This window comes from Pseudoalteromonas sp. 19-MNA-CIBAN-0066 (assembly GCF_040308705.1).
GTDB classification, from domain to species: Bacteria; Pseudomonadota; Gammaproteobacteria; order Enterobacterales; family Alteromonadaceae; genus Pseudoalteromonas; species Pseudoalteromonas nigrifaciens.
The window spans coordinates 1-44,011 of the sequence record NZ_JBEONZ010000027.1; the positions used below are offsets into that span (position 1 = coordinate 1).

The following is a 44,011-nucleotide window of genomic DNA, read 5'->3' on the forward strand; positions in this document are numbered from 1 at the left end:
GAGCTGGATTCGAACCAGCGAAGGCTGAGCCGTCAGATTTACAGTCTGATCCCTTTGGCCGCTCGGGAACCCCTCCAATGCAACGGCGCTGATAATAGCAAACATCGTATTTAAGTAAAGAAAAAAGCTAAAGAAAAATGAAATAAAGCCGATAAATAGGTATTACTTACTTCAATCGGCTAAAGTCTATGCAAATCGGTGATTTGTTAATCACAGAGAGTCAGCTCAACACTCGACTCAATAAAAGTGTGCATGAAAAGCGCCGAGGAGAGTTTGCGCTTTTACTCGCTATGCTATCTCATGATGCACTCGATTTTAGCCAATTCCATTTACCAAAAACAGAAATTGAAGATTCAACTGTTGGCGAAGATACCCTTCGCAAACAAATAGGAGCAGGTCCAAAGCAACTTTTAGCGCCAGATAAGTTTGATATCTTGATAGGGCAGTTTAACGCCTCACTATTAATGCAAGCAGGGGAACGCGCTGGAATGAGCGATATTAAATTAAATCACTGTTTAAACCCTGAACCATTGTTTATAAGAGATGATGTAAGCCATATTCCGCTTCAGGTGCGTGATAATTGTGAATTAGCAGTGCGCAGGCGTATAAATAACACACAAACGCAACTATCTAACCCGCAACTCGATGCTGCTGCCTTTTACGAAAGCCTAAATAATGATGCGCTTCACCACCCATTGCATTTAGTAAGCGCTTAATTATAAAGCGTACGCTGTAACTGCTTTGATATTGCAATAACCAATCATATTAATAGAACTTGGCAAACGATTGCGCCATCACTCTAACTATTAAGTTACTTGTCTGTAATATAAAGCCGCTAACTCTCTACACTTAAGCGCATTTTAGCGATACTTTATTTTATTAATGGATTAATAATTGATTTAATATAAAAAAAGCATCCAAAAATTAAATGCAATTGCTATAATAGGCTCAAATGGTATGACATTAAATGCCGTTATCATTAAACCAAGGTAATTAGGAACGTAATGAAGAAAATATTCACGCTAAATCACGAGAAAATCAAATATCCTCGTATGGTTGACGCCGCAAAGCATGAAGTGAAAAAATATTTGAAAAGAGAGCGTAACAAAACTCTACCACTCGATGCTGATTACTGGGCGTTTGATTGTAAGTTTGGTAATACCGCTGAAGATGCACAAGTAGTGCACGTTGCAGAGCTTAGTAATCATATAAGCGAAATAGAAAAGCAAAGCTTAACTTCTTTTTATGTAGAAATATTAGCGCGCCCAGCTCAACGTCAACAACCAGATTTGGATGACGACGAATAAGACGCTTATAAAGTAATTTGCGTAATTTTTAAAATGGGCCTAGTGGCCTAATGCCAGTCAGTTAACACTGACTGGCTTTTTTTATAGGGATATTTAGATGGTTTCTTTTTCACACATCGTGGAAAGCGGCGCTCATGATGCCTTGTCGGTAACTGAAATAGCGTCAGCGTTTCTAATAAATGCTCATAGTGTTTTGGTAAATTTCCCGGACTGGTCAGTGGGATAGTTAACAGAAATACGTTGATATGCCTTGAACAATGAGAAAAACTCAGTTGATTTGGCCATACTTCCAGTAACTCTGCGGCCTCACGCATGGCTATTCTTATAATATTGTAGGCAATTAGTAACCCCCACAACTCTTGCCTTATCATATCCGGCCTTTTTGAGCGTAGGATATAGTTTGAGTGCAACATTGTTTGTTTTATTTCTCGATATCCTATTTCTATTTCCCAGCGATGCATGTACAAATCAGCGATTTCTTTTGATGGGTAACGCATTACATCAAGCATTGATGTAAGAATCTGATACTGCTTATTATTATGCGTGTAAGTAAGCAGCCGAGCTTCTATAAACTCTGGCAAGTCAGTAAACTTTTTTCGCGCTTGGGGCGATGTTTTAAGACGCACTAACTGGTCATTTTTACTGATTTTCTTTATGGTATCAACCGTTAAGCCTTTTCTGACAGGTATCATCCAGTGTCTTTCAGTCCCTGCTTGATGCCAACGATGCAAAAGCCCTAATGAATAATAACCGCGATCAAATAAGGTTAATGAGTTATCCGGTGTACCTTCAATGAGTTCTTCAGCGAGTGTCATTTCCCCTTGATGCTGCCCGTTAAAAGCACAATTAATGAGTTGATGACTCGTTAGCTCCATGTGGCATACCATCCGAATTTGCGGATAGGTATTTTCACCATACTGGGTTGAGCCACACCCAAATACGTCTTTATTCTCTGGCGTATCATGTGTACGAAAGACAACCCCATCAACAGCTAATAGATTTAAGCCACAAAATGTATCAAAGTGGGCATGGTTATAATGCCGTGACGCCATCATCTTGAAGACCTGCTCGACAGCACCTTCACCTAAGCGTTGTCTCGCTTGAACCATGGCACTAGGGGCAACTAGTTTCCCTTTACCTGGTAAGGCGATGTCCATTTTAGAGGCTATATCCCAAACAGATTCATGACGAAATAAACTCATACCAATCACAGACCAAACGACAGCATCGAGTGGTAAGCGACGTTTACGAACGGTGGCGACACCCGATTTTTCAAAAGCTTGGTTAAGTAATTCGGGATCTAAGATGCCAGATAAGTTATCAAGCGCTGTAAATTCCTCGGCAGATGAGAAAGTGGTCGAAAGAGCTGTTTGAATATCCATAAAAAATCCGTAATTAGCGAAACTAATTACGGATTATTCACGATCATTTAGATCGGTCAACCGATCAATTAACCTTAACTGATCGGCATTAGCCTAGTGGCCCATTTTTTGTTTGTACGTTTATACAAACGCGATTTAAACCTTGAGCATTCAAGTACAAGCAGCTTATAAGCAGTGCTTACTTTCAGTATTACCCTGAAAATTATGGCCGTGATTTTCTAAAACAATTAACAACAACTCTGTATCGCCATTTTTATATTTGGTTGTAAGTTTGATTAAAAACCCAACTTTAATACATTTGCATAACATAAGACTGTATTATACTGTGTTAGTTGATAATTATAGAAAACAGTAGTATTTATGCCATTAAATTATGCCGATAGCGATTTAAAACTTAGCCTTAAAACCTCAAAAGTTCTCATTGTTGATGATCAGTTACTTAGCATATTGTACTGAAAAAAATATTATCAAAGCACTTTATTGTTAACACCGCCAACAGCGGTGAAGAAGCAGTTGAAATATGTAAATCTAATACTCCCGATATCGTACTGCTGGATATTTCAATGGATGGCATATGCGGTATAGAAACCTGTTTAAAACTTAAAACGACGACACAAACCCAAGACATTCCCGTTATATTTGTTACCTCCTTTGAAAACCAAGAAGAGGACTGCTGGGAAGCGGGTGCGGTAGACTTTATTCAAAAACCGATTAACCCAGAAACCTTATACAGAAGAGTAAGAGCGCACTTAACTATTAAGCTGCAACATGACTTATTAAGTCAAAAAGTGTTTCTTGATGACTTAACTAAAGTATTTAACCGTCGTTATTTTGATACTCATATTAATAAAATACAATTGAGTGCATTAAGAGAGAATACAGAATATGCTTTATTACTTATGGATATTGATTACTTTAAGCAATACAACGATATTTATGGACACGTAGAAGGCGACGTTGTTTTACACTTAGTTGCTCAAACAATTGCCAACAGCCTGCAAAGGCCAAGCGATTTTGTTGCCCGCTATGGCGGCGAAGAATTTGTGGTTGTGCTACCCCATACCAACGAGGAAGGCGCTCGCTGTGTTGCTGAAAAAATTAAAAATAACATATATGGCTTAGGTGTTTTACATAAGTACTCAGAGTTTGAATTTGTCACTATAAGTATAGGTGGAGCTACGTTATTGCAATCAGACGAAGGCAACATGGATATTTTGCAACGCGCAGATAAAAAAATGTACGCCGCTAAAGCACAAGGGCGAAATACAGTGTGCTTTTAAAGCGCAGCGAACCCAATACCAAAATATACGGTAGAGCAGTTATTAACACAGGCCTATAGGTATGTAAATTGCCAATAGTTGCTCGAAAGTAAAATTTTATTTTAGCCATACACATCGCCTGTAACAGCCAACCCTAGGCATGGCTATTGGATGTATTTAAGGTTCAGTTGCCTGTAATTACCTACTTTACTCACCGCACAGCTGCAGTTTGTTATACGCTATGACACTTTTTATATTTTTTGCCACTTTGGCAAGGGCAGTTGTCATTTCTGCTTATTTTAATATCGGCTACCGGAAATAGTGTGCCTTCAAGGTAGCGCCACTGCCCATCTTGTTTAATAAACAACGACTTTTCGTGCAACTCGCAATATAGGTTTTGGTAAAAGTAATTTACTTTAAATGTTACAAAGCCTTCGCTTGCATCGTGCTCAGTGTCGATGACGGTTAGCTTTATAAAGCGGCAGCTATCAGCAAAGTCTTTAATCTCTTTTACAGGGTTTTCTGCCTGTTTTTCACTTGCATAAGTTTGATAAACATAAGTTGCATTTTTAAGTACATATGCACTGTAGCGAGCACGCATAAGTTGCTCAGGTGTTTCAGCTATTTTTGATGCTAAATGAAGTGGTTCACAGCAGTCAGCATAATTTTGCTGGCTGCCACAAAAGCAAGGAGAAGTCGTTAATGAGGTCATAATATTAATATAAAGTGTTTAAAACACGAGTTTAACAAGCTTATTGAGTTAGTGGTATCTCAAGGTTGTGAGTATTTTTAGTAAAACAGTAAAGCTTAGTATTTGTAGTGCTTAAATTTAATGATAGCTGTGTCAGCTGTTGATCATTAATAATATCAGTCCAGGTAATAACCGCAGCAAAGTTTCCGTTGTGCAGCGCCGAGCTAAGTACATACTCTAAGTTTACTAAATGTTTTTGCCTGATCACCAGTAATTTGCTGGTGTCAATGGAGCATGAATCAAGCAAGGCTTTACTCGGTACATGGTCAGGGGCAATCAGCAGTGTCCATGCATTTAAGCTGTTGTATTGGTGTAATACTTTAAGCAATTCAAAGGTTGCTGAAATTTCATCTTCAATTTGAATTAAATTTACACAATCACTTTTATCGTCTTGCTGATAACTTTTAACGGTTCTTACGGTAATAGGCTGTAACATAAATTTCTCACTCACTGGGTTTTTATACAGTACCCATATACAGTAGTTTATACAGTGTTATGGTGCAAGTGTTTTTTTGCTAATTATTTGTACAGTCATTCAGTTTTAAATTTTTACACGGATAAAAAAACAAAAATAACTATTAAAAACAGAGCGTTAATATTTTAGGTATATATTTATATTTTTTATTAAAGTTATGCGGCGAATAGCACCTATACAGTACTTTATGCTCTATTATTTACGTTAAAGTAAAGCTGATTGCTCAGCATATAAGCACGGTAATTATTATTTTTAAAACCTGAAGTACATACGTATTACCGTGTCATATTTATTATTTCAGCTACTTCAATAACTTAATGCATAACAAGGTAAAATGTCCGGTATTTCGCTATTTTTATGCTAAAATCTCGCCACTTTTTACTACCTTAAGTTTGTTATGCTCGAAGCCTTATTTAAAATCCGCGCAAATGATTCCTCAGTACAACGTGAATGTGTTGCCGGTATGACTACTTTTATTACTATGGTTTATATTGTTTTTGTTAATCCAGCAATGCTTGCCCAAGCAGGAATGGATCAAGGCGCTGCGTTTGTAGCTACATGTATTGCAGCTGCAATAGGCTGTTTTATTATGGGCCTATGGGCCAATTATCCGTTAGCGTTAGCGCCGGGTATGGGATTAAATGCTTTTTTTACCTATGGCGTTGTTTTAGGAATGGGCTATACCTGGGAAGCGGCATTAGGTGCTGTGTTTATGTCGGGTTGTATATTTTTATTTTTAAGTTTATTTAAAGTACGAGAGTGGATTATTAATGCCATTCCACTGGTGCTAAAACAAGCAATAGCGACCGGTATTGGTGCTTTTTTGGCGCTAATTGCGCTTAAAAGTGCAGGGATCATAGTATCTAGCCCTGCAACCTTAGTGCAGCTAGGTGATATTACTGCACCTGGGCCATTACTTGCTATTTTAAGTTTTTTTGTGATTGCGGCATTGTTATATCGCGATTTTAAAAGTGGTGTGTTAATTAGTATTTTACTGGTAACAGGTATTGCTTTGGCTTTTGGTTTGGTTGAATATCAGGGGGTTATGTCTATGCCGCCGTCAATTTTACCAACCTTTATGCAACTTGATTTTAGTGCGGCATTTGAGCTTTCAATGTTGAGTGTTATTTTTGCATTTTTATTTGTAGATTTATTTGATACCTCAGGCACCCTGGTTGCAGTCACGCAAAAAGCAGGGCTTGCAGATGAAAAAGGCAATATGCCACGTTTAGGGCGCGCTCTTAGCGCTGATAGCACTGCCACTATTGCTGGTGCAATGCTTGGTACATCTACTACTACATCTTACATAGAGTCGGTGGCTGGCGTTTCTGTAGGCGGACGCACAGGCTTAACAGCCGTTGTTGTGGGTATTTGTTTTTTATTGATGATGTTTTTTGCGCCACTAGCGCAAATGGTGCCAGCGTATGCCACTGCCGGTGCTATTTTATATGTTTCGGTACTTATGCTACAAAACTTAAAGTTTGTAAACTGGGACGACATGACAGATGCCATTCCTGTTAGTGTGGTGTTATTAATGACCCCGCTGACATTTTCTATTGCTCACGGTATAGCGCTTGGGTTTATTTCATACACTGCGGTTAAGGTATTATGCGGTAAAAAGGATCAAGTAAGTATTAGTGTGTGGATTTTAACGGCATTGTTTATTGTTAAGTTTGCATTTTTATCTTAAAAAACTTATTTATCTATCAATAAAAAAAGCCCATACAATTTTGTATGGGCTTTTTTTATAAATTATAGTACTAATTTACCATTTCTTTTTCGGAGCAAACAATATGTCTAGGTCATCTTGCTCTTGTTCAGTTTTCTTTTTAAGTGCATCGGCATTCGATGCTCTTAACTCAACACTAATAGCTTCTAAGTAGCCTTCTACTTCTTGATATTTAGCAGTTACATATGGATCGCTATACGATACCGCACTGAGTGAGGCATGGGCTTTTTCAAAATATTGTCTAGCTGAACCTACCATACCTGCAGAGCGCGCCGATAAACCACGTTTAATTTGGCTTTCAATATTTATTTGTAACTGCAGTTTTTCCATTCGTTTGTCTTCGATTACAAATAGTTGGCTATCGAGGTTACCTTTATTGTGCTCAGAGCGTAGAATAATACGTAATTTTTTTATGCCCTGTATTAGCGATACCAGTTGTTTATCGTTACTTGGCAGTGAAAGCGATTCGCTATTGCTTCCTTGAACTGGGTTATTCAAACGCTCTTTCGCTTCATTTAAACGGTTTTTTAATATTTTAGAACCAGGTGAAAGCGATACCATGGTACTAAGCGCATCATGATTACGACGCTGTAAAACACGTAGTGTGTTATCTGAAAACGGGATATTAGCGTTATTCATTAACGCTTCCTCGGTTTCCTCAATGATAGCTTTTTGTTTGGTTAGTTCTTTACGGCGATCAGCTTCTTGTTTTTCTTTATGCTGTTGCACCGCACTTACCCAAAGCGCAATCACAATAAGAGCAACAATGAGTATAATTATAATAGAGACGATCATGTTACAGTTCTCGGGTTCTAAACCTAATTGCTCAATCTTACATTAAATATATAAGAACAGGAAAACTTTGCGCTAATTAACTATAAAAGCAGGCTAAGAAAGCGTTTAAATCTTAATGCTTTATATGATAATCATTGCTATCTGAAGTATATTTATTGTGCTAGCCTAAGCCTATAATTATTAAATACGATATTATCAATTAAAACCTACCATTTGTCGGGTGGTCAGTTTTTAAAGATAAAGTATTTACCCCCTCAAAAACGAATAATAACGAAAATACATAGCTATGAAATTACAACAACTTAGATATATTGTAGAAGTTCAAAATCATAAATTAAATGTCTCAGCAACAGCTGAAAGTTTATTTACCTCACAACCAGGTATTTCTAAGCAAGTGCGCATGCTTGAAGATGAGTTAGGTATTCAAATTTTTGGTCGCAGTGGTAAACATTTAACGCATGTAACGAGTGCCGGTGAAGAAGTCATTAATATATCGCGCGAAATCCTCTCAAAAGTGGAAGGTATTAAAGCGGTTGCTCATGAGCATACTTTACCTGATCAAGGTAAGCTTAATATTGCCACTACTCATACCCAAGCACGTTACGCATTGCCGAATGTTATTAAAGGGTTTATGAAAAAATACCCCGCAGTGTCACTTCATATGCACCAAGGTACACCGCAGCAAATATCAGATGCAGCTGCACGTGGCGATGCCGACTTTGCTATTGCAACAGAAGCACTACACTTATATTCAGACCTTGTTATGCTACCTTGTTATCATTGGAACCGTAGTATTGTGGTGGCAAAAGACCATCCATTAGCTAAAAAAGCCAATAGTATAACCGTGGCTGATATTGCAAAATATCCGCTTATTACTTATGTATTTGGCTTTACTGGCCGCTCAGAACTAGATAAAGCATTTAGTGCTCATGGGCTTGAGCCGCACATAGTATTTACCGCCACCGATGCCGACGTTATTAAAACGTATGTACGCTTAGGATTAGGCGTTGGAGTGGTTGCGTCAATGGCGATTGACCAGGTCAGTGATACTGATTTAGTGTGTATTGATGCCAGCCATTTATTTGAAGCGAGTACCACTAAAATTGGTTTTAGAAAAGGCAGTTTTTTACGCACTTATATGTATGACTTTATTGAACGCTTTGCACCACACTTAACTAAAGAGCGAGTAGAGCGTGCTAACTTATTACGCAACCAAGAAGATGTTGATAAGTTATTTGCTGATATAGAATTGCCAGTTAAATAATTGTTTCGGTATCTAATACTTAACTGTTAAAAGTAGCTAATAAAAAAGGCGCCTGTTTTTAAACAGGCGCCTTTTTTAATTATAATTAAGTGTGTTAACACTCAATTATATTAACGGCTAAACCACCACGAGCGGTTTCTTTATATTTAGTTTTCATATCGTTACCGGTTTCGAGCATAGTTTTAATCACTTTATCGAGTGATACTTTTTGCTCACCACTACCACGAATTGCAAGGCGTGACGCATTAATTGCTTTTATCGCGCCCATGGCGTTGCGTTCAATACACGGTACTTGCACTAAGCCACCAACTGGGTCACACGTAAGCCCTAAGTTATGCTCCATGCCAATTTCGGCGGCATTTTCTACTTGCACTACATTACCACCTACAATTTCGGTAAGTGCGCCTGCAGCCATTGAGCAAGCCACGCCCACTTCACCTTGGCAGCCTACTTCGGCACCCGAAATAGAGGCGTTCTTTTTATATAAAATACCGATAGCGGCGGCGGTTAATAAATAACGCGTAACTATGTCGCGATCAACTTCTTTTATAAAAGTATGATAATACATAAGTACTGCTGGTAAAATACCCGCTGCGCCATTGGTAGGCGCGGTTACAACACGCCCGCCTGCGGCGTTCTCTTCATTTACAGCTAAAGCAAATAAGTCGACCCAATCCATAGCACGTAGGGGGTCGTTACTTACTTCAACATTAAGTTTTAAATGTAAATTAGGAGCACGACGTTTTACTTTTAAACCGCCTGGTAAAATCCCTTCGGTACGCATACCACGCTCAATACAGGCTTTCATTACCTGCCAAATATTAAATAACTCGTCTTTAATGTCGTTTTCGCTGCGTAGTGTTTTTTCGTTATGCATCATTAAAGTAGATACACTGAAACCCGACTCTTTACACATTTCCAGTAATTCTTGTGCGCTACCAAACGGAAAAGGTGCAGGGTTTTCTTCACGAATATCAAGCGCTGCTTGTTTTTCGTTTTCAAAATCTTGGTCAGTAACAATAAAGCCACCGCCAATTGAGTAATAAATTTGGCTATAAACCTTCTCGCCATTATTAGAGGCAATAATTTCCATTGCATTAGAGTGCTTAGGTAGCGTTTTACGACGGTGAAAAACAATAGCCCCTTGCTTTGGGAATTTAGCCTTATGCGTTTGATTTAAATAAATAACTTGTTCTTTTTCAATTGTGGCTAAAATAGTATCAACCAAATCGGCGTCGATGGTTTCAGGATCATACCCAGCAAGGCCAAGTATTACAGCTTTACCCGAGCCGTGGCCAATACCAGTTTGACCTAACGAGCCATATAGCTCTACTTTAATGTCGGTAACGTTTGCTAATAATTGTTTTTCTTGTAGGTCATTAACAAATAAACGAGATGCGCGCATTGGGCCAACGGTATGTGACGAAGAAGGGCCAATACCAATACTAAACATATCAAATGCACTTATCATAATGTGTCTCTTCTGTGTTTACTCAGCACTAGGCTGCTTTTTTGAACGGTCGTGTATAGTAACGCTAAATTGTGACTATGTAACCATTAATCAAGAACATTTAAACTGGTAAGGCGAGTTGTTTTGTAAAGTTTTTAATGATGCTTGCAGTTGCACCCCAAAGTAAACCATGTGGGGTATTGTAACCATATAAAATAATGGTTTTACCAAAACGCTGAAAAGGCAGGGGCTGCCAATTAGCCTCGTTAGTTAAATCACGCAGTGGTAATAAAAAACTAGCTTGTACCTCATTATGATCGTTCTCCCAAATAGTGTGTTTATTAAGCATGCCAACAAAAGGGCTAATGTTAAAGCCGGTGAGTGTTGAGTACAAAGGTAATTGGCCAAATACTTTAACATTACTGGGCGTAATATTTAGCTCTTCATGTAGTTCACGCAGGGCAGTAGTGCGAAGCGTAATATCACTTGCTTCAAACTTACCACCGGGCAAGCAAATTTCACCGGGATGATGGTGCAAATAAATAGGGCGCTTACACAGTAAAATATGCGCATGATCATCTACATCAATAAGCGGCAACATGACTGCGCTGGCACGCTTTTTAGGGGTATCTATTCCTTGATCTGGCGCTGCCGTAGGGCTTAACTGAAACCGCGCTATAATGTGTTCACTATTCAAAGCGACCTACTGTTATAATAATGGGAGTATTTTATTTACTTTATCGTATGTTTCTTGATATTCCAATGCAACTTTAGAATCAGCTACTATGCCACCACCGGCCCAGCAGTGTATTTGTTGAGCGTGGCATACTAAAGTACGAATAGTAATGCTGGTATCCATGTTACCACAAGCACTTAAATAGCCTATTGAACCACAATAAATACTGCGACGATGCGGTTCAAGTTCTTCAATAATCTCCATTGCTCTCACTTTAGGCGCGCCAGTAATCGAGCCCCCAGGAAATGCTGCAGCGAGTTGATCAACCGCCGTTTTACCCTCTGCCAATGTGGCAGTAACTGTACTAACTAAATGATGCACCGCCGGAAAGCTCTCAATAGCAAATAACGAGGGCACCTGAACCGATCCTGGTTTGGCTACTTTACCTAAATCGTTTCGTAATAAATCAACAATCATTACATTTTCGGCGCGATCTTTGGCAGAGTTTGCCAATAATTGTGCTTGCTGGGCGTCTTGCTGCGGATCCGCTTTTCGCGGTAGCGTGCCTTTAATCGGCTTAGTTTGCACTTGATTATCGCTTACTAATATAAAACGCTCCGGAGAAATAGACAAAATTGCGCCTTGCGGATGGTTTATAAAGCTAGAAAACGGCGCTTTATTCGCTGCTGTTAATTTAACGTAGGCAGCCCAAGGCGAGCCTTCATATTGGGCACTAAAACGCTGTGCTAAATTTATTTGATAGCAATCGCCTGTTTTTAAATAATCTTCAATTACGGCAAATTTTTGCGCATAATCAGCGCGGCTCATATTAGATTGCCACGCAGTTTTAAGTGCAAAGCTAGGCATAATGGCAGGTTGTGCTAAATACTGCTGATAAAGTGCTAAGCGATTAACCTTAGGCTGGGCAATATAAAACCAACTGTTTTGTTGTTTATCGTATATGAGTGCATCTAAGTACAAGCCAACGGCCATTTGTGGCAAGTCTATATCGTTTATAGCGCTACTTGGGAGGTTTTCAAGTGTGCGGCCTAAGTCATAACCCAAATAACCCAGCCAGCCACCACTAAAGGGTAGGTTGTTGGCCGCTTTGTTGTTATTAAGTTTTAGCAGTTCGCTGTTCATTATTTCAAAGCAGCTTCTTGCATCGGGTTGGTTATTTAAAATACTGAGGTTGTTTTGTACTTCCAGTGTGCTTTTGGGCTCGATGGCAATAATATCAAAACGACTGTCTACATGCTCACTATTGGCCGAATCGAGTAAAATGGCATAAGGCAAGTGGGCAAAATGCGCAAATACATCAATACAGCTTTGTGTTATGGCTAATTTTATACAATTATTTTTATTGTTTAGCATTTACTACCCCTTTAAGAACTGGCTCGAAATGGGCGAGGAGGGTATCATAAGTCAAATTTTTTTGGCAGCGTTTAGTTGCTTCCCAAATTAAAAACAGTGCAAACCACCGTCACCGGTTTGATATAGCTTACGCGACACCGCGTAACGGTAACTTAAGGAACCACTATGAGTACAATCCGTCAGCAAGACTTTATAGATAGCATTGAAGATGCTTTGCAGTATATTTCCTTCTATCATCCCCTTGATTTTGTTCAAGCGCTTGAAAAAGCCTATAACAAAGAACAAAGTAAAGCAGCAAAAGATGCCATCGCACAAATTCTAATTAACTCGCGTATGTCGGCTGAGGGCAAGCGTCCGCTTTGCCAAGACACAGGTATTATTACCTGTTTTGTTAAAGTAGGTATGGATGTTAACTGGGATAAAACCGATTTAACCGTTCAACAAATGGTTGATGAAGGCACACGCCGTGCATACTTAAATCCAGACAACCCGCTGCGCGCCTCTATTGTTGCAGACCCTGCAGGTACTCGTAAAAACACCAAAGACAATACCCCTTCAGTTGTACATATAGATTTAGTAGCGGGCGGTAAGGTTGAAGTAATGGTAGCGGCTAAAGGCGGCGGCTCTGAAAACAAAAGTAAAATGGTTATGTTAAACCCATCTGACGATGTGGCAGAATGGGTAGAAAAAACGCTACCTACAATGGGCGCAGGCTGGTGTCCGCCTGGCATGCTAGGTATAGGTATTGGTGGTACGGCTGAAAAAGCGGCAGTAATGGCTAAAGAGTCGTTAATGGATCCGGTAGATATTCATGAATTAATGGAACGCGGTGCAGAAACCACAGAAGAAAAGCTACGTTTAGAAATATTTGAACGTGCTAATAAATTAGGTATTGGCGCACAAGGCTTAGGCGGTTTAACAACGGTTGTTGATGTTAAAATTAAAACAGCACCAACGCATGCAGCGTCAAAACCGGTCGTGATGATCCCTAACTGTGCGGCTACTCGCCACGTACACTTTACCCTTGATGGTTCAGGCCCAGCAAACCTAAAAGCACCTAAGTTAGAAGATTGGCCACAAGTAACCTTTGAAGTGGGCGAAGGCACACGTCGTGTTGATTTAAATACCTTGACCAAAAAAGATGTGCAAGAATGGAAAATGGGTGAAACTGTTTTACTTTCGGGTACTATTTTAACGGGTCGAGATGCCGCGCATAAGCGTTTGCAAGACATGATCAACTCAGGCGAAGGTTTACCTAAAGGCGTAGATTTTGATAATAAATTTATTTATTACGTAGGCCCAGTAGATGCTGTACGTGACGAAGCAGTTGGCCCAGCGGGTCCGACAACGGCTACGCGTATGGATAAATTTACCGATATGATGCTAGAAAAAACCGGTATTGTAGGCATGATAGGTAAAGCAGAGCGTGGCCCTGCTACGGTTGAGTCTATTAAGCAGCATAAGTCAGTGTACTTAATGGCAGTTGGCGGCGCGGCGTATTTAGTATCTAAAGCAATTAAAAAAGCACGTGTTGTTGCTTTCGAAGATTTAGGTATGGAAGCCATCTACGAGTTTGAAGTAGAAGATATGCCGGTAACAGTCGCTGTTGATAGCGAAGGTGCTAATGCGCATACGCAAGGCCCTGCAATTTGGAAAGCTAAAATTGAAGAGCTAGATAGCAAGCTAAAGTAATCTAACTTACTAATATACAAAGCGAGCCCTGTGCTCGCTTTTTGTTTAACTTAAACTAAGTAACCTGACCTCTGGATAATAAACCTATCTCAAGCAGCTATTTTCAGCGCTAACTGCGTTGAATTCACTTGCAATAGGCCAGCTATTGACGCGTGAATTCGTCTTGTTTTCACTGAAAATCTCTGGCTAGAGAAAATAAAGATAAATATAACTATGATTCAATACGTTAGTAAATCTCTTAACCAGAGTTCAGGTTAAATATCCTGCTCTATTGCCCGTAATTTAATTTGCTTAGCAAAAGAGTGAGCAGCTCTGACCAGTTCTCTTAAACCACCCCCTTTTTAAGGCAAACCTATGTAGCATAAGCGTTTGCATATTATGCTTGCGTGTAATTTAAACTTTACAGTTATTAGTTGCGTTACGTTCACGTAAGCGTAAACCTTGCGGTGTTTGTTATTTTTAGCTTTTAATACTTGATTGCTTTACCTTTGTGGGATTTTTATGTGCACTTAGCATTAAAGTTGGCTATTTAATTCAATGCTGTTTTGCGCTTGGGTTTATCCTCTCGTGGTATAGCGAAGCGTTATCCGAAGTGATAAAGTCTCGGCAATTTCATGCATGCATACCCTTTAGGGTTAACTATTTCGGAGTATTTAAAGTGGTTGTGTTTAATCAAGTTGAATTTGATAACCATGAACAAGTGGTTTTTTGTACTGATAAAGAGTCGGGTTTAAAAGCAATAATTGCGGTACATAATACTAACCTAGGTCCGGCAGTGGGCGGATGTAGAATGTGGGATTATGCAAATGATGAAGATGCAGTTTACGACGTGCTGCGTTTATCCAAAGGCATGACCTATAAAAATGCAGTTGCGCGCTTGCCATTTGGTGGCGGTAAATCTGTGATTATTGGTAATGCTAAAGAAATTAAATCTGAGCAATTATTCCGTGCTTTTGGTCGTCAATTAGAGCGATTAAACGGCAGCTACTATTCTGCTGAAGATGTAAATATCAACTGCGACGATGTTGCAATGATGAACAAAGAAACCAGTTATGTACTTGGCCTTGAAGGCAAAAGTGGTAACCCATCACCATTTACAGCATACGGTACGTTTTTAGGTATAAAAGCGGCATTAAACCATCAGCGTGGTCATCAAAACTTTGCTGGTATTAAAGTAGCAGTACAAGGGTTAGGGACTGTTGCTTATACTTTATGTAAGCATTTGTCAGAGGCGGGCGCTGAGCTATATGTTACTGATATTAACCAAGCAGCAATTGACCGTGTTGTTAATGAGTTTGGTGCTACAGCCGTTGGCATTGACGAAATTTACGATTTAGACGTAGACGTGTACGCACCTTGTGCACTAGGTGCAACTATAAACGATGCAACTATACCGCGCCTTAAAGCTACTATAATTGCAGGCTGTGCCAATAACCAGTTGGCACAATCGCGTCATGGTGAAATTATTCGTGAGAAAGGTATTTTATATGCACCAGATTACGTAATTAACGCCGGTGGTATTATTAATGTTTATTATGAAACGCTACCAGAAGGGTACAGTGCTGCTGCGTCAAATAAACATGTTGAAGGTATTTTTGATACCCTAACTGAAATTTTTGCGCGTAGTGAAAAAGAGCAAAAATCTACGCATTTAATTGCTGATGAGCTTGCACAAGAGATCCTTAAAAACGGTCTTTAATCGGCTAAATAAGTTAACCGTAAATATTAGGGCGTGCAATTGCACGCCTTTTTTTTGTTTATACGTTAAACTTAATTTTTTATTTTATGTGTTTATTTATCTATGTCTTCTTCGCCTGTTTCTATGCAGCCTATTGATTTTGATAGCTGGCCCCGTAAACAACATTTTGAGTTGTTTAAACACTTTTCTCAACCGTACTTTAATGTGTGTGTACAGCTAAACGCGAAGGCCTTATATAATTACTGTAAAGCGCATCAGCTGTCTTTTTTTCAGGCCTATACTTATGCCACACTTAAAGCGTGCCATGCGTACCCGCCAATTATGCTGCGTATTATTAATGATAAGCCATGGCTACTAAGTAACACCCGCGCTAGTGTGGTTGAGCTTGCAGCAGATGACTCGTTCAGGTTTAGTTACTTTAGTGATAAGGCCAACTTTACTGAGTTTGCCGTGCATGCCAGCGCAGTTAGTTTTAATGCTAAATCGCAGCCTTTATTTTCTGACGCCTTTGCACAAACCGAAGGGCAGGCCGACTTAATTCATATTTCGGTATTACCTTGGCTAAATTTTAGTGCTTTTTCGCATGCGTTTAGTGAAGGGAAATGTTTAGGGATCCCTAAATTTGTATTTGGTCAGCTTAATAAACAGCAGCAAACTATGCCCTTAGCTATTGATGTACATCACTCTTTAATGGATGGTTTACACGTAGCAAAGTTTATAAACATTTTACAAGATACATTTGATAACTTTTGTAAAGATTAGTTAATGAAATGCTACTGCAGGCTGTGGTAGTATTTTCTTAGTTTAGCTGGTTTTGGTTGGTTTTTAATCACTTAGGATTGCGTTAAATTTAGTGGGTAATACTAATTAATCAATAATAATTATAAAGGTCGCAGTGATGAAGCATTTAGGGATTTTATGTGTATTTTTCGTCATGTTCACGTGTCAGGTGCAGTCACAAACTCGTTTACCTTTAAGTGATTATTTTTTTGAAACATGGAATACCCGCTCAGGCCTGCCTCACAATAGTATTAATAGCTTAGCGCAAACTCAAGACGGTTATTTATGGATAGCAACATGGGAGGGTTTAGCGCGCTTTAATGGCCAAGAATTTAAACTATTTACTCGCGCTGAAATAAATAATCTTCCCGACTCAGGGCTTCGTGCACTTACTCCTACCGATGACGGCGGCTTATTAATAGCCGGTTCAAGAGGTGGTATCAGCTTATATCAATATAGACAGTGGAATACTCAGCCGAGTGCCTCAGCTATGGTTAATCACATAATTAAAAGTAACGATGACGGGTTTTGGCTGGCATTAGAAAACGATGGCGTATTTTACCGCGGGGCTAATAGTAAACACGATCAGGCCATTGTTCATAATGTTAGCGCCTATCGTGTGCTTGAGGATGCCAATGGCGTTATTTGGGCTGCTACTAGCGATGGTTTATATAAAATTGTTGATCAGCAAGCAAGCTTAATAACAGCCGATGATGGGCTACCCAATGCAGCAGTTTATACTCTACTACTTACTCGCCAAGGGAAATTAATTATTGGCAGTGAGCGCGGCGCTTATATTCTCAAAGACGCAGTATTTACTGCCATCCATCCACAGCTCAGTGTCGAGTCTATTTCTAGTTTATTAGAAGATAACCACGGTGATTTATGGTTTGGCACTATTAATAAAGGTATTTTTCGACTCAGTGTGGCTGGGCTTGAGCAATTAGATGCGAAAGGCGGACTCCCTGCTAATAGAATATTGTCTTTATTACAAGATAGAGAAAACAGTATTTGGGTGGGCACTAATGCCGGGCTGTTTAGATTAAGGGAGGCGCCATTTACCGCCTGGACTACTAAGCGGGGTTTAGCTGGGGATTACGTGCGAACGGTATTATCGCACTCCGATGGTAGCTTATGGGTAGGGAGTAGTGCCGGCCTTAACAAAATTAAAAATAATAATGTAACTCAAATAGAAGGTGCTAAAGAAGGTTCTCCCTATTCGGTATTGAGTTTACTGGAGGGCGAGGATGGCGATGTATGGATAGGCACTTATACATCGGGTGTATTAAAGGTCAGTAATAATAAAATAACGCCTTATTTAAATCGTAGTAATGGCCTTGGGAGTAACGAAGTAAGAGGGCTATTACTCGATTCCAAACAGCGATTATGGATCGGCTCTGCTATGGGGTTAACGCGAGTTGAAAAAGATGGCTCATTAGTGCAATTTACCAATGAAAAAGAGCTGCCTAGCGGTTTTATTTTAGCACTCAGTGAAGATAACAAAGGCAATGTTTGGATTGGCACCGGCAATGGGGTTGTGGTGTTTAATATACTAACTGAGCAATTTAGTGCTATAAGCTTTCCAGCGCAATTTGCTGCCGAGTATGGATTTGGTTTTTATTTTGATGACGACTACACATGGATGACGACAGATCGTGGATTAATGCGCTATGAGCACAGTGCAGGCAAAATGGCTATTTTAGGGCGGGAGCAAGGGCTGCCAGTCGATAAGTTATTTCAAATTGTGGCTCATAAAGATTCATTTTGGTTATCGAGTAACCGCGGGGTTATTCAGGTTGATCGCCAGCACGTTAATCATGTTCTTGATGAAAAACAAAAAAATATAAATATTCCACTCGTATTTCAACTTTATGACGAGGGCGATGGCATGCTCAGTGCACAAGTTAATGGCGGCTCGACCCCATCAGCAACAGTGCATAAAGATGGCACCATTTGGTTTGCTACTGCAAAAGGAGTAAGCGCGCTAAAACCTGAGTTATTGCAAGCATCAAGCAAAGTAGATTTGCCTACTATGATTGAGAGCTTTAGCGTTAACGGCAGAGCAACAGCGCTCCCATTAGATGGTGAAACAGTATTATTGCCGCCTAATGTTTCAAGATTATCTTTTCAGTATGCGGGTTTGAGTTTTATTATGCCGCAGCGTTTAAGTTTTCAAACACAGTTAGAAGGTTTTAATAAAGAGTGGGTAAACCGCCAGCACATGACAGGTGCAGAATACACCAACTTATCTGCAGGTAAGTATACGTTTAAGGTGCGCGCCGGTTATCCAAATACACAATGGCAGCAAAATGAGCAAGAAATTCGCTTTGTAATTCAAGCACATTACTGGCAAAAGTTGAGCTTTAAATTAATGCTGTTTTTTACTTTTTTAGTCACTATATATGCTATTTATAAGTACCGCTTATATCATTATAAAAAAGTAGAGGCAGAGCTAACTAAACGAGTAGAAAAGCAAACACAGGACCTTCAAGAACAGGCAAACGCCTTTGCTTATCAAGCCACTCACGACCAACTTACTGATATGCCAAACCGGCGCGCTTTCGATAGTTGGTTAGCAGCAAATTTTGCCACTTATAAGCAGCAAAATAAAATATTAGCTATTGCTATCATGGATATAGATCACTTTAAGCGGGTGAACGATGGCTGGTCACATATTGTTGGCGATAAAGTTATTTGTGAAATAGCCAAAATACTCAAATCGCATTGCGAAGGTGAGCAGCAAGTAGCTCGCTGGGGCGGGGAGGAATTTACCTTAGTGTTTCCTAACAAAACTGCAGCAGAAGCAAAACTCATGTGTGAACTATTACGGGAAGAAATTGCAAATAACGATTTTTCAGTAATTGCTGCTGGGCTGCATCAAGTAACCGCGAGTTTTGGTGTTTCTGATTCTAATAATATAGACGATTACGACCGACTTTTATCAGGAGCCGATCAGGCATTATACAAAGCCAAAAACGGTGGCCGTAATCGCACCGAAATCATGTAATTGAAAAGTGCCTCAGTCGCACACATATAGAGAGTATACATTGAGCGAAGGCATCAGCATGATAAATGGATTGTTAATTGTTATCTTAATTATTTTTGTGGTTATTTTTTGGCGTTGGCCAGCTATTCAAAATAGATTATGGCAACGTAAATATAAAACTCTTGAGCTTAATTCGCAGCAAAAAGATATTTTACTGCGTTGTATGCCTATTTATAAAAAAATGACCGATGCTGATAGAGCAAAGTTAGAGCGTCATATTATGTGGTTTTTAAGTGAAAAACGCTTTGTAGGGTGCGATGGCTTAAAACTAACAGGTGCAATGAAGCTAATTGTAGCAGCCGATGCCTGCTTGCTTGTGCTCAATAAACCTTGGCCACTTTACAAAAATGTAAAAGAAATACTCCTATATCCAAGTGCTTATTATGCGCCGCAGTTAACGCGTGATAGCGCTGGCTTAGTTAGCTATCATAATGCAATTAGGCTAGGTGAGTCGTGGCCAGGTGGTACATTAGTACTCAGTTGGCACGACGTTCTTGAGGGAAATAGATTACCCAGTGATGGCCATAATTTAGTGTTTCATGAATTTGCGCATCAGCTAGATCAAGAAACCGGCAAAACAACCGGTACGCCGTTACTTAAAACAGCAGCCGAGTATAAAGAATGGGGGCGTGTATTTAGTCGTGCCTTTAACCAGTTAAAAAGTCATGTTGCTTATAGTATGGAGCATGTTATTCATAGTTATGGCGCGACTAATGAGGCTGAGTTTTTTGCGGTGATCACCGAAACCTTTTTAGAGAAGCCGGCAGAACTGCGCCGATATGACCCTGAAATTTATCGCTTGCTGGTGGACTATTATCAATTTGACCCTATAGTCTGGCATTAATTTACGGCATTTCATCTTATAACGCTGGCAACTTGTCGGCGTTTTTGTTGCAATCATGTAAGAGAGTTACATAGAGCAACAATAATAAGTGAGAATTGCATGAAAAAAATGCTGCAAACGGTGCTAGCTTTATCTGTGTCATTGGCACTAGGCAACGCACAAGCCCAACAAGACGATGAGCCAAAATGGCAAGTAGATTCACCTAAAGGGCAATTTGTAGATGCCACCATTAGTGTTGATCAAGGCACATGGATGAACCTAGATATTAGCCCTGATGGTAAAACACTGGTGTTTGATTTACTTGGCGATATTTATACTATGCCAATAAGTGGCGGCAATGCCACACAACTTACCTCAGATATTGCATGGCAAATGCAACCGCGCTTTAGCCCAAATGGTAAACACATTGCTTTTACCTCAGATCAAGGTGGCGGCGATAATATTTGGATTATGGATTTAAACGGCGAAAACCAAAGTGCAGTAACCGACGAAACCTTTCGCTTATTAAACAGCCCTGCATGGAGTCCTGATGGCGACTACCTAGTTGCCCGTAAACACTTTACCGCAAGTCGCTCATTAGGGGCAGGCGAAGTATGGCTTTATCATAAAGCGGGTGGTAAAGGAGTACAGCTTACCAAGCGAGCTGACGATCAAAAAGATTTGGGTGAGCCGATGTTTTCGCCCGATGGTCGTTATGTGTACTTTTCGCATGATGCAACACCAGGTAAAACCTTTCATTATTCAAAAGACTCTGTGGCGGGAATTTATAAAATAAAACGTTACGACCGTGAAACCGGCGAAATTGAAACGGTGATTAGTGGTATGGGGGGCGCGATTAGACCAACCCCCTCACCCGATGGTAAAAAGCTTGCTTATATAAAGCGTGACGACTTTCAAACTAGCCTGTATTTATACGACTTAACTAGCGGTGAGCACACTAAACTGTACGATAAGTTAGAGCGTGATATGCAAGAAACTTGGGCTATTCATGGTGTTTACCCCACGATTGCTTGGACGCCAGATAATCAACAACTGGTATTTTGGGCTGGTGGCACAATACATAAACTCGATGTTAGCGATAAATCGGTAGAAACCATTGCTTTTAAAGTACAAACCACTAAAAAAATTCAAAAAGCAGTGCGTTTTACTCAAAACCTCGATACTGATGAGTTTGATGTAAAAATGCTGCGTAACGTACAAATTAGCCCCGATGGTGAAACGGCTATTTTTGAAGCGTTAGGACACATTTATAAACGTGATTTAGAATCAGGTAAAATTAAGCGTTTAACCAAACAAACCGATCATTACGAGTTATTTGCGCAGTACTCGCGCGATGGCAAAAAAATAGTGTACACCACGTGGGACGATAACGAGCAAGGTCAAGTACGTGTGGTTTCTGCGAGCAGTGGCCGTGGTGACACCATAACTGAGCAACCGGGTAAGTACGTTGAGCCTACCTTTAGCCCAGATGGTAAAACAGTGGTTTATCGCAAAGCCACCGGTGGCAGTATTTTAAACCCTAAGTGGTCACTAAACCCAGGAGTTTACAGCGTAAGCACTAAAGGCGGCAAAAGTGAGTTAATTTCAAAAAATGGCTATCAGCCACAGTTTGGCGCAGCTAACGATCGAGTGTACATCATGAGCCCGTGGCCAAAACCAACGCTGAGTGTAGTAGAGCTTGATACTAAAAAAGTGCGTAAGCTTTACGAATCTGAGCATGCCACCGAATTTAGAGTATCGCCAGATGGCCAATATCTTGCGTTTGCTGAGCGCTTTAAAGTATTTGTAACACCGTTTGTAGAAAGCGGTAAAACGCTTAATATTAGCCCTACAGACAACCAATTTCCTATTGAGCAGTTATCTGTTCGTGCGGGAGAAAATATTAGCTGGAGCGCTAATAGCAATAAACTGTATTGGACTTTAGGTCCTGAGCTTTATCATGCCAGCCTTGAGGGTATGTTTGCTATTAATAAAGCTGACGATAAAGACTTTAAAGTAAAAAGTGGCGATAACATTAGTTTTAGTAAAAAAATGGCTGAGCCAAAGGGCATGATAGCTCTAACGGGCGCTAAAATTATTACTATGGATGGCGAAAAAGTTATTGAAAATGGTGTGATTATCACCGATGGTAAGCATATAAAAGCCATTGGTACAGCCGCTGAAGTAAGCATTCCCAAAGGTGCTAAAGTAGTTGATGTAACGGGCAAAACGATTATGCCAGGGATAGTCGACGCCCACGCACATGGCTCGCAAGCAAGTGATGAAATTATTCCACAACAAAACTGGAAAAACTTTGCAGGGCTTGCATTAGGTGTAACTACAATTCACGACCCATCAAACGACACCTCTGAAATATTCACCGCCAGTGAAATGCAAAAAGCAGGCATGATAGTTGGCCCACGTATATTCTCTACCGGTACTATTTTGTATGGCGCCAATATGCCAGGGTATACCTCGCATATTGACTCGTTAGATGATGCTAAATTTCATTTAGAGCGTTTAAAAAAGGTTGGCGCGTTTAGTGTTAAATCGTACAACCAACCACGTCGCGAGCAACGCCAGCAAGTAATAGAAGCGGGGCGTGAACTGCAAATGATGGTAGTACCCGAAGGTGGCTCATTACTACAACATAACCTAAGTATGATAGTAGATGGGCATACAGGCATTGAGCATTCAATTCCGGTAGAGCATATTTACGACGATATAAAACAGCTGTGGTCACAAAGTGATGTAGGTTATACACCAACGCTTGTTGTAGCCTATGGCGGTATTTGGGGCGAAAATTACTGGTACGATAAAACGGATGTGTGGAATCACCCACGGTTAAGTAAATTTGTGCCTAAAAACCAATTATTACCGCGCTCAATGCGCCGCGTTAAAGCACCCGAGCATCACTATAACCATTTTAACAATGCCCGCGTAGCTGCTGAGCTGCAAGACCTAGGTGTACTAGTTAACTTAGGAGCGCATGGCCAACGTGAAGGTTTAGGTGCGCATTGGGAAATGTGGATGTTTGCCCAAGGTGGCATGACCCCACTTGAAGCAATTAGAGCCTCTACACTCGATCCAGCTAAGTACTTAGGGCTAGATAAAAACGTCGGATCGCTAGAAGTAGGTAAACTTGCTGATTTAATGGTAATTGATGGCGATCCGCTAAGTAATATCCGCGACTCAGACAAAATTGACTACACCATGATCAACGGCCGCTTATTTAATGCCGCAACTATGGTTGAGGTGGGTAAAAAACAGCGTAAACCACTTTATTTTGAAAACAACAAATAACATTTAAAGTTAGAGTTTAAATAACGTTAACGCATTTAAAAGCGGCTAACTTAGTGTTAAGTTAGCCGCTTTTATTAGGCATAAAAAAACCGCTTAACGCGGTTTATTTTAAAATCACATTAGGATGTTAAACAACACCGCGCGGTAAACGGCAATCGTGCTCTTTACGCGCTAATTCTACAATCCAAAACTCTTCAGCTGTATAACCGTCTTCATTTTCGGTAACAACAGTAAATGGTGCTTTTTTCTGTGCTTTAGCAGGCGCAGCCACTTTAGTTTTTTTCGTTTTAGCAGTTTTGCCAGAAGTTAACTTTTTAGTTAACTCTGCTACATCAGCTAGGCGTAAATTTTTGCCGCCATCGATGCTGTACCAGCCTGGTTTTGTAGTGATTTCAGGTTTTTTACCGTTGGCAGCTTCATACGCTGATTCAAAGGCAGATAACACTGCTGTTTTGTCTAGTTTGCTCATTAGAGACCCTATACGTTGTTAACACAGATAAAGAAGTCCTATTTATACCTATTTTAAAAGTGTTTTTCAATTTTTTGCGATTTTCCTTCCATTTTAGCTCATAAACAGCCAAAATTTGCACAAAATTCAGTGTTAAGTAAGGTAGCTTGTATGCAACGTCGAGAATTTAACCAGCTGTTAAATGACATTTTAAAACCCCACACAATTAATGATTTTTGCCCAAATGGCCTACAAATTGAAGGCAAAAATGAAATTAAAACCATAATTACTGGTGTTACTGCAAGCCAAGCACTGATTGATGCTGCAATAGAAAAAAATGCTGATGCAATATTAGTGCACCATGGTTATTTTTGGAAAGGCGAATCGCAACCAATTACAGGTATGAAAAAACGCCGCATTGGTGCGTTATTAGCAAATGACATTAACTTATTTGCTTATCATTTACCGCTCGATATACATCCGGTACTTGGTAATAACGCACAATTAGCACTGTTGCTAGATATTGAAATTGAAGCGGGTTTAGAGCCTGTTGCAAACAGCGTAGCAATGAAAGGGCGTTTAAAAACACCGTTAACGGGTGAAGAGTTTGCCAATAAAATAGCTCAAGTGTTAAACAGAACACCACTGAGCAGTTTAGTACGAACCGATAAAATAGAGACAATTGGGTTATGCACCGGTGGCGGGCAAGGTTACATTGACCTAGCTGCAGAGCAAGGCCTTGACGCCTACTTAACTGGCGAAGCCTCGGAGCAAACTATTCATAGCTCGCGCGAGCAAAATATTGATTTTTTTGCCGCAGGGCACCACGCCACAGAGCGCTACGGCATTAAAGCATTAGGTGAGCTACTCGCTCAAGAGCATGGTTTTGACGTCACATTTATTGACATAGATAACCCAGTATAAATAGTTAAAAATGCAATAAATATAAAATCATCATTAGCTCTCATGGCTTTGGTAAACAATACAAAAAACCATATTAATACATGTGTTAGTGAAGGTTGCGGCTGGGTGGTTTTTACTAAATACAAAGTGACAGGTAAAGCTTAAGCTATAAATCTTAAGCTACTAACCTATGCGGCTATTTTATATTTATGAGCTGCTTTAGATTTAAGTCGTGATCGCGTTTTTGAGGAATGCTTGAAGCCGTTTTTCTATAACTAGAAACTTTAGAGCCTCGAATATAAGTAATGAGAGGAGTCACTTTTGAGCGAAATGAAAATATTTGGTCTTTTTTTAATTACGGCTTTGGCAGAAATTATTGGCTGTTATTTACCATACCTTTGGTTGCGTGAGGGGAAATCGGTTTGGTTACTGGTTCCTGCAGCCCTAAGCTTGGCTATATTTGCTTGGTTATTGTCGTTGCATCCAGCCGCTGCAGGTAGGGTTTATGCTGCTTATGGTGGCGTGTATATTTTCATGGCTATTTTGTGGTTGTGGGCTGTTGATGGTATTCGTCCAACTACATGGGATCTTGTGGGGTCTGGTGTAGCACTTGTAGGTATGGCTATAATAATGTTTGCTCCACGTAGCGTATAACAATAGTATCAGAGGTGGTAGTTTCCATCACGGAAAATAAAAAACACCTATTTTAAGGTTTGTAATTGCAGCGTAGTTAGTAAAGCTGCACATATCCGGAAATTACCATGTCTAAATCAGTTCAACCGCACATTAAAAATGTAGCTCTAATCGTTAAAAGCTACGATGGTGCTATCGCGTTGTATACTAAAAAACTTCAATTTACACTCCTCGAAGATACTGATTTAGGTGGCGGGAAGCGCTGAGTTTAGGTTTATCTTCCCTATTCTAATGGTACGAATTTACTAGGAGCACAAACGAGCAGACACAAGCTGTTGGTAACCAAACCGGTGGACGTGTTTTCTTATTTTTACAGACCAACGATTTCTGGCGAGACTATGAGCTAATGAAAGCAAATGATGTTGTATTTAATGAAGAGCCATGAGTTGAAGAGTATGGCGCAGTAGTGTTTTTTCAAGACCTATATAGTAATAAATGGGATTTACTGCAACTCAACAGCACAACCAAATAGTATGCACTTAACAATAGACTATAGGAACAACAGCTGTTTTCACCATATACTTAATCTGGCAGCATCTAAGCCAATAAATTTAAAAAATTAAGAACCGATAAAAATTATGAGCACTGAAAATATTTCTCAAAAAACCGCTAGCTTATTCCCATGGCTGATTATGATCTTGATGTCGTCAGTGACCTTTGTAGGGATATTATCGGAGCTGATGCCCTCAGGTGTTATGCCTTTAATGATGGCCGATCTCAATATTAGTGAGATGCAAACAGGTAATTTGGTGGGCTACTACGCCATTGCTTCAGCGATATTTGCAATTCCGCTCATTTCAATGACGATGCAATTTAATCGCAAGCACTTACTGCTGATTTTGTTGAGTGGCTTTGCCGTTTCAAACATTGTGGTTGGGCTGATTGATAATTATAACGTTATTATTTTTCTTAGAATTATCGGAGGCATTTGTGCAGGTGTGATGTGGCCAATGATTGCAGCTTACGGTATGCGACTGGTAGATGAGGAACATCATGGCAAGTCTATTGCGGTTATTATGGCAGGCACCACGCTCGGAATTAGTCTTGGTATGCCCATAATGACCACTATTGGCAATGAATATGGCTGGCGAAGTGAGTTTATTGGCTTTGGGCTGGTTATTATTGCTATTGCAGTTATTAGCTTTTTTGCTTTGCCTTCTACGCCCGGTGAAAAGCTGAGCAAAAGCTCCTCACCTTTTGCGGTATTAACAAATCCAGCTGTACTAGTTATTCTTGTGCTTACCTTGCTTGGTGTAACCGCACATTATGGTGCCTATGTTTACATTACAAGCCTGGTTGAGGAAATTGGTTTAGCTGGTGGGATTGAAAGTGCTTTATTGTTTTTTGGTATAGGTTCGATGATTTCTGTTTTTTTAGCTATAAAACTTATCGATAAATACCTGCGGCTATTAACAATAACCATGTTTGCATTACTTATTGTTTCTATGCTCACATTACTAATGTTTGGCAAAGTAAAAGGTGTAGGGCATTTTGCTTTTTTTATCTGGGGTCTTTCATTTGGTCCCTTAGTCACTTTAATGCAGGCCGCCGTTAGCAGGCAGGTAAAAAATGCTAAAGATGTTGCTACTTCAGTTCAGTCCTCGGTATTTAATTTATCCGTTATGATCGCATCTTCTGTTGCTGGGCTGCTGCTGGGGATTTATTCACCTATGAGCTTGGTGTACTTTGCCGTTGCTTTATCTATTCCGGGTATTATTATCTCATTTTTTGCGAAAAAAACTTTAAGTAAAGTGTTTTAGAAAAACTTATTGATACTAAGAAAATAAAATCTATACAGTTAAAGTGAAGTGGCCAATTGAAAGGTAGTGTAACTAATATTACTCCCTCTAGTGCCGGATGATGATGGTTATAGTTATAGCTTGTTCATGCAGCAAAATGGCCTAAAGTGAGCTCCCTATGTATCTGCTTTAGCATTTGGAATTTGACTCTAAGCGCGATGGAAAGTCACTGCTTGTTGCTTAACAAAGTAATCAAAGCTGTCTTTGGTAAGTGCACTAACACGTGTAACTTTGTGGGATGTTATGTGGCGCATTGGCAAAAGTGTTATAAATTAACAAAACCGGACACCTATTTAAGTAATCCGGTTTAATACACTATTTGTAATTTACTGTGTTGAACTTACGTTAAAGTGCTTCTGGGTCTATCCAACGGCGCATGCTGATCCACGCTTTACCCACTACCTCATGGCTGTATTGTGTTACTACATGCAAAGCTTGGGCATTTGGTACGAGTTGTTTGTGCCAAGGTAATACAGCAAAGTTATGATAATCAGTTGCCGCTGTTATTACCTCAACACCTTGGGCGTTAAATAAATCTTTTGCGCGCGGCATATGTAAAACTGAAGTAACCAATGCCACTTTGTAGTCAACTAATGTGGGGGCTAATAATCTTGCTTCGGCTGGGGTATCCATAGCCGCTGGATTTTGCACTAAGCGATTTTTATTAATGCCTAAATTTATTGCTGTGTTATACATTAAGCTACTATTAGTGACTTTTTGGTATCCGCCGCCCGATACAATAAGTTGTGCATTTGGGTAGAGTTTGGCTAGCTTTATGCCTTCGACTAAACGAGTAAGTGCGCAGTTGCCAAGTTGGTTATTAGCACTTAAAGCCGTGTTGGGGTTAATGTCGCAACCGAGTACGACTATTTTGTCAATTTTTGGCTGTTTTAATGAATTAAATGCCAGTGCGGGTGACTCGTTATTTTTTATAATTAGGTTAGCAACCAGCGGTGTGCTGACTAAAAGCAGCGCCGCTAAGCTTATAAAAGATAAAAATAAAGCAGATCTTTTACCTCTAAATGCCAAAAGTAGCATAATAAGGGCAAATAGACCCAATAAAGGCAGTGGCATTAATAAACCACCCAATAATTTTTTAATGGCAAACATAATGAGTAATATAAAAAGCTAAGTTAGCTTTATATTACTCATGTGTAAGATGTTTATCGACCGTTATTTAACTTACAGGTATTTAAAAAGTGACGATAAACAGGGTTGTCTTTCATTTCTTTTTTCATCGCTAAATACATAGGGCGAGTTAAGCCTAATGCTCCTAGCGGAATTGACTTAATTAATCCTTGGCTTTCGTAAGGTGTAACCAGCCAGTCGGGTAATGCAGCCACGCCCATGCCCGCACTAACGAGTTGAAAAATAAGTAATCCCTGGTCAACTGTTTTAAGTGTGCCATCAAAACGGGCATTTTGAATAAAGTGTTTAAAAATATCTTGGCGTTCGCGCGGAATAGGGTAGGAAATAATAGTTTCGTTTTTTAAATCAAGCGCAGTTACATAGGCTTTTTTAGCAAGATCATGGTCGGGGGCAACAATGAGCTTTAATTTAAAGTCGAATAAATGGGCGTATTCTAGCTGGTCGGGTTCGCGTATATCTGAGGTGAGCACTAGGTCAAGTTCATCACTTAATAAATCAGGGATGGCGTCGTAGCTAAAACCGCGTTCGTAATCAATTTTTATATCGGGCCAAAAGTTATTAAATTCTTTAATTGTTGGCAATAACCAATGAAAGCACGCATGGCACTCAACACTTAAGCGCATTTGTGAAATAGGCTGGTTTAAACTTTCTTTTAAGCGGCACTTGGTTGCTTCTACTTTTGGTAATATTTCGTGGGCTAATTCAAGTAATAGCATACCTTGGGGGGTAAATCGTACTGGTTGGGTTTTTCTCTCGAACAATTGGCAGTCTAATTTGTTCTCTAAATCTTTGATTTGATGTGATAAAGCCGATTGCGTTAAAAATAACTCACGTGCGGTATTAACCAAAGATCCCGTTTCTTTTAAGGTAGCAATGGTTTTTAAGTGTTTAAGACCAATCATCTTTAAAAATTCTCATGAAAAAGGTGAGTTTAACTCAGAGTAAGCACATATTACGCTTTTACAAAAAACGTTTCAACGTCTAGAAGGCTGTTAATTGTGTTTTATTAGTAACCTCTATGCTTAACATTAAGTTTTTTAATCATGAAAGTCATTTTAAAATAGATTTGATGGGTTTTGCATGAGTTTAGCTCATGTTGGGTTTTGGTGTGATTACTAAAAATATTGTGGGCGAGCATGGATTTATTACAAAGGTTTGAAATGTTGATTACCCGAATGACACTGACCAAGTGTATTAGGATATTAATACAGCTAAGATGCCCAGTATTGCATGGATAAAAAGCAATTATTCACAAAGCAGCTAAAGCACCGGTTGCGCGTTTGTGGATAAATCCAGATTGTGGTTTAAAACCAGATCATGGGACAAGCACTTACCAACATGGTTAAAACAACCAAAGAGCTGCGTGAAGAGCTAAAGGTTAGATCTACACCTTAAAAATGTAGCTTACGTATATTACTTATATAAAAATAATCGTAAAAATAAGCCAGCAATAATTAGCTGGCTTTTTTATTATAGTGGGGCGCCGATTAGTAAAATAGCTTCTTGGGCTGTTACCGGTTTTGATTTTAAATAGCCTTGCCCGTAATTGCACTGCGTAGTTTGTAAAATAGCGAGTTGCTCAGCAGTTTCAATCCCCTCAGCAACCACTGCAAGATTAAGTGATATTGCTAGCGACAAAATAGCATCAACGAGTGGGTTGGCTGAGTCATGTAAGTGATCAATAAAGCTCTTATCTATTTTTAAAATATGAATAGGTAGCTGATGTAAGTAACCAAGCGCTGAGTAACCTGTACCAAAGTCATCAAGGCAAAGCTTTACTTTTAATGGCGATAAGCCTTCAATTATTTGCGTAGCTAAGTCTAAATTTTCGATTAACCCCGATTCAGTAATTTCTAAACACAAAGATCCCAGTGGGAGCTGATATTTATTATAAATAGCGTGAATTTGTGCCACAAAATCTAAACTGGCAAAGTGACGAGACGATACATTAACGGTGACTTTTAAAAACCGGTGTCCTTGTTGATGCCAAGTGCTAATTTGTTGTGCGGCTAAATCTAATAAATGTAAGTCTAAATTAATTATTTGCCCGGTTTTTTCAGCAATTGGGATAAAGTCATTTGGCGGTACAAACCCTTTACTGGGATGATGCCAACGAACAAGTGCTTCAAAACCGATTACTTCACATGTTGCAATGGTAAATATAGGCTGAAAATACAGCTCAAACTCATTGTGCTCTATACCGTGTTGTAAGTCGTTTTCAATATCGGCATGTGTTTTAAGCTTTTTGCGCATAATATTATTAAATAGCTTAACTTGTCCGCGTCCTGTCGATTTAGCTTCGTACATAGCTGCATCAGCTTGTTGCAATAAAATATAGGCTTTGTCGTTTTCGTTATCACTTAATGCTACGCCAATACTTGTAGATGCTTGTAATAGGTGGCCGTCAATATTAATTGGCTTTGAAAGGGCAAGTTGTATGCGTTTGAGCGCATCCGTTACCTGATTGCGGTGAGTGATGTTTTCCATAAAAATAGCAAACTCATCGCCACCTAAACGTGAAAATGTGTCGGTATTGCGCACCGTGCCTTTAATTAATTGGCATATTTTTATTAAAAAGTGATCACCAACTTCATGACCAAGTGAATCATTAATACTTTTAAAACGATCAAAATCTAAATAGAGTAAGGCGTGGCTAGTGCCTTTTTTTGCTCTTGCAAGGCGTAAAATAGCATGCTTAATTCGCTCAATAAGTAATGAGCGATTAGCTAGGCCAGTGAGGTCATCGTGCAGGGCGCGGTGCTCTAGTTCTTGGCGAGCTAATTGGCGATCAATCGCCATACTTATTTGTCGGCTAACATAGGTCAGCAGCGCATTATCGTGTTGACTGTAATGTAGCGCTTTATCGTAACTTTGCACTACTATAACACCGCTATGGCGATCGTTTACCCTAAATGGGACACCTAACCAAGATTCTGCGCGCCTACCCACCATTTTAAAATGCTGTTGTTCTACATGGTGTAAAAACTCACTATTAGTGAGCAGTAAAGATTGCTCCGTAACTAATAAATAATACGAGGCAGTATCTTTTAATTGCTCTTTTGAAATTTTTTGATGGCTGTTGGTTTTAATGCCTTCTTCAACAATATAAACAATATCTAACACGTCAATTTGTTTATCGTATAGCGCTATAAAAAAGTTATCGGCAGGGAGTAAACTATTAATAATTAAATGCAGCGATTCAAAAAAAACGTCTAAATTTTTAGCTTTATAAGTTAAGTTTGCAATTTGCAGCAGGCTATTTTCTAACTTTTGGGCATTATTTAATTGTAAAACCGTTGTTTGTAAGCTGTTTACCGTATTAACTTGGTTTATTTTGGCACTTAATAAGTGAGCAACCGTAGTGAGTATTTCGAGGTGCGAGTTAGTAAAGTAATTTTTAATTGGGTGCTCACAATCTATTACCCCTAAAACATGATCTTTGTATATAAGTGGAACACATATTTCAGATTGAGCAGGGCGCTCATCAGCAATGTAGCGGCTATCTTTGGTTACATCGCCAATCATGATTGCTTTAGCTGTGGTTGCTACATAGCCGGTGATACCTTCATCAAAGCGGATCACTTTTCTCTGTGCTTGATATTCTTTGCGCTCACTGGCAACGCCCATAGAAGCGGCTTGAATAAGCGTTAAATTGGCAGTATCAGCAAGATAAATAACACAATCAACAAAGCCAAGCCTATTAATCACTTGGGTAGTTACATATTCAAATAGCTCATCAAGCGTATCTAATTGCAGCAAGCTTGAGGAGAACTGATTAATTATACTCAGCTGATCGGTTTTAACTTCGAGCGCTGTAGTGATATCTACTTTGTTAGGCATAGCAAATAATGTAGTTCTTAGTTAAGTATAAATACGGGTACTAATTTAACATGGTATTAACTTTCCTACAAAACAAAATGACAATTGCTTTATGTAAACTGTAAAGTTTAATTGCAGCGCTACAAAGGTTGATTATTTATAATAAGATCTTTACTCGAAAACGTCCTATGCCTATGATCGGATAAATTTAGCTTAGGGACCAACTCATGACCGTTAAAAATACAGACTCTGCAGCAACACTCACTATTACCAGGCCAGATGATTGGCATGTACACTTACGTGATGGTGATCAATTAAAAGACACGGTTCGTGATATTAGCCGTTATATGGGTCGAGCAATTATTATGCCTAATTTAATGCCGCCAGCAACTTGTACAGATACGGCATTAGCATACAGAGAACGTATAATGGCTGCAGGCCCACAAGGCAATTTTGAGCCTTTAATGGTGCTATACCTTACAGATAAAACAACCCCAGATGAAATAATAAAAGCCAAAGCAACTGGCAAAATAGTTGCAGCAAAACTATATCCGGCAGGTGCAACAACAAATTCAGACTCAGGTGTTACCTCAATTAAAAATATTTACCCTGTTTTAGCTGCAATGCAAGACGTAGGCATGCTGCTTTTAATACACGGTGAGGTGACAGATTCGTCTATTGATATTTTTGACCGTGAAAAAATATTTATCGAAACGATTTTAGGTGATGTAGTAACTGACTTTCCTGAGCTAAAAATAGTACTTGAGCATATTACAACCAAAGATGCGGTAGAGTTTGTAACTAATGCGCCGGATAATGTTGCAGCAACAATTACTGCTCATCACTTACTGTACAATCGCAACCATATGCTGGCAGGGGGCATTCGCCCACATTATTACTGTTTACCTATTTTAAAACGTAATATTCACCAACATGCTTTAATGGCTGCTGCAGTAAGTGGTAATAAAAAATTCTTTTTAGGTACTGACTCAGCGCCTCATTATAAAGATAAAAAAGAAGCTGCGTGTGGTTGTGCAGGAGCTTATACCGCACATGCTGCTATTGAGTTATACGCAGAGGCATTTGAAGGCGCTGGTAAACTAGACAAACTGGAAGGCTTTGCAAGCTTTTTTGGACCAGACTTTTATGGCCTTGCACGTAATAAAGATACCATTACTTTAGAAAGAAGCCCGTGGCAAGTGCCTGCAAGTTATACGCTTGGCGACTCACAAGTAGTACCTATAAAGGCAGAGGATACAATTGACTGGCAAGTTAAGTAGCCTGGTTGCTCACAATACCTAAAATTTTTAAAGCCGTTTAGCTTAGCTAAGCGGCTTTTTCATTTTTTAAACGGAGTTTAAAGTTTAGGTAGAATCAGCTGGTAATTTTAGAAAAGCGCTTTAGATTTATTGTTAGATGATTATAGAAAATACTAAAGCGTTTAATAGTATTGCCAGCAAGGTGACAATTACAGGGTAAAATCTATATTTATTTGCTTTTAAATTAACCGTTTAAGAAAAAAAATCAGAAACAACGCATTATTGATAAATATTTTCTAATTAATAGAGCGAAATAAAATTTAATGTGCTAATCTTAACTTGCTTTGAGTTTTTGCCTAATGAATTTACGGATGTTGTGCTGCGTTTAAGGTTACCGGTTTGGTTATTACTTCTTCCTGTACTGTACCTCCATATTTTTGAGCATTGATTCAAGGAGGATATTGCCATAATAATATGGCTGAATTTTAATTATTGACTTACAGGAAAATTTAGTATGTCGGTTACTGGTAAAGTAAAGTTTTTCAACGAAGCTAAAGGCTTTGGTTTCATTGAACAAGAAAATGGTCCTGACGTGTTTGTACATTTCAGCGCAATCACTGGTTCTGGTTTTCGCACTCTTAGCGAAGGTCAAGCAGTGACATTCAGCATCAAGCAAGGTCAAAAAGGCCCTGAAGCTGAGAACGTAGAAGCAGCATAATTTATTATGTGAACCTTCGTTCAACGTGGTGAAACAGGCTACTGTTTCACCATAATTTTCTTTTTAAATAATTCACATTCTCGCAAATAAAATCCAAATTTTTACCTCTAAATATTAACCTCCAAATATTAACCTCTAAATATTTTAATTATCACTTATCAACTTAAACACTCTGTTGTTGTGCGTCATTTTAATAATTACAATTTTTAAAAATTCCATTACTCAATAAATAAAATCATTCTTTATGTATTTGCTATTTGTAGTTTAAATAACCACAAACACAGCAAATCATGGGTTATAAAGTTTAATGGTAATATTATTAAAAAAGATTAAATAGCTTCTTCACTGTGTTGAAAGTAACTTAAAAAGAGTAACTAATTTTTGTTTGTGCGCAGTTAATTTAAATCCCCCTTCGTTATTTACTCCCACTGAATTTAAAGCAGTTTTAATAAGCTGATACAAGGTCGTCAAAGTTATTAAAAGTAACTTGTGTACGCATGTAAGTTGCGTATGTAAGTGCTGCGAGCGTACAAAGGCGCTACAACAGGGTATTAAACTACCAGCCTCATAGTTTAAGGGGTAAGCACTCCTTAGCTTTAATGCTGTGTTAATCAATCCACATCACTTTAAATTAATAAAAAATGATCAGGCTATAGAATTAAATCATCACTAGCTGCGTTAAAAGTAATTTTTAGTCACCACACGAGCGTACTAAGTGAAAGTGATGGCAAAGTAATGATTCAGAACAACGAAATATAAAGCCTTGATTAAGAACAAGAGGCTTGCTCGTCATTAAAATAACCCTTTAAATTAAGCATATTAATATTATTGCCTTAGGGGATGTAGTAATTATCAACTACTCTCAAATAAGCCTGCAGATACCGCTTTAGTAGCAAACATTAAAAATAAACATTGTGCTAATAGGGTGGTAATGATTTATATTATTTTTGCATTTTAAAAAATGGATAAGCCATATTTATTGTTTGAATTCTACCTTTATGGTTAGTTTTTTATAATGTAATACACAATAGTTATTATGAAGTGGGTTGTAGATTATCTATGGTACAAATGAGTTTTCGTCTATAAAACGCTCAAAAGTTGTTAAAGATAAAATAATAGAAGGTTATTTATATTTTTTTTTTAGTCTCTAAATAGTTAACGTGAAATGTTATAATAATGTTTATTTTTAAGTTGTTAATTATGAATGTTGTTATTGCAAAAGGGTTTCATGAAAGTATTTGCGGTAAAGTGGTTGCAATAATGTTAATGTTATCGGGTTGGTATATTAAATAACTAGTTCATATGCATATTTATTTATAGGTAATGCTAAACATCAAGTTGACATGACTTACTGCATTTAGCATTATTGAAAGGTTGATATCTATTAAAAGATATCAGGGTTGTCTTCCTCTTGTAGGTTGATAATTAAATTATAAAAGTAACATTACTTAATTGGTTGGGAACTATGTCTGTTAAAATCAGAAAGAGTCTTGTAGCAACTGCGTTGGTTGGCGCATTTGCATTTGCAAGCAGCAATGTGATTGCAGATCCTTTGAATGACGTGCAACAAGCAGGTCAGCAAATTCAAAAGGCTGCAGTTAAGTCTCAAACTAAAATTGACAATGTATATGGTCAAACTCAAGAGCTAATAGCTGAGTACCGTAGCATCGTTGATGAGACTGAACTTATGAAAGTGTACAACGATCACGTAGCACGTTTGGTTGATGACCAAAACGCGTCTATTGAATCGTTTGACCGTCAAATAGCAACTATTGATAACACTAAACAAAACGTTGTGCCTCTGATGTATCGCATGATCGATACGCTTGAGCAATTCATCAAAGCGGACGTTCCATTTAATCTTGAAACGCGCTTAGGTCGTGTTGAAAGATTACGTGAAATCATGTCTTCTTCTTCTGTAACAACGTCTGAGAAATTCCGTCAAGTACTTGAAGCTTACACAGTAGAAACATCATACAGCTCAGCTGTAAATGCTTCACAAGGTACGCTTGATGTTGATGGCCGTAGCATTAACGTTGATATCGGTCGTTTAGGTCGTATTACTTATGTTGCGCAGTCTTTTGACTTAAAACATGCTTGGGTTTGGGATAACAACACTAAACAGTGGAAAGAATTAGGTGAAGAATACCTAAAATCTGTTAAAGAAGTGATCCGTATGGCACGTAAGCAAGCGACACTAGAACTTGTTAAACTACCAATTTTTGGCGCGGAGTAATCAATAATGAAGAAACTATTTAAAGGTTTTGCTGTTGCAGCAGTACTAACTGTTTCTGCAGGTACCGCGCTTAATGCACACGCAAATACGAATGCATTAGATAAAATTCTTGAGCAAGTAAAGCAAGAGCGTATCTCTGAAGGTAAAATCAATAAGCAACGTGAGCAAGAGTTCTTATCAGAACGTGCTGACAAGCAATCATTACTTAATAAAGCGAAAAGCCAATTAGCTGCTGAAAAGTCACGTGGCGATCGTTTAACTAAAGAATATGCACAAAACGAAAACACGCTAGCTGAGAAAGAGCAAGCACTACAAAATGCTCAAGGTACACTTGGTGAAATGTTTGGTGTTGTACGTCGTGCAGCTCAAGATGCTATCGGTTCTATCGAAGCGTCATTAGTAAGTGCTGAAAAGCCAGGTCGTGCTGAAGTATTACGTTCATTAGCTGCGGCTAAAGAGCTTCCTACAGTTCGTGAGTTAGAAGAGCTTTGGATTTCACTTCAAACTGAAATGACAGAGTCTGCTAAAGTTTCTACTTTTGAAACTGAAGTTGCTGGTCTTGACGGTAACCCGTCAATGAAAAAAGTAACACGTATTGGTAACTTTAACTTAGTTACAGATGACGGTTACTTAATTTATTCACCAGAAACAAAGTCGATTCAACCACTTGGTAAGCAGCCTGATAGCTACATTTTAGACGGTATTGCAGACCTTGAAAAAACATCACCTGACAACTATGCTGGTGTATATGTGGATCCAACACGTGGCGCGATTTTGCGTATTAACACTCAAAAAGCAACACTTATGGAATACTTCCATCAAGGTGGCGTAGTAGGTTACATAATTACTGCGTTGTTAGCTTTAGGTATGTTAATTACTCTAATTCGTTTTGTTGACCTTACGCTTACTACAAGCAAAATTAAGAGCCAACTTAAAAATGTTGCTACACCGAATACAAATAACCCATTGGGTCGTATTCTTAAAGTGTACCATGACAACAAGAATCAAGATGTTGAAAACCTTGAGCTTAAACTTGATGAAGCGATTCTTCGTGAAACGCCACGCATCGAAGCTGGTATCAACATTATCAAGATCCTTGCTGCAATCGCACCATTACTTGGTCTACTAGGTACAGTAATCGGTATGATATTAACGTTCCAAACAATCACATTGTTCGGTACGGGCGATCCGAAGATCATGGCTGGTAATATCTCTCTAGCACTTGTAACTACAGCGCTAGGTCTAATTGCTGCACTACCACTAATTCTACTTCACGCACTTGTAGCTGGTCGTAGTAAGTCGGTATTACACATCCTAGATGAGCAAAGCGCAGGTATCGTTGCGACTCACGCGGAGAAGGAGAAAGCCTAATGCTAGTCCTGATGGAGATATGGGAATCTATCAGGGATTTTGTTGGCACAGGCGGCCAGGTTTTATACGTGGTCGCGATAGCACTCTTTCTGATGTGGGTTTTAATGATTGAGCGCTATTGGTTCTTACTTGCAGAGTTTCCGCGTTTATCGCAAGAAATTATTGCAAAGTGGGATGCCCGCCAAGACACTACGTCTTGGTACGCACACAGAATCCGTGAAGCATGGATTTCTGAAGCGTCTGAAAAATTAGATCAGCGTATGTTGTTGATTAAAACATTAGTAGCTGTTTGTCCTTTAATAGGTTTGTTAGGTACTGTTACGGGTATGATTTCGGTTTTCGAAACCATGGCTAGTCAAGGTACTGGTAATGCACGATTAATGGCATCAGGTATTTCAATGGCAACAATCCCAACAATGGCTGGAATGGTTGCGGCACTATCTGGAGTGTTTTTTAGCTCACGTCTTGAGACAAAAGCTAAAATGGTGAAAGCCAAACTTGTAGATAACATGCCTCATCACTAGAGAGAGAATTAAATATGGCACGTAAACAACGTTTTCGTGAAGAAGAAGAAGCAGCGGTCGATATGACGCCGATGCTTGACATCGTATTTATCATGCTTATTTTCTTTATCGTAACTACATCGTTCGTTAAAGAGGCTGGTATCGAGGTCAATAAACCAAAAGCTGCCCAAGCTACTAAGCAAAAAAATGCTAACATTTTTATTGCTATACGTAGTAACGGCGAAATCTGGGTTGATAAACAACAAATTGATGTTGAACGTATTTCAGCAAAAATTGAAAGTTTATTAGCAGAGCAACCTACCGAAGTTGTGATTATACAAGCTGATAAAGAAGCTAAGCACGGCACGGTAGTTAAAGTGATGGACCAGATTAAAGCGACGGGTGATAACCTAAGAATTTCAATCGCTGGAGATCAGTAATGATTCGTTTTCTGTTTTCACTGATTGCAGGTGGGGCAGTTACTTTCGGCTTGTTCTACTTCATGGCATTCCTCATCTCTGGTGGGGCTGACCGTAATACTGAACAAAAAGAGCAGATCATAGTCGAAATAATGACGAATCCGCCTGAATCTAAGGTGCAGGAAAGAAGGCGTGTTCCGCCTCCTCCTCCTCCACCGCCTAAGCAGCCGCCTAAACCGCAGCCGCCACAGCCGGAAAATAACAACCCTAATCCTGGTGGATTGTCATTTAATATGCCAAGCATCGATGTGGGAAGCACGGCAGGTGGACTAAGTGGTCCGGGTGCATTTGGACGAGATGGTGATGCGACACCTATCGTTCGTATTGAACCAAAATATCCAACGCAAGCAGCACGTGATGGTAGAGAAGGTTGGGTTCAACTTTCGTTCACTATCGATGAGTTAGGTGGCGTGGTTGACGTTGATGTAATTGACGCTGACCCGAAACGTATCTTTGACCGTGAAGCTAAACGTGCATTGCGCAAGTGGAAGTACCGTCCTAAAATTATTGACGGTAAACCACAAAGACAAGTTGGTTTACAAGTTCAATTAGACTTTAAACTTAACCAAGGCAACTAAGGAGGCGAGTAATGAGAAATTTATCTAAAGTAACTGCTCTTGCAATTCTTATGTCTGTATCGGGTGCAGCTTTGACTGCACCTGTTTTAGCGGCGCCAAATTACGCAAAAATTGAAGAGCGTAAAAAAGCAAAAACTAAAATCATGGGCGAGCGTACTGGTAAAAAGGTAATTAAAGCGTTTGACTTGTATAATGAAGATGATGTTGATGGTGCACTTGCTTTACTTAAAGAGTTAGATCCGTCTAACGATTTTGACAAAGCAACTGTAAATCGTTACTTAGGTAGTATGTATGCTCAAAAAGAGCAATACAAAACAGCCATTAAGTATATGAAAGCAGCGATTGCACCAGATGTATTAAACTTTGCCGATCAAGCACAGGGTTTAAAAACCTTAGGTGATATGTATGCAGGTACTGAGCAATATAGTGCTGCAAAAAAAGCCTACGCTGATTGGATGGACTTTACAGGTGAAGAAGATCCGAAAGTTTATACTCGTATTGCGCAAGCAAGTTACGAACTTAAACAGTTTAAGGATGTTATAGAACCTGCAGATAAAGCGATTAAGCTTGAAAAAGAGCCAACAAAAGCTCCTTATCAACTTAAGCTAGCTTCATATTTTGAACAAAAGCAGTATCAAAATATGGTTCAAGTTGCAGAAGAAATCGTTCGTGTATGGCCAGATGATAAAAAATCTTGGGTAGGCTTAGGTAAGTATTACTTACAAACTGAAGACTACAAAAAAGGCCTAGCAACTATGGAAGTTGCATACAAAAACGGTTACTTTGAGAACGAAGTTGAATACAAAGTACTAGCTAACTTTTATTCTTTAAACGAAATACCTTATAAAGCAGCATTAACGCTTGAAAAAGGTGTTAAAGAAGAAAAAGTACAACGCACTAAGCAAAATATCAGTGCAATTGCTAGTAACTACCATCGTTCAAAAGATATTGAAAAAGCCGCTAAGTATTACGAAGAAGCTGCAAAATTTGATAACGATGCTGAGCTTTATCGCAAAGCCGGTTCGTTACTTTTACAATCTGAAAACTTTAGCGCTGCAGTTGTTCGTTTGAACAAAGCACTAGAGTTAGGCTCTGATAAAAAGGGCACTATTTATTCAGATTTAGCTGAAGCGTACTACTACCAAGCTAAGTATAAGCAAGCACATGCTGCAATTACTAAAGCTATGGATGACCCTCGCACGCGTAAGTTTGCAAAAGGTTGGGCTACATATATTAAAGATAAAGCCGCTCGCAACGGTGTTAAAATTTAATTTTTAATGTATATTAGCAATTTTTAAAAAGCCCCATTGGGGCTTTTTTTATTGGGATGAACATGAACAAAACGCTTATTTTTTCATTTTTACTTTGTCTATTTTTGGCCTCTTGCTCTAAGCAACCACAGCAGTACACATCGTTTGATGAAGCGCAGCACGCATTAAAATCGCTTAACTTAGCTTTATATCAGCCAAAAAATAGTAAACACACAGGGCTGCGTAGTGAGCAATTGCCTTTTACAGATGCGTATTTAAAAAAACGCCACGCTATTTATCAAAGCTTAATGCAAATGCAACTAACCAAGCAGCAAACTGAGCAGGTTAACTATCTTGTTATTGCAGAGCGTTTTCCTGAACGTTACTTTGCCTGGCCAGCACATACAAATGTTTTAGTTAATTTACTTAACTTAGCAAGTTCAGAGAGTGACTATCAAAATATAAGTAATTGGCTTGAATTTGTGCAGCGACAACTAGAAAGTGCGCAATTAAGCAATTTAAAGTTGAATAAAATTGAACACAATTTAATAAAAAATTATGTGCTTAGTGCACTAAGCGATAAAAACATACCCAATAGCTTATTAGCTCAACTTAATATTTTAAAAGATTATTTAGTGCAATATAGCCCCAGAGGAAGTGTCGGGCTATATGGTTTAGCTAATGGCAGTGAGTGGTATCAAAGTAAGCTAAACTATTTTAGTGGTACAGTGCACTCTCCGCTAGAGTGGCTTACTATTATAAATGAGCAGTTAAAAGAGGAAAGTACACAACCAGCCAATCAGGAGGTTAGCCAAATTTATCCACAGTCATTTTTGGTGCAATTTACTAATGGGGATAAAGAGGTACCAGGTTTAGATTGGTTGTCGGGGTTTAGAAACTTACCCGCTATAGCTGAAAACAAATCACTTTTAGCGCAGCAAAAAACGCTAATGTTAGCAATGATGGAAACTGATGTTGGATTGCATATTCATGCGTGGACCTTGCCACAGGCAAAGGTTAACTTAATAAAGCGTTTAAACATTAGCGAAATAGATGCAACAAGATTAGTTAAAAATATAGTGCTTTACCCTGGGCAGGCATTTAGCTTTGCTCAGCAATTACTTTAACTGCTCCAGCGACTTAACGTTGCTCAATGTGCGCTTTATTTAGCGCACTGTTCACAACGTTGTGTAGCTGGATCTAATTCGAGTAATGCTGTGGTTATAGGCTCTTCACAATCACAGCAATAACCGTACTGACCTATCTCAATTTGACTCACAGCAGCCTCTAAAGTGGTCATTCGTTGAATATATTCACCGTATTCGGGACCTAGTTTTTGCGCCGCCAAATCGAGCCACTCTGCATTGACTGTTTGCGTTAATAAAGATAATAAATGCTGATGAGATAGATGCGCTGATTGAGAAAGTAAGTTTAATATAGTTAATTTTACTTCCTCTATTTCATTAATTAACCTTTGCTGATGTTGCATCGTGTATAACCCCTTTATAATTAGCATTGAGCAATAGGGGTATTATCTAGGTAGATTTACTTACGCGTTATGATTTGCATCAAACTGTGGCGCTTTGGCATACTTACTTAGTACCTCTGCGACATCTTCTTTGGCCTTTAACCGGCGGATCTCGTCAAATAATGTTATTGCCTGTGGGTACTGACGCTTTAAGTAGCCTAACCACTGCTTAGTACGCGATGCAAAGTACTTTTCATCTTTAGCCGGGTCGTGATGAATAGCAGAATTTATTAAATGATAAAGAATATGCTCCCACTCGAGCCCTACATAATCTTCATTATTTATATTCGCTTTAATCTTTTTTGCTAAATCGGGATGAGATAACGCACCACGACCAAGCATTAAGTCGGTACAACCACTGCGTTTTTGGCACAACATAGCATCAGCTACTTGCCATATTTCGCCATTGGCCACAACCGCAATATCTTTATCTTTAATTAAAGGTGGGATCTTTTCCCAATAAGCAGGTGGGTTATAGCCATCACGTTTAGTGCGAGCATGAATTGCAATACTACTTGCACCAGCGCTGACAACAGCATCTACTATTTCTTGGCTGTTACTGTCATCATCAAAACCAAGACGAATTTTTGCACTCACTTGATGCTTGCTATCAACGGCGTCTCTTACCGCTTTAATTATTTCATACATGTGCTCGGGATCTTTAAGCAGTACAGCTCCGCCTTTACTTTTATTAACAGTTTTTGCAGGGCAGCCAAAATTTAGGTCTATGCCATGGGAGCCCAAACTAATTGCTTTAACTGCATTTTCTGCAAGCGCACCTGCAACTTGACCTAATAACTGAATGCGTACCGGTGTACCAGCACTAGTGAGGCCATTATTGCTAAGTTCAGGACAGTAACGATAAAAAACTTTATCAGGTAAGCAAGCATCAACAACACGCACAAACTCAGTCACACATAAGTCAAAACCACCTATATTGGTAAGAAGTTGGCGCATTTTGAAGTCAACAACACCTTCCATCGGTGCTAAAACAAGTTTCATAGAAAGATTAATTATGGCTAAATAAAGGGATGTGTAGTGTAACCGTTAATCATAAATTGATAAATCCGTAATTACCGCGCATAGTTACTTTAGCCAAAAAGTTTACAATTAATTAAACTAAAATGAAATTTTTTATTTTTATACAGGTCTACTTAAATACATACTCGTATTTTCCAATTCTTTGGTTATACAATCTTATTAAAAAGAGAGTCATATAATGAATACAATCAAAAAAAGTTCAATCGCGTTAACACTAGGTGCAGTTGTTGTTGGCTCTGCAAGCTTTGTATCTGTGGATGTGCAAGCCAATCCTTTTGAGTTTCAACAAATGGTTACCGGCTATCAAATAGATGCTACCGAAGGTAAGTGTGGCGAAGGTAAATGTGGCGGCGAAGCAAAAGCTAAAAAAGAAGGCAAATGTGGCGAAGCTAAATGCGGCGCAGATGCAAAAGCTAAAAAAGAAGGCAAATG

General features: G+C 39.1%; 38 protein-coding genes and 1 pseudogene. 26 read left to right on the plus strand and 13 right to left on the minus strand.

Annotated features, from left to right (window positions below):
- Positions 1 to 188: 188 nt before the first annotated feature.
- The gene (locus AAEZ18_RS13965; RefSeq protein WP_011327839.1) at positions 189 to 716 is read left to right on the plus strand and encodes a VC2046/SO_2500 family protein; all 528 of its coding nucleotides are present in this window, start codon (positions 189 to 191) and stop codon (positions 714 to 716) included.
- 288 nt (positions 717 to 1,004) lie between these two features.
- Positions 1,005 to 1,307, plus strand: coding sequence for a DUF6172 family protein (locus AAEZ18_RS13970; protein ID WP_011327840.1), 303 nt, complete (start codon positions 1,005 to 1,007; stop codon positions 1,305 to 1,307).
- 47 nt (positions 1,308 to 1,354) lie between these two features.
- On the opposite strand, the gene AAEZ18_RS13975 is transcribed toward AAEZ18_RS13970, so the two are convergent.
- A complete protein-coding gene (locus AAEZ18_RS13975) occupies positions 1,355 to 2,689 on the minus strand; it encodes an IS4 family transposase (RefSeq protein WP_350595048.1) in 1,335 nt (444 codons plus the stop codon).
- A gap of 479 nt (positions 2,690 to 3,168) precedes the next feature.
- Between AAEZ18_RS13975 and AAEZ18_RS13980 the strand changes: the two genes are divergently transcribed.
- Positions 3,169 to 3,969, plus strand: coding sequence for a GGDEF domain-containing response regulator (locus tag AAEZ18_RS13980; protein ID WP_350595053.1), 801 nt, complete (start codon positions 3,169 to 3,171; stop codon positions 3,967 to 3,969).
- A 211-nt stretch (positions 3,970 to 4,180) separates the two neighbouring features.
- Here the strand turns inward: AAEZ18_RS13980 and AAEZ18_RS13985 are convergent, their stop codons facing one another.
- Both AAEZ18_RS13985 and AAEZ18_RS13990 read right to left on the minus strand, forming a co-directional pair.
- Positions 4,181 to 4,660, minus strand: a complete 480-nt coding sequence (locus tag AAEZ18_RS13985) for a YchJ family protein (RefSeq protein WP_011327843.1) — start codon at positions 4,658 to 4,660, stop codon at positions 4,181 to 4,183.
- Between the two features lie 40 nt (positions 4,661 to 4,700).
- Complete coding sequence (locus AAEZ18_RS13990; RefSeq protein ID WP_011327844.1) at positions 4,701 to 5,135, minus strand: SulA-like leucine-rich domain-containing protein; 435 nt, start codon at positions 5,133 to 5,135, stop codon at positions 4,701 to 4,703.
- Positions 5,136 to 5,571: 436 nt separating this feature from the next.
- Here AAEZ18_RS13990 and AAEZ18_RS13995 point away from each other — a divergent pair, with 436 nt between their 5' ends.
- Positions 5,572 to 6,864, plus strand: a complete 1,293-nt coding sequence (locus AAEZ18_RS13995) for an NCS2 family permease (RefSeq protein ID WP_050754470.1) — start codon at positions 5,572 to 5,574, stop codon at positions 6,862 to 6,864.
- Positions 6,865 to 6,939: 75 nt separating this feature from the next.
- Here the strand turns inward: AAEZ18_RS13995 and AAEZ18_RS14000 are convergent, their stop codons facing one another.
- Entirely contained in the window at positions 6,940 to 7,698 is a 759-nt protein-coding gene (locus tag AAEZ18_RS14000; RefSeq protein WP_182683239.1) for a hypothetical protein, read from the minus strand.
- 286 nt (positions 7,699 to 7,984) lie between these two features.
- On the opposite strand from AAEZ18_RS14000, the gene cysB reads away from it, so the two are divergent.
- Positions 7,985 to 8,962, plus strand: a complete 978-nt coding sequence (gene cysB / locus AAEZ18_RS14005) for an HTH-type transcriptional regulator CysB (RefSeq protein WP_011327847.1) — start codon at positions 7,985 to 7,987, stop codon at positions 8,960 to 8,962.
- Between the two features lie 94 nt (positions 8,963 to 9,056).
- Here the strand turns inward: cysB and AAEZ18_RS14010 are convergent, their stop codons facing one another.
- The 3 genes from AAEZ18_RS14010 to pabB all read right to left on the minus strand — a co-directional run bounded on the left by AAEZ18_RS14010 (position 9,057) and on the right by pabB (position 12,462).
- The gene (locus tag AAEZ18_RS14010) at positions 9,057 to 10,433 is read right to left on the minus strand and encodes an L-serine ammonia-lyase (protein WP_011327848.1); all 1,377 of its coding nucleotides are present in this window, start codon (positions 10,431 to 10,433) and stop codon (positions 9,057 to 9,059) included.
- A gap of 100 nt (positions 10,434 to 10,533) precedes the next feature.
- The gene (locus AAEZ18_RS14015) at positions 10,534 to 11,109 is read right to left on the minus strand and encodes an NUDIX hydrolase (RefSeq protein WP_011327849.1); all 576 of its coding nucleotides are present in this window, start codon (positions 11,107 to 11,109) and stop codon (positions 10,534 to 10,536) included.
- Positions 11,110 to 11,121: 12 nt separating this feature from the next.
- Positions 11,122 to 12,462 (minus strand): aminodeoxychorismate synthase component I, encoded by a 1,341-nt coding sequence (gene pabB, locus AAEZ18_RS14020; RefSeq protein ID WP_089368018.1) that lies wholly within the window; start codon positions 12,460 to 12,462, stop codon positions 11,122 to 11,124.
- Between the two features lie 165 nt (positions 12,463 to 12,627).
- On the opposite strand from pabB, the gene AAEZ18_RS14025 reads away from it, so the two are divergent.
- The 6 genes from AAEZ18_RS14025 (at position 12,628) to AAEZ18_RS14050 (ending at position 23,805) form a co-directional block, all read left to right on the plus strand.
- Complete coding sequence (locus tag AAEZ18_RS14025) at positions 12,628 to 14,154, plus strand: fumarate hydratase (RefSeq protein ID WP_011327851.1); 1,527 nt, start codon at positions 12,628 to 12,630, stop codon at positions 14,152 to 14,154.
- 658 nt (positions 14,155 to 14,812) lie between these two features.
- Entirely contained in the window at positions 14,813 to 15,853 is a 1,041-nt protein-coding gene (locus AAEZ18_RS14030; RefSeq protein ID WP_089368020.1) for a Leu/Phe/Val dehydrogenase, read from the plus strand.
- Positions 15,854 to 15,976: 123 nt separating this feature from the next.
- Positions 15,977 to 16,615: a chloramphenicol acetyltransferase gene (locus AAEZ18_RS14035; protein WP_080516808.1), complete on the plus strand. Its 639-nt coding sequence runs from the start codon at positions 15,977 to 15,979 to the stop codon at positions 16,613 to 16,615.
- A 136-nt stretch (positions 16,616 to 16,751) separates the two neighbouring features.
- The gene (locus AAEZ18_RS14040; protein WP_350595050.1) at positions 16,752 to 19,640 is read left to right on the plus strand and encodes a two-component regulator propeller domain-containing protein; all 2,889 of its coding nucleotides are present in this window, start codon (positions 16,752 to 16,754) and stop codon (positions 19,638 to 19,640) included.
- Between the two features lie 58 nt (positions 19,641 to 19,698).
- Positions 19,699 to 20,523 carry a M90 family metallopeptidase gene (locus AAEZ18_RS14045; protein ID WP_011327855.1) on the plus strand — a complete coding sequence of 275 codons (825 nt, stop codon included), beginning with the start codon at positions 19,699 to 19,701 and terminating at the stop codon, positions 20,521 to 20,523.
- A 99-nt stretch (positions 20,524 to 20,622) separates the two neighbouring features.
- On the plus strand, positions 20,623 to 23,805 hold the full coding sequence (locus AAEZ18_RS14050; protein ID WP_086993317.1) for an amidohydrolase family protein: 3,183 nt from the start codon (positions 20,623 to 20,625) through the stop codon (positions 23,803 to 23,805).
- 127 nt (positions 23,806 to 23,932) lie between these two features.
- Here AAEZ18_RS14050 and AAEZ18_RS14055 read toward each other — a convergent pair whose 3' ends face one another.
- A complete protein-coding gene (locus tag AAEZ18_RS14055; protein ID WP_011327857.1) occupies positions 23,933 to 24,274 on the minus strand; it encodes a hypothetical protein in 342 nt (113 codons plus the stop codon).
- Between the two features lie 150 nt (positions 24,275 to 24,424).
- Here AAEZ18_RS14055 and AAEZ18_RS14060 point away from each other — a divergent pair, with 150 nt between their 5' ends.
- The 4 genes and pseudogenes from AAEZ18_RS14060 (at position 24,425) to AAEZ18_RS14075 (ending at position 27,609) form a co-directional block, all read left to right on the plus strand.
- Complete coding sequence (locus AAEZ18_RS14060; RefSeq protein ID WP_089368023.1) at positions 24,425 to 25,177, plus strand: Nif3-like dinuclear metal center hexameric protein; 753 nt, start codon at positions 24,425 to 24,427, stop codon at positions 25,175 to 25,177.
- 309 nt (positions 25,178 to 25,486) lie between these two features.
- Positions 25,487 to 25,810, plus strand: coding sequence for a YnfA family protein (locus AAEZ18_RS14065; RefSeq protein WP_011327860.1), 324 nt, complete (start codon positions 25,487 to 25,489; stop codon positions 25,808 to 25,810).
- Positions 25,811 to 25,917: 107 nt separating this feature from the next.
- Positions 25,918 to 26,321, plus strand: a pseudogene (locus tag AAEZ18_RS14070) (VOC family protein).
- Between the two features lie 106 nt (positions 26,322 to 26,427).
- A complete protein-coding gene (locus AAEZ18_RS14075) occupies positions 26,428 to 27,609 on the plus strand; it encodes an MFS transporter (protein WP_086993320.1) in 1,182 nt (393 codons plus the stop codon).
- A 384-nt stretch (positions 27,610 to 27,993) separates the two neighbouring features.
- On the opposite strand, the gene AAEZ18_RS14080 is transcribed toward AAEZ18_RS14075, so the two are convergent.
- Together AAEZ18_RS14080 and AAEZ18_RS14085 are read right to left on the minus strand one after the other, a co-directional pair.
- On the minus strand, positions 27,994 to 28,758 hold the full coding sequence (locus AAEZ18_RS14080; RefSeq protein ID WP_080516809.1) for a YdcF family protein: 765 nt from the start codon (positions 28,756 to 28,758) through the stop codon (positions 27,994 to 27,996).
- A 53-nt stretch (positions 28,759 to 28,811) separates the two neighbouring features.
- The gene (locus AAEZ18_RS14085) at positions 28,812 to 29,699 is read right to left on the minus strand and encodes a LysR family transcriptional regulator (RefSeq protein ID WP_011327866.1); all 888 of its coding nucleotides are present in this window, start codon (positions 29,697 to 29,699) and stop codon (positions 28,812 to 28,814) included.
- A gap of 378 nt (positions 29,700 to 30,077) precedes the next feature.
- Here AAEZ18_RS14085 and AAEZ18_RS14090 point away from each other — a divergent pair, with 378 nt between their 5' ends.
- Positions 30,078 to 30,143 (plus strand): hypothetical protein, encoded by a 66-nt coding sequence (locus AAEZ18_RS14090; protein WP_231613568.1) that lies wholly within the window; start codon positions 30,078 to 30,080, stop codon positions 30,141 to 30,143.
- Between the two features lie 124 nt (positions 30,144 to 30,267).
- Here the strand turns inward: AAEZ18_RS14090 and AAEZ18_RS14095 are convergent, their stop codons facing one another.
- Positions 30,268 to 32,637 carry a GGDEF domain-containing protein gene (locus tag AAEZ18_RS14095; RefSeq protein WP_089368024.1) on the minus strand — a complete coding sequence of 790 codons (2,370 nt, stop codon included), beginning with the start codon at positions 32,635 to 32,637 and terminating at the stop codon, positions 30,268 to 30,270.
- Between the two features lie 206 nt (positions 32,638 to 32,843).
- Here AAEZ18_RS14095 and pyrC point away from each other — a divergent pair, with 206 nt between their 5' ends.
- The 9 genes from pyrC to AAEZ18_RS14140 all read left to right on the plus strand — a co-directional run bounded on the left by pyrC (position 32,844) and on the right by AAEZ18_RS14140 (position 42,137).
- Positions 32,844 to 33,896 (plus strand): dihydroorotase, encoded by a 1,053-nt coding sequence (pyrC, locus tag AAEZ18_RS14100; RefSeq protein ID WP_086993324.1) that lies wholly within the window; start codon positions 32,844 to 32,846, stop codon positions 33,894 to 33,896.
- Positions 33,897 to 34,389: 493 nt separating this feature from the next.
- On the plus strand, positions 34,390 to 34,593 hold the full coding sequence (locus AAEZ18_RS14105) for a cold-shock protein (protein WP_002961702.1): 204 nt from the start codon (positions 34,390 to 34,392) through the stop codon (positions 34,591 to 34,593).
- Between the two features lie 1,465 nt (positions 34,594 to 36,058).
- The gene (locus AAEZ18_RS14110) at positions 36,059 to 36,829 is read left to right on the plus strand and encodes a DUF3450 domain-containing protein (RefSeq protein WP_058373057.1); all 771 of its coding nucleotides are present in this window, start codon (positions 36,059 to 36,061) and stop codon (positions 36,827 to 36,829) included.
- Positions 36,830 to 36,835: 6 nt separating this feature from the next.
- Positions 36,836 to 38,200 (plus strand): MotA/TolQ/ExbB proton channel family protein, encoded by a 1,365-nt coding sequence (locus AAEZ18_RS14115; RefSeq protein WP_086993326.1) that lies wholly within the window; start codon positions 36,836 to 36,838, stop codon positions 38,198 to 38,200.
- Positions 38,200 to 38,724, plus strand: a complete 525-nt coding sequence (locus tag AAEZ18_RS14120) for a MotA/TolQ/ExbB proton channel family protein (protein WP_011327873.1) — start codon at positions 38,200 to 38,202, stop codon at positions 38,722 to 38,724. Before AAEZ18_RS14115 ends, AAEZ18_RS14120 begins: the two co-directional genes overlap by 1 nt.
- A 14-nt stretch (positions 38,725 to 38,738) precedes the next feature.
- A complete protein-coding gene (locus AAEZ18_RS14125) occupies positions 38,739 to 39,143 on the plus strand; it encodes an ExbD/TolR family protein (RefSeq protein WP_007583867.1) in 405 nt (134 codons plus the stop codon).
- The gene (locus AAEZ18_RS14130; protein WP_089368026.1) at positions 39,143 to 39,760 is read left to right on the plus strand and encodes an energy transducer TonB; all 618 of its coding nucleotides are present in this window, start codon (positions 39,143 to 39,145) and stop codon (positions 39,758 to 39,760) included. The genes AAEZ18_RS14125 and AAEZ18_RS14130 overlap by 1 nt, the downstream gene beginning before the upstream one ends.
- 11 nt (positions 39,761 to 39,771) lie before the next feature.
- A complete protein-coding gene (locus AAEZ18_RS14135; RefSeq protein WP_011327876.1) occupies positions 39,772 to 41,031 on the plus strand; it encodes a tetratricopeptide repeat protein in 1,260 nt (419 codons plus the stop codon).
- Between the two features lie 62 nt (positions 41,032 to 41,093).
- The gene (locus tag AAEZ18_RS14140; RefSeq protein ID WP_089368027.1) at positions 41,094 to 42,137 is read left to right on the plus strand and encodes a hypothetical protein; all 1,044 of its coding nucleotides are present in this window, start codon (positions 41,094 to 41,096) and stop codon (positions 42,135 to 42,137) included.
- A gap of 35 nt (positions 42,138 to 42,172) precedes the next feature.
- Here AAEZ18_RS14140 and AAEZ18_RS14145 read toward each other — a convergent pair whose 3' ends face one another.
- Both AAEZ18_RS14145 and AAEZ18_RS14150 read right to left on the minus strand, forming a co-directional pair.
- Entirely contained in the window at positions 42,173 to 42,499 is a 327-nt protein-coding gene (locus AAEZ18_RS14145) for a conjugal transfer protein TraR (RefSeq protein WP_089368028.1), read from the minus strand.
- Between the two features lie 60 nt (positions 42,500 to 42,559).
- Positions 42,560 to 43,540: a tRNA-dihydrouridine synthase gene (locus AAEZ18_RS14150; RefSeq protein ID WP_089368029.1), complete on the minus strand. Its 981-nt coding sequence runs from the start codon at positions 43,538 to 43,540 to the stop codon at positions 42,560 to 42,562.
- 217 nt (positions 43,541 to 43,757) lie between these two features.
- On the opposite strand from AAEZ18_RS14150, the gene AAEZ18_RS14155 reads away from it, so the two are divergent.
- A partial coding sequence (locus AAEZ18_RS14155; protein WP_502935385.1) for an HvfA family oxazolone/thioamide-modified RiPP metallophore occupies positions 43,758 to 44,011 on the plus strand: 254 nt, incomplete at its 3' end.

Bases quoted from the DNA above. Each gene is read 5' to 3' on its own strand.
- AAEZ18_RS14150 (WP_089368029.1), bottom strand. From the start codon at position 43,540: ATGAAACTTGTTTTAGCACCGATGGAAGGTGTTGTTGACTTCAAAATG.
- AAEZ18_RS13975 (WP_350595048.1), bottom strand. From the start codon at position 2,689: ATGGATATTCAAACAGCTCTTTCGACCACTTTCTCATCTGCCGAGGAA.
- AAEZ18_RS14120 (WP_011327873.1), top strand. From the start codon at position 38,200: ATGCTAGTCCTGATGGAGATATGGGAATCTATCAGGGATTTTGTTGGC.
- AAEZ18_RS14035 (WP_080516808.1), top strand. From the start codon at position 15,977: ATGCAGCCTATTGATTTTGATAGCTGGCCCCGTAAACAACATTTTGAG.
- AAEZ18_RS14130 (WP_089368026.1), top strand. From the start codon at position 39,143: ATGATTCGTTTTCTGTTTTCACTGATTGCAGGTGGGGCAGTTACTTTC.
- AAEZ18_RS14050 (WP_086993317.1), top strand. From the start codon at position 20,623: ATGAAAAAAATGCTGCAAACGGTGCTAGCTTTATCTGTGTCATTGGCA.
- AAEZ18_RS14075 (WP_086993320.1), top strand. From the start codon at position 26,428: ATGAGCACTGAAAATATTTCTCAAAAAACCGCTAGCTTATTCCCATGG.
- pyrC (WP_086993324.1), top strand. From the start codon at position 32,844: ATGACCGTTAAAAATACAGACTCTGCAGCAACACTCACTATTACCAGG.
- AAEZ18_RS14095 (WP_089368024.1), bottom strand. From the start codon at position 32,637: ATGCCTAACAAAGTAGATATCACTACAGCGCTCGAAGTTAAAACCGAT.
- AAEZ18_RS13990 (WP_011327844.1), bottom strand. From the start codon at position 5,135: ATGTTACAGCCTATTACCGTAAGAACCGTTAAAAGTTATCAGCAAGAC.
- AAEZ18_RS14140 (WP_089368027.1), top strand. From the start codon at position 41,094: ATGAACAAAACGCTTATTTTTTCATTTTTACTTTGTCTATTTTTGGCC.
- cysB (WP_011327847.1), top strand. From the start codon at position 7,985: ATGAAATTACAACAACTTAGATATATTGTAGAAGTTCAAAATCATAAA.
- AAEZ18_RS14065 (WP_011327860.1), top strand. From the start codon at position 25,487: ATGAAAATATTTGGTCTTTTTTTAATTACGGCTTTGGCAGAAATTATT.
- AAEZ18_RS14060 (WP_089368023.1), top strand. From the start codon at position 24,425: ATGCAACGTCGAGAATTTAACCAGCTGTTAAATGACATTTTAAAACCC.
- AAEZ18_RS14055 (WP_011327857.1), bottom strand. From the start codon at position 24,274: ATGAGCAAACTAGACAAAACAGCAGTGTTATCTGCCTTTGAATCAGCG.
- AAEZ18_RS14000 (WP_182683239.1), bottom strand. From the start codon at position 7,698: ATGATCGTCTCTATTATAATTATACTCATTGTTGCTCTTATTGTGATT.
- AAEZ18_RS14040 (WP_350595050.1), top strand. From the start codon at position 16,752: ATGAAGCATTTAGGGATTTTATGTGTATTTTTCGTCATGTTCACGTGT.
- AAEZ18_RS14045 (WP_011327855.1), top strand. From the start codon at position 19,699: ATGATAAATGGATTGTTAATTGTTATCTTAATTATTTTTGTGGTTATT.
- AAEZ18_RS14125 (WP_007583867.1), top strand. From the start codon at position 38,739: ATGGCACGTAAACAACGTTTTCGTGAAGAAGAAGAAGCAGCGGTCGAT.
- AAEZ18_RS14080 (WP_080516809.1), bottom strand. From the start codon at position 28,758: ATGTTTGCCATTAAAAAATTATTGGGTGGTTTATTAATGCCACTGCCT.
- AAEZ18_RS14010 (WP_011327848.1), bottom strand. From the start codon at position 10,433: ATGATAAGTGCATTTGATATGTTTAGTATTGGTATTGGCCCTTCTTCG.
- AAEZ18_RS13970 (WP_011327840.1), top strand. From the start codon at position 1,005: ATGAAGAAAATATTCACGCTAAATCACGAGAAAATCAAATATCCTCGT.
- AAEZ18_RS14145 (WP_089368028.1), bottom strand. From the start codon at position 42,499: ATGCAACATCAGCAAAGGTTAATTAATGAAATAGAGGAAGTAAAATTA.
- AAEZ18_RS14115 (WP_086993326.1), top strand. From the start codon at position 36,836: ATGAAGAAACTATTTAAAGGTTTTGCTGTTGCAGCAGTACTAACTGTT.
- AAEZ18_RS13965 (WP_011327839.1), top strand. From the start codon at position 189: ATGCAAATCGGTGATTTGTTAATCACAGAGAGTCAGCTCAACACTCGA.
- AAEZ18_RS14085 (WP_011327866.1), bottom strand. From the start codon at position 29,699: ATGATTGGTCTTAAACACTTAAAAACCATTGCTACCTTAAAAGAAACG.
- AAEZ18_RS14105 (WP_002961702.1), top strand. From the start codon at position 34,390: ATGTCGGTTACTGGTAAAGTAAAGTTTTTCAACGAAGCTAAAGGCTTT.
- AAEZ18_RS13995 (WP_050754470.1), top strand. From the start codon at position 5,572: ATGCTCGAAGCCTTATTTAAAATCCGCGCAAATGATTCCTCAGTACAA.
- AAEZ18_RS14025 (WP_011327851.1), top strand. From the start codon at position 12,628: ATGAGTACAATCCGTCAGCAAGACTTTATAGATAGCATTGAAGATGCT.
- pabB (WP_089368018.1), bottom strand. From the start codon at position 12,462: ATGCTAAACAATAAAAATAATTGTATAAAATTAGCCATAACACAAAGC.
- AAEZ18_RS14135 (WP_011327876.1), top strand. From the start codon at position 39,772: ATGAGAAATTTATCTAAAGTAACTGCTCTTGCAATTCTTATGTCTGTA.
- AAEZ18_RS14110 (WP_058373057.1), top strand. From the start codon at position 36,059: ATGTCTGTTAAAATCAGAAAGAGTCTTGTAGCAACTGCGTTGGTTGGC.
- AAEZ18_RS13985 (WP_011327843.1), bottom strand. From the start codon at position 4,660: ATGACCTCATTAACGACTTCTCCTTGCTTTTGTGGCAGCCAGCAAAAT.